The following is a 57,671-nucleotide window of genomic DNA, read 5'->3' on the forward strand; positions in this document are numbered from 1 at the left end:
GGTGCCAGCTGGCACCGGGCCTCCCGTCTGTCAGGGGGTGACGTCCGTCAGGATGAGGACTCCCAGTCCGCTGGGCCGCGCGAACCGGCGCGGTACTCCTCGAGCGGGACCTCGTCGGCCTTCCAGGCGTTGACGACGGGCTCCACGATCTCCCAGCAGCGCTCCGCGACGTCGCCGCGGATCGACAGCAGCGGGTCGTCGTGGAAGATGCCGTTGAGGACCTCGCCGTAGGGGGTCAGCTCGCCGTCGCTGAAGGACGACGACAGTGTGACCTGGCCCATCTCGAACGGGTTGCCGCCGCCGTTCGCCGAGACGCTCAGCTCGATCTCGTCCGGATTCAGCACGATGCGGAGGGTGTCCGCCTTCGGCCGACCACTCAGGCCGGAGGGCAGACGCGTGACCGGCTTGAAGGTGATGAGGACCTCTTTCCGGCTGGCGCCGAGCGCCTTGCCGGAGCGCAGCGTGAAGGGGACGCCCTTCCAGCGCGCGGTGTCGACCTCGACGGAGATCTCCGCGAGGGTCTCGGTCGCGCGCGACTTGTCCACGCCGTCCTCGTCCTGGTACGACGGCAGCTCCTTGCCGTCGATGGTGCCGGCCGTGTAGACCGCACGACGCGACGCGATCTTCGGGTCGCCGCCCTTGAGCTCGGTCGAGCGGAGCGCACGGGCCAGGGACGAGCGGAACTCGACGGCGTCGATGTCGGACGGGGCGTCCATCGTCACGATGCCGAGGATCTGCAGCAGGTGCGACTGGATCATGTCGACCATCGCGCCGGCCTCGTCGTAGTACTGCGCGCGGTTCTCGAGACCCAGTGTCTCGTCGTAGAAGATGTCGACCTTCTCGATGTTCTCCGCATTCCAGATCGGCTCGAACAGGCGGTTGGCGAAGCGCAGACCGATGATGTTGAGCACCGTGGTGCGGCCGAGGAAGTGGTCGGTGCGGTGCACGCGCTCTTCGGGGACGATGTTCAGGACCGTCTCGTTGAGCGCCTTGGCGCTGGCGACGTCCGTGCCGAACGGCTTCTCGAACGCCAGGGTCGTGCCCTCGGGGAGCTCGACCTCCTGCAGCGCCTCGCAGATGTCGGACGCGATCTGCGGCGGCAGCGCGAAGTACAGGATCGGCTCGTTGTCGGCCGCGTCGAGGAGCGCCTTCAGGTGCTTCGGGTCGGTCGGGTCGCCCTGGATGAACGACGTCGAGGCGAGCGTGGCGTCGACCTCGGGGCCCTTGACGTCCTGCGAGGCGAAGGACTTCGTGACGATGTCCTTCCACTGCTCGGGGGAACGCTCGCTGCGGCCGGTGCCGATCAGCTGCACGGGGACGGCACGGCCGCTCTGCAGGAACGTGCCGAGGCCCGGCAGGAGCAGGCGGGAGGCGAGGTCGCCGGTCGCGCCGAAGATGATGAGGGTGCGCTTGTCGGTCACCTGAGGTGACTCCTTTCGCGAGGGGTTCTTGGTCCGCATGGCTCAAGCCACGAGCGGACCGGTTGATTCCCCGTCAGGGGAGGTCGGGTTGGTCGTCGTCACGTGCCCCGGACGCAGTTCGGGCGGCACCGAGGTGGTGCCGCCCGAAGCGCGTGGATCCCGGATCAGTGTCCGAAGTTGCCGCGGTAGTACTCGAAGACCCAGCCCACCAGCGTGATCGTCACGAAGGCGAGGCCGAAGGGGACGATCCACAGACCGGCAGCGACACCGAGGAAGGTGATCGCCGTGGCGCCGGCCAGCAGGATGGGCCACCACGACCACGGGCTGAAGTGCCCGAGCTCGGCGTCGCCGTCCTCGATGTTGGCGTCCTGGCGGTCCTCCGGCAGGTCGCCGCCCTGGGCGGACAGCACCCGGCCGAGGTAGAAGGCGATGAACGCCGACATGATGCCGACCAGGCCGATACCGACCGTGCCGACCGGCTCGGGCCGACCGTAGTTGATGACGGCCCAGATCGTGTACGCGGCGTCCGCGAGGATGAAGAACCCGAAGAGGATCCAGAACAGGTTGACGTTGGCGCGCATCGCCTTACTTCACCTCGCCCTTCGCGGCGTCGTAGGTCGGGGCATCGGGGGCGTCCTTGGCCGGACCCACACCGATCGGCACACCCGCTTCGGGGTGGTTCAGGTCGAACGCCGGGGACTCGGAACGGATCCGCGGGATCGATGTGAAGTTATGCCGCGGCGGCGGGCAGGAGGTCGCCCACTCGAGCGAGCGGCCATAGCCCCACGGGTCGTTGACGGCCACCTTCGGAGCGTTCCGCGCGGTGACGTAGACGTTGAAGATGAACGGCAGGAACGAGACGCCGAGGATCATCGCGCCGATGGTCGACAGCTGGTTCATCCACGTGAACCCGTCGTTCGGCAGGTAGGTCGCGTACCGACGCGGCATGCCGATGACGCCCAGCCAGTGCTGGATCAGGAACGTGGTGTGGAAGCCGATGAAGAGCAGCCAGAAGTGGATCTTGCCGAGGCGCTCGTTGAGCATCTTGCCGGTCCACTTGGGCCACCAGAAGTAGAAGCCCGAGAACATGGCGAAGACGACGGTACCGAAGACCACGTAGTGGAAGTGCGCGACGACGAAGTACGAGTCGGACACGTGGAAGTCGAGCGGCGGCGACGCCAGGATGACACCCGTCAGACCACCGAACGTGAAGGTGATCAGGAAGCCGATCGCCCAGAGGATCGGGGTCTCGAACGTCACCGAGCCGCGCCACATCGTGCCGACCCAGTTGAAGATCTTCACGCCGGTCGGGACCGCGATGAGCATCGTCATGAGCGAGAACCACGGCAGCAGGACCGAACCGGTCACGTACATGTGGTGCGCCCACACCGTGACCGAGAGGGCCGCGATGGAGATCGTCGCGTAGACAAGGGTCTTGTACCCGAAGATCGGCTTGCGGCTGAACACCGGGAAGACCTCGGAGACGATGCCGAAGAACGGCAGCGCGATGATGTAGACCTCGGGGTGGCCGAAGAACCAGAAGAGGTGCTGCCAGAGCAGCGCTCCGCCGTTGGCCGGGTTGAAGATCTGTGCTTCGAACACGCGGTCGAGGCCGAGGCCGAACAGCGCCGCGGCGAGGACCGGGAAGGCCATGAGGACCAGCAGCGAGGTCACGAGGGTGTTCCACGTGAAGATCGACATGCGGAACATGGTCATGCCGGGGGCACGCATCGTGATGATCGTGGTGATGAAGTTGACCGCACCGAGGATCGTCGAGAAGCCGGTCAGGCCGAGCCCGAACACCCACAACGTGCCGCCGAGCCCTGGTGTGAACGTCGTGTCACTGAGTGGGGCGTAGGCGAACCAGCCGAACGACGCCGCGCCCTGCGGGGTGAGGAAGCCACCGACGGCGATCAGCGCACCGAAGAAGTACAGCCAGAACGCGAAGCCGTTGAGTCGCGGGAAGGCGACGTCCGGCGCCCCGATCTGCAGCGGCATGATCGCGTTGGCGAACCCGGAGAACAGCGGCGTCGCGAACAGCAGCAGCATGATCGTGCCGTGCATCGTGAAGAGCTGGTTGTACTGCTCCTTCGTCGCCACGACCTGCAGGCCGGGCTCGAAGAGCTGGGCGCGGATGACGAGGGCCATGACGCCGGCGAGCAGGAAGTACAGGAACGACGTGATCAGGTACATGTACCCGATCGTCTTGTGGTCGGTGGAGGTGATCCACCGGACGATGATGTTGCCCTTCCGACCGACCTTGGACGCCTGGAAGTCCGGCGTTGTGGTCGCGGTCGGTTGGCCGACGAATGACGTGGTCATCTGGCGAGCCCCTACTTGTCGTCCGACGCCGTGACGGGCGCCTTGTTGTCAGGCTGGTTCGTGTTGGTGTCGTACTCGTTGCCGAGCAGGCCGACCTTGCCCTGGTCCTTGAGGGTGTCGAGGTACGCCTGGTACTTCTCCGGCGACACGACCTTGACCTGGAAGAGCATCAGGGAGTGGTACTCGCCGCAGAGCTCGGCGCACTTGCCCTGGTAGGTGCCTTCCTTCTGCGGGATGAAGTACTCGTAGTTCGTCTTCCCCGGGAGCATGTCCTTCTTGTAGAGGAAGTCGATGACCCAGAAGGAGTGGTCCACGTCGCGCGAGTCGAGCTCGATCTTGACCTTCTTGCCGACGGGCAGGTAGAGCGTCGGCAGCTGGGACTCGTCGATGGAGCCGTTGCCGTTCTCTTCTTCCTGAGCCTGGATGCCCTGGTAGTAGACGCTCTTCGACGGGTCGTTCTGGTCGATGTAGTTGAAGTCCCACGCCCAGCGCTTGCCGTAGACGTGCACCGTGGTGTCGGGCTGCGCGAACGGCTTCTCGATGGCGGCCTGGTCCTTGGCGGTGAAGGCGAAGAAGCCGAGCACCAGGATCAGCGGCACGATCGTGTAGAAGATCTCGAGCGGCATGTTGTAGCGCATCTGCACGGGCAGGCCGGTCTGGCCCTTGCGGCGGCGGTACACGATCGCTGCCCAGATGATCAGGCCCCAGACGATGAGGCCGACGGCGAGCAGGACGATCCAGCTGGTGGTCCACAGGCCGACGACGCGGCTGGTGTGGTTGGTGACGTCCTTCGTCTCCTCCGTGCCGGGGAGCCATCCGTTCAGCTGCTGCTGCGAGCAACCAGCCAGTGCGATGACCAGACCGACGGCCACCGGGACGGCCGCCCAACGTATACGGCGATTCGAACGCACTGTTACCTCTCGGAAAGACTGAAGCCGCGAGCGCAGCCGGTCAGAGACCGACGTCGGGTCACAGAGGTGACCCATGGCTGGCTCCCAGCTTGGTTGGGACACTCCTAGCTTACTCGCAGCTGGTGACACCGAGTGCACGCGCGACACGCCTCCACCCCGGATCGGCCCTGCGACGGGAGCGGTTTCCCCTGGTCAGCACGGGCCGGGTGCGGTTGGCGGACGAACCGCACGCACGAACGCGGACGGGGAGCGACCGTGTCGGTCACTCCCCGTCCGCGTGTGTCCTGCGGGCTGGCGCGGGATCAGTGGAAGCTGTCACCGCATGCGCAGCTGCCCTGCGCGTTCGGGTTGTCGATCGTGAAGCCCTGCTTCTGGATCGTGTCCTCGAAGTCGATGGTCGCGCCGTCGAGGTACGGGACGCTCATCTTGTCGACGACGACCTCCACCCCGTCGAACTCGGCCGTGGTGTCACCGTCGAGCAGGCGCTCGTCGAAGTAGAGCTGGTAGATCAGGCCCGAGCAGCCACCGGGCTGGACGGCCAGGCGCAGACGCAGGTCGTCGCGGCCTTCCTGCTCGAGGAGGCTGGCGACCTTGCCCGCGGCGGCGTCACTGAGCTGCACGCCGTGCGTCGTCGTGGCTTCGCTCGTGATGGTGTCGCTCATCGCGCGTCTCCCTCCGGGCGGTGCAGGTCACCGCGCCTCCCCCGATTGTAAGCACCGCCCCCGACGGTCCGCACCATCCGCCGACCGCCTGTGGACAACCCGGCGGCGCGCGGCGGTGGACGCGGGTCGCGCCGGACGGGAGGCACGGGGCGGGGTCGCCACGGGCCTCCCGTCCGGCAGTCGGTCAGGACCGCGTCGCGAGCCGGGCCAGCAGGATCGTCTCGCTGGCGATCGCGCGGTGCAGCACGCCCAGGTGCTGCGACTCGTTCGGGCTGTGGGCCCGGGTGTCCGGGTCCTCGACACCGGTGACCAGGATCTGGGCGTCCGGGAACTCGGCGGCCAGGTCGGACACGAACGGGATGGACCCGCCGATGCCCTGTTCGACCGGTGCCGCTCCCCACCCCTCGGCCATCGCGGTCCGGGCTTCCCGCACGGCCCACCCGCTCGTGTCGACCAGGAATCCGTCGCCGGCGTCCGGCTCGGTGATCTCCACCCGGGCGCCGAACGGCGTGTGCGCGTGGATGTGGCGTTCGACGGCCGCAGCGGCCTCCCGAGCGGACTGGCCGGGGGCGACCCGCACCGAGACCCGCGCGGACACGGTCGGCAGCAGCGTGTTCGAGGCGTTCGCGACGCTCGGCACGTCCATGCCCGTGACGGTGATCGACGGCTGGAACCACATCCGGGACAGCACGTCCCCGGTGCCGACCGGTCGCACGCCCTGCACGAGGGCGGCATCCGCGGCGAGTTCGTCCTCGGAGCGGGACGGGACCGGTGCGTCGTACGCCGTCAGACCCTCGACCGCGACCGACCCCGCGTCGTCGTGCAGCGAGGCCAGCAGGCGGACCATCGGCAGCATGGCGTCCGGGGCAGCACCGCCGAACATGCCGCTGTGGCTCGCGTGCTCCAGCGTCCTCAGGGTCAGCTTGAAGGTGACGTTGCCGCGGAGCGAGACCGTGATCGCCGGGACCTCGGTCGACCAGTTGTCGCTGTCCGCCACGACGATGACGTCGGCGGCCAGGTGCTCCTTCTGCTCGCGGAGGAACGTGCGGAACGAGCGGGAGCCGAACTCCTCCTCGCCCTCGACGAAGAGCACGATGCCCAGGTCGAGGTCGTCGCCGAACCGGGCGTGCAGTGCGCGGAGCGAGGCGATGTGCGTCATCACCCCGGCCTTGTCGTCCGAGGCACCGCGCCCGTACAGCCGATCGCCGCGCAGGGTCGGCTCGAACGGCGGCGTCTCCCACAGCGCGTCGTCGCCCTGGGGCTGGACGTCGTGGTGGGCGTACAGCATCACGGTCGGCTTGCCGTTCCGAGCGGGTCGGACGGCCAGCACGGCGGGCTGCCCGAGCTCAACGCCGTCGTGCTCGGTGCCGGCGGCGTCGCTCGCCCCCGCGGGCGTGTCACCCTCCACCGCGCTCCGGACGATGCGCACCGCGTCGAACACGCCGGTGCTCCGCGCGAGGTCGGCGACGGCCTCGGCGTTGCGGCGCACGTGCGCGGGGTCGAACGCGGACCACGACACCGACGGGATCCGCACCAGGGCCGACAGGTCGGCGATCGTGGTGGGCAGGTCGCCCTGCACGTGTTCGCGGAGGGCGTCGAGGAGCTCGGGGTCGGTCGCGGGCGCGGACTGTTGGGTGTCGGTCATGCCCGGTAATCTAGAGGACGACCAGCACCGCGCACGTCCCGCACGTTCCGGGGTGCACCGCTCACCGACAGCAGGAATCACCGTGGCCAAGGCAGCACCCAAGACCAACACGACAGTCAACCCCTCGGAAGAGGAACTGCTCGAGCACGGCAAGGGCCGCCCCACGCCGTCGCGTCGTGACCGTGAAGCCGCCAACCGTCGCCCGCTCGTCGGCAACACCCCCGTCGACAAGAAGGCCGCCCGGGCTCGCCTGAACTCGGAGCGCGAGAAGGCCCGCATCGGCATGGCGAACGGCGAAGAGCGCTACCTGCCCGCCAAGGACCGGGGCGAGCAGCGTCGGTTCGTGCGTGACACGATCGACGCCCGGTGGAACGTGGGCGAGGTCATGATGCCCGTCCTGGTGCTGTTCCTGATCGTCGGCTTCGTCGCGTCGCAGACCGCTGCAGCGTCGTTCGCGCTGCTCCTCGTGTGGGCGTTCGTCGCGCTGTTCATCCTCGACTGCCTGGTGCTCTGGTTCATCCTGCGCAAGAAGCTCACCGCGAAGTTCGGCGTGTTCCAGAAGGGCACGTTCCTCTACATCCTGACGCGGGCGTGGCAGCTGCGGTTCCTCCGTCTGCCGAAGCCGCAGGTCAAGCGCGGGCAGCACCCCGCCCTCTGAGTCCAGCTGGCTGCAGCGCCGTCGTCCCTCGGGGCGGCGGCGCTTCGTCGTGCGGAGGGGGTGGCGTGCCTGGTGAGGCCCGGCGCGGGGGCTGGGGTGGCGGGCGTGGGGTGTGGTCGAAGTGTCACAACACGCCGCAGGCGTTGCGCCGAGGGGGCACGAACCGTCGCCCGCAGCGCTCCCGACCGACAGTTCGTGCCCCTCGGCGGAGCTGAGCGGCGTGTTGCGCGACCTCGGCTGCCCGCCGGTCGGGAGGGACGGGACGGGACCGCCACGCGCCTCCCCTCCGGCGGCCCGGTGGTCGGGAGGGACGGGGCGGGGCCGCCAGGCGCCTCCCGTCCGTCGGCCTAGCGGTCGGGAGGGACGGGACGGGGCCGCCACGCGCCTCCCGTCCGCTCGTGGGTCGCACGACATGCCGCAACCTCGGTGCCGAGGTCGCACGACGTGTCGCCGGACGGCTGCGTCAGCGACGGAACGCGCGACCTCGGCGGAACTGAGCGGCGTGTCGTGCGACCTCGGCACCAGCCCTCCCCGAGCCACCGGAAGGAGTCTGACGGCGGTGGCGCTGCTGCTGCTGATGCTGCTGCCGAGGTTCCACGACTCGCCGCAGGACGGTCGCCGAGGTACGACAACTGGTCGGTGCGAGCGGTCGAGATGCCGGAATTCTGGAACCTCGAGCGCGCGGCGCCCGCCCCGCCCGCGTCAGCGCGCGGCGCGCCGCAACCGCCGACGACGCAACCGGTTGATCCGCGTGGCCCAGGTCGGCCCTTCGTAGAGGAACGCCGTGTAGCCCTGCACCAGCGTCGCGCCGGCATCGAGTCGCGCCTGCACGTCAGCCTCGGAGGTCACTCCCCCGACCGCGATCACGCAGAAGTCCGACGGCACGGCAGCCCGCACGCGCCGGAGCACCTCGAGCGATCGGGCCGCGATCGGCGCACCGGACAGTCCTCCGGCGCCCATGGCCTCGACCGATGTGGACGGCGTCGTCAGGCCGGTCCGGGCGATCGTCGTGTTGTTCGCGATCACCCCGGACAACCCGAGCTCGACGGCCAGGCCAGCGATGGCGTCGATCTGCTCGTCGGTCAGGTCGGGCGCGATCTTGACGAGCACCGGCGTCTTGCCCGCGGCGTCGCGGACGGCGGTCAGCAACGGGCGGAGCTGGTCGAGCTCCTGCAGACCGCGCAGTCCGGGCGTGTTCGGGGAGCTGACGTTCACCGCGAGGTAGTCCGCGAAGGGCGTGAGCAGGCGGGTCGACTCGAGGTAGTCGTCCACGGCGTCGGAGACGTCCACCACACGGCTCTTGCCGATGTTCACGCCGATCACCGGACGACCGGGGTTCCGGCGGGCACGCTCGAGCCGGCGGGCGGCAGCGGCGGCCCCGCGGTTGTTGAAGCCCATGCGGTTGATGAGCGCCCGGTCCGCGATGAGCCGGAACAGCCGTGGCTTCTCGTTGCCGGGCTGCGGCTTCGCGGTGATCGTGCCGACCTCGACGTGCCCGAAGCCGAGCAACCCGAGACCGGCGATCCCGCGGGCGTCCTTGTCGAACCCGGCCGCCAGACCGAAGCGCGACGGGAAGTGGATCCCCATCGTGGTGACGCCGTCGGCAGCTGCGGGCCGGGAGTACCGCTCGACCGTGCCGGCGAGGAACGGCACGTGCGGCAGCCAGCGGATCACGGCGAACGCGATGTGGTGCGCACGCTCGGGGTCCATGTTCGCGAACACGGACCGGAACACGACGCCGTAGCCGTTCCGGACGAGTCGTTCCCCGATGCCGCTCACGCGCTCGCCCCGGACTGCTCGCCCTGACGGCCGCCGTGGTCGACGCGGAGCTGGCCGATCGCGGACTCGAAGTCCTCGAGCGAGTCGAAGGCCTGGTAGACGCTGGCGTAGCGCAGGTAGGCGACCTCGTCGAGCTCACGGAGGGGCTCGAGGATCGCCAGGCCGATGTCGTTCGCCTCGATCTGGCTGGCTCCGGAGGACCGGACGATCTCCTCGACCCGCTGTGCCAGGACGGCGAGGTCGGAGTCGGTGACCGGTCGGCCCTGGCATGCCTTGCGCACGCCCGAGATGATCTTCTCGCGCGAGAACGGTTCGAGCACCCCGTTGCGCTTGACGACGTTGAGCGAGGCGGTCTCGGTGGTCGAGAACCGTCGCCCGCAGTTCGGGCACTGACGGCGCCGACGGATCGAGGTGCCGTCGTCGCTGGTGCGGGAGTCGACGACGCGGGAGTCCGGGTGGCGGCAGAAGGGGCAGAACATGGCAGCCCCAGGCTATCGGACGGTGCCCGCCCGACCCGTCCGTTCGGTGACCGCGGCGGCGTGTGCGGGGAGCTGCTCCTCGGTCGCGAGCGCCACGATGTGCGGCGCGACCTCGGCCAGGGCGCGTGCGGTGTACCGGACGACCTGCTGCGGGCGCAGGAACGTCGACGCCGACAGCCCGGACCCGAAGCGGGCCTGTCCGCCGGTGGGCAGGACGTGGTTCGACCCGGCCAGGTAGTCACCGAGGCTGACCGGCGTGTTCGGCCCGACGAAGACCGCGCCGGCCGCGTCGATGTCTGCCAGCACGGCGTCGTCGTCCGCGGTCTGGATCTCGAGGTGCTCCGGCCCGTAGGCGTTGCTCACGGTCGCCGCCTCGGCGAGCGAGTCCACCAGCACGACGGCGGACTGCGGTCCGTCGAGTGCGGCCTGGAGGCGCGCTGCCGTCCCGAGTACGGCCGTCTGCCCCGGGATGGCGGCTTCGACCGCGTCGGCGAACGCCGCTGACGTCGTCACCAGGACGCTGCCGGCCTGCTCGTCGTGCTCGGCCTGGCTGACGAGGTCGGCCGCCACGAACGCGGGGTCGGCGGTGTCGTCGGCGATCACGAGGATCTCGGTCGCGCCGGCCTCGGAGTCGATGCCGACGACGCCGCGCACCAGGCGCTTGGCCGCGGCGACGTAGTTGTTGCCCGGGCCGGTGACCAGGTCGACGGGTTCGAGGCCGATCGACGACACCCCGTACGCCAGCGCACCGATCGCGCCGGCACCGCCCATCGCGTAGACCTCGTCGACGCCGAGCAGTCCGGCAGCGGCCAGGATCGTCGGGTGCACCGCTCCGCCGTGGGCCCGCTGGGGCGGGGACACGAGGGCGATCGACGGGACACCGGCGACCTGCGCCGCGACGACGTTCATCACGACACTCGACGGGTAGACGGCCTTGCCGCCCGGGACGTACAGCCCGACACGGCGCATCGGCTGCCAGCGCTGGTGCACCTCGGCGCCGTCGGCCAGGGTCGTGACGGACGCGGCGGGCACCTGCGCGGCACTCGCTGCCCGGACGCGGCGGATGGCCTCGTCGAGCGCGGTGCGGAGTTCGGGGTCGAGGCCGGCAACGGCGGCTGCGATCTCGGCAGCGGGGACACGGACGTGCGCGGGCGCTCCCCCGTCGAAGCGCTCGGCCTGCTCGTGCAGGGCCTCGGCGCCACGGTCGCGCACGGCGTCGACCAGCACGCGGGCGGCGTCCACGGCGGCGCCGATGTCGCCGGCGGCGCGGGGCATGAGCCGGAGGAGTTCGGCACGGGCGGGGAGACCACCACGGAGGTCGATTCGCTGCATCATGAGACGACCAGCGTACCGGCGGCGCCCTGCACGAGCGCCGCCACCACCGGCCGGTGGTGGTCGGTCTGCGCGCGGTCCCATGCCCCGAGCAGCACGAGCGTGGCGATCCGGAACGCCAGGGCACGGACCAGCAGCTGCGACCACTCCGGGACGCCCGCGCCGAGTGCCCCGAGCCGCGTCAGGGGCACGTCGTGCCAGCACACCGCGTCGACGGCCGCGATCGCCGCACCGAGCCCTGCCGGGCGCCAGTACGGCGCCCAGTCGAAGACCGCCGGCGGCTGCCCGTGTGCGAAGAGCACGTTGCCGAGCAGGTCGCCGTGGATCAGTTGCGACGGCGACGACACCGGGCGGAAGACCGACGCCAGCTGCTCGAGCGTCGGGTCGGCCGGCAGTGCGACCGCGCCCCAGACCATCCGGTCGGCCGTGGCCCACGGTCCGTCCAGCGCGTCGAGGAAGCCCGGGCGGGGCAGGTCGGCGAGCGCATGGTGGAAGGCCGCGCCCGCGACGATGACGTCCTCAACCCGGGTAGGGTCGGTGGCGCCGTCGAGCCATTCCCAGGCCTCCCACCCACCGGTGAGCCAGCCGCCGGCCTGCCCGCCCCCGGCCACCGTCGGGACCGGGCGGGGCGTCCGGAACGCGTCCGTGTGCCGGAGGTGCGCCAGCGTGTCGGACCGCCACCGGGCCTCCTGGACGGCGCCGTGCGGTCGCAGGACGACCGGACCCGCGCGCCACGTCTGGCCCTGCCCACCGTCCAGGTGTTCCAGGGGCGCATGCGCAACCCCGAACGCCCGCAGCACCTCGGCCGAGGGCCGGGGTGCTGCGGTGTCGTCCACGAGCAGCCCTAGACCAGGCAGCGCGGGCCGAGCAGGCTCTTCAGCTCGCCGAACAGGTCGGGTGTCAGGTTGACCGGGAAGGGGAGCTCGAACGTGCGGGCAACGTCGTCCTTGAGCAGGCGGAGGCGGACCTCGGTCTCGCCGGTGTGCCGACCGAGGACGGCGGCGAGCTCGGTCACGGTCGACGTGGTCGCCTGCCGCTCCGGCAGGGTCAGCGTGAGCGGACCGGAGCCCATCACGTCGCCGAGGTTCGGCTGGAACATGCTCACCGCGTGCAGCGCCTTGCCGTCGTCGCGCACGTTGACCCGACCGCGCAGGACCACGATCGAGTCCGCGACCAGCGACGGGCCGAACTCCTGGTAGGTCTTGCCGAGGAACATGACGCCGATCTCGCCGCCGAAGTCCTCGATCTGGACGATGCCGTACGGGTTGCCGCTCGTCTTCGCGACACGGTGCTGCACGCTCGTCAGCAGGCCCGCCACGGTGACGGTCTCGCCCTCGACCGAGTCGTCCGCGCCGATCAGGTCGGCGATGGTGATCGACTGGTGCTTGGCGAGCTCGATCTCGAGCCCGGCGAGCGGGTGGTCGGAGACGTAGAGCCCGAGCATGTCGCGCTCGAACGCCAGCTTGTCGCGCTTGGACCACTCCGGACGCTCGGGCACCTGCGAGACCGCGGCCATCGTGGGCTGCTCTTCGGCGACCTCGGCGAACAGCGAGTCGAAGTCGAACCCGACGTTGCCGTGGACCTCGTCGCGCTTGACCTTGACCGCTGCTTCGACGGCACCCTCGTGGATCTCCACCAGCGCGCGGCGACTGTCACCGAACTCGTCGAACGCGCCGGCCTTGATGAGCGACTCCACGGTCCGCTTGTTGGCGGAGGAGATCGGGATCTTGCGGAGGAAGTCGTGGAACGAGTCGAACGCGCCCTTCTCGGTGCGGGCCTTGACGATGTCGTCGACGACGTTGAACCCGACGTTGCGGATCGCGCCCATGCCGAAGCGGATGTCGTCACCGACGGCGGCGAAGAACCCGATCGACTCGTTGACGTCCGGCGGCATCACGCGGATGCCCATCCGGCGGCACTCGTTGAGGTACAGCGCCAGCTTGTCGCGGGCGTCACCGACGCTGGTCAGCAGCGCCGCCATGTACTCGGCCGGGTAGTGCGCCTTGAGGTACGCCGTCCAGAACGACACCACGCCGTAGGCCGCCGAGTGCGCCTTGTTGAAGGCGTAGTCGGAGAACGGCAGCAGGATGTCCCACAGGGTCTTGATCGCAGCGGCCGAGTAGCCGTTGTCCTGCATGCCCTTCTCGAAGCCGGCGTACTGCTTGTCCAGCTCGGACTTCTTCTTCTTCCCCATCGCGCGGCGGAGGATGTCCGCCTGGCCGAGGGAGAACCCGGCGACCTTCTGCGCGATGGCCATGACCTGCTCCTGGTAGATGATCAGGCCGTAGGTCGTGCCGATGATGTCCTTCAGCGGCTCGGCGAGCTCGGGGTGGATCGGCGTGATCGCCTGCTCGCCGTTCTTGCGGAGCGCGTAGTTCGTGTGCGAGTTCGCGCCCATGGGGCCCGGGCGGTACAGGGCGATGAGCGCGGAGATGTCCTCGAAGTTGTCGGGCTTCATCAGGCGCAGCAGCCCGCGCATCGGGCCGCCGTCGAGCTGGAACACGCCGAGGGTGTCGCCGCGCTGCAGCAGGGCGTAGGCCTCGGGGTCCTCGAGCCCCATGGTCTCGAGGTCGAGGTCGGTCCCGCGGTTGGTCTTGATGTTGTCGAGGGCGTCACTGATGATCGTGAGGTTCCGCAGCCCCAGGAAGTCCATCTTGATCAGGCCGAGCGACTCCGACGCGGGGTAGTCGAACTGCGTGACGATCTGGCCGTCCTGCTCCCGCTTCATGATCGGGATGATGTCGATCAGTGGGTCGCTCGACATGATGACGCCAGCTGCGTGCACGCCCCACTGGCGCTTCAGCCCCTCGAGCCCGAGCGCGGTGTCGAAGACGGTCTTCGCCTCGGGGTCGGTCTCGACCACGGTGCGGACGTCGACGGCTTCCTTGTACCGCGGGTGGTTCTTGTCGAAGATCCCGGTCAGCGGGATGTCCTTGCCCATCACGGGCGGCGGCATCGCCTTCGTGAGCTTCTCGCCCATGCCGAAAGGGAACCCGAGGACGCGTGAGGAGTCCTTGAGCGCCTGCTTGGCCTTGATGGTGCCGTACGTGACGATCTGCGCGACGCGCTCGGACCCGTACTTCTCGGTGACGTACTTGATCGCCTCACCGCGGCGCCGGTCGTCGAAGTCGACGTCGAAGTCGGGCATCGAGACGCGGTCCGGGTTGAGGAAGCGCTCGAAGATCAGGCCGTGCCGGATCGGGTCGAGGTCGGTGATGCGCATCGCGTACGCCACCATCGAGCCGGCGCCGGAACCACGGCCCGGGCCCACCCGGATGCCGTGGTCCTTCGACCAGTTGATGAAGTCCGCGACCACCAGGAAGTAGCCGGGGAAGTTCATCTGGTTGATGATGCCGACCTCGTAGTCGGCGCGGTCCTGGACCTCTTTCGAGATGCCGCCGGGGTAGCGGTACTCGAGCCCCTTCGCCACTTCCTTCTCGAACCAGCTGTGCTCGGTCTCGCCCTCGGGCACCGGGAACTTCGGCATGTAGTTCGCCGACGTGTCGAACTCGACCTCGCACCGCTCGGCGATGAGCAGCGTGTTGTCGCAGGCGTCGAGGTTGTCGCGGAAGACGTGCCGCATCTGCTGCGGGGTCTTCAGGTAGAACTCGTCGGCGTCGAACTTGAAGCGGTTCGGGTCGTTGAGCGTCGAACCGGACTGCACACAGAGCAGCGCGGCGTGCGACTTGGCGTCGTGGGCGTGCGTGTAGTGCAGGTCGTTCGTGCCGACCAGCGGGATGCCGAGGTCCTTCGCGATCTTGATGACGTCGCTCATGACCCGGCGTTCGATCTCGAGCCCGTGGTCCATGATCTCGGCGAAGTAGTTCTCCTTGCCGAAGATGTCGCGGTAGTCCGCCGCGGCCTTGATCGCCTCGTCGTACTGGCCCAGGCGCAGGCGCGTCTGGATCTCCCCCGAGGGACACCCGGTCGTGGCGATGATGCCCTCGTGGTGCTCCTGCAGCAGCTCGATGTCCATGCGGGGCTTGAAGTAGTAGCCCTCGATCGACGCCTTCGACGACAGCCGGAACAGGTTGTGCATGCCCGTCGTGTTCTCGGCGAACATCGTCATGTGCGTGTACGAGCCGGCACCCGAGACGTCGTCACCGCCGCCGTCGCCCCAGCGCACGCGGGTCTTGTCCGTGCGGTGGGTGCGCGGCGTGATGTAGGCCTCGGTTCCGATGATCGGCTTCACGCCGCCGGCCTTGGCGGCCTTCCAGAACTCGAACGCGCCGAACATGTTGCCGTGGTCGGTGACGGCCACCGCGGGCATCCCCTGTGCGGCGGTCTCGGCGACCAGGTCGTTGAGTCGTGCCGCACCGTCGAGCATCGAGTACTCGCTGTGCACGTGCAGGTGGACGAAGGAGTCGGAACTCGCCACGGGGCCTCCGGTCGAACGAACTGCGTGTGGGACTCGGACAGCCTAACCGGGGCAGGCGACACCCACGGGCGTGTCGAGCACGCGTCAGGCGGACGCGGTGCGGATCCGGTCGAGCGCGACCTGCAGGTCATCCGGGTAGGACGCCTGGAACGCCACCCACTCCCCCGTGCGCGGGTGCGCGAACCCCAGGCGCACCGCGTCCAGCCACTGCCGCGTGAGCCCGAGCGACTCGGCCAGGCCCGGGTCGGCGCCGTACATCGTGTCCCCGACGAGCGGGTGCCGCGTCGCCGCCATGTGCACGCGGATCTGGTGCGTGCGCCCCGTCTCCAGGTGCACCTCGACCAGCGTCGCCGCCCGGAACGCCTCGAGCGTCTCGTAGTGCGTGACGCTCGGCTTGCCGTCCGAGGTGACAGCGAACTTCCAGTCGCTCGCCGGGTGCCGACCGATCGGGGCGTCGATCGTGCCCGAGGTCGGGTCCGGGTGGCCCTGCGCGAGGGCGTGGTAGACCTTCTCGACCGTGCGCTCCTTGAAGGCGCGCTTGAGGTGGGTGTACGCGAGCTCGGTCTTCGCGACGACCATGAGACCCGAGGTGCCGACGTCGAGCCGGTGCACGATCCCCGCGCGCTCGGCGGCCCCGGACGTCGCGATCGTGAACCCGGCGGCAGCGAGGCCTCCCGGGACGGTGGGCCCGTCCCACCCGGGCGACGGGTGTGCGGCGACGCCGATGGGCTTGTCGACGACGACGATGTCCTCGTCGTCGTGCACGATCGTCATCCCGGGCACGAGGGCCGGGACGATCCGCGGGGCTTCCTTCGGGGTCCACTCGACCTCGAGCCAGGAGTCCGCGTGCAGGCGGTCGGACTTGTCGACGACGACGCCGTCGACGCGCACGCCGCCGGCCGCGACGACGTCGGCCGCGAAGGACCGACTGAACCCGAGGAGCTTCCCGATGGCCGCGTCGACACGCTCACCGGCGAGCCCGTCCGGGACGGGAAGGGACCGCTGCTCGCTCACGTGGCGTCGTGGCCGAGCTGGTCGCGCTGGTCGCGTCCGTCACGCTGGTCGGCGGTCGGGGCCGGACGGGAGGCCGCGGTCGCGTCCGCCTGGTCCGTCGCCACCGCGGACTGCTCGCCCCGGCGCTTGCGGTCGCTGACCGAGCGGGTGCCGTCGAGGTTCACCCCGAACACCACCAGCAGGACGAAGACCACCATGCTGATGCAGATGAACGAGTCGGCGATGTTGTAGATCGCGGGCATCATCCACGGCGTGGAGATGAAGTCCACCACGTGACCGCGCCCGAAGCCGGGCTCACGGAAGAGCCGGTCGAGCAGGTTGCCGAGCGCCCCGCCGAGCAACATGCCGAGCACGATGGCCCACCACATCGAGCGGATGCGCCGGGCGAACACGATGATCGCCACCACGACGGCGGCCGACACGATCGAGAACACCCAGGTCATGTTCACCGCGAACGAGAACGCCGCACCGGGGTTCCGCACGTACAGGAACTGCAGCGCGCCCCCGAGGACGGGGACGACCTGCCCGTACGGCAGGTTCGTGACGACGAGCGCCTTGACGACCTGGTCGAACGCCACCACCACGACAGCGGCGAAGGCCAGTGCCGCGATCGCGCGGACACTGACCTTCGCTCGTTGGTCTTGCTGCTGGGACAACGTCAGTTGCCGAAGCCCTGCGCCGATGCCGGCGCGGGGGTGAGACCCGACTGCTCGGTGCCCGACGACGCGTCGAGCTCGCTCAGCTGGCCCTGGATGTAGCTCTTGAGCTGTGCGCGGTAGTCACGCTCGAACGTGCGGAGCTCGTCGATCTTGCCCTCGAGCTGACGCTGCTCGCCCTCGAGCACCTGCACGCGCTGGCGGTTGGTGTTCTCGGTGTCGGCGATGATCTGGCGCTGCTTGGCCTCGGCCTCGGAGACCAGACGGGCGGCCTGGGCCTGGCCCTCGGCGATGAGCGCGTCGCGCTTCTCGACGCCCTCGCGGACGTGCTCCTCGTGGAGACGACGTGCGAGCGTCAGGAGGTTCGTGGTGCCCTCGGTGTCGTCGTCCGGGTTGACCGTGGTGGCCGGTGCCGCGGCGGCGACGGGAGCCGGCTCCGGAGCGGCGGCGACGGGGGCCGGCTCGGGCTCGGGCTCGGGGGTCGGAGCGGCCTTCTCGATCTCGACCGGCTTCGGCGCCGACTCGGCCGACTGCAGCCGCTGACGGAGCTCGTCGTTCTCCTGGGTCAGACGGCGCAGCTCGACGACGACCTCGTCCAGGAAGTCGTCGACTTCGTCCTGGTCGTAGCCCTCGCGGAACTTGGTCGGCTGGAACCGCTTGTTGACTACGTCTTCCGGCGTCAAAGCCATTGCCGTCACCTCAATAGAACTGCTGAACGTGTGGAACCGAGATGTCTCGCCTGGAAATGTACCAGGCAGGACCTTCGGTGCGGATGCCCACCGAGGGAGGGCATCGATCCCGACCACCGTACACCGACGACGGGCAGGAACCGCGCGCACAGACCGGGCGTGGCGCGTGTCGCGGCCAGGCCGGGTCGTGGCGGGTGGGTCAGACCGAGACCGATGCGACCCGGACGATGCTCATCAGGATGATCGTGACGAGCATCACGATCGACCATCCGAAGTCGAGGGCGACCGCCCCCATGCGCAGCGGCGGCAACACCTTGCGCACCGTCCGGATGGGCGGGTCGGTGGTCGTGTAGACGACCTCGGCGACGACGAGCATGCCGCCGCGGGGACGCCACGAGCGGTTGAACGCCTGCACCATGTCCAACGCGAACCGCCCCCACAGCACGAAGAAGTACAGCAGCAGGAGGAAGTACAGCAGCGTGAAGATCACGGACACGGTCGGCTCGCTCGACTCGGGTGCACGGACCCCCGCAGGGGCTCAAGCACGGGGCGGGTGGGCCTGGGCGGCGCCCCACGGGTCCGGTGACCTGCAGGGCGTGACGACTCAGGACTGGGCGAAGAAGGACGCCTCGATGTCGGACTCTACCTCGGGCGCCTCACCGCTCACTGCGACGTGGGCCGGGGAGAGCAGGAAGACCTTGTTCGTGACCCGCTCGATCTTGCCGTAGAGGCCGAGCGACAGGCCACTGGCGAAGTCGATCATGCGACGCGCGTCGGACTCGGTCATCTGCGAGAGGTTGATGATGACGGGGATGCCGTCGCGGAAGCTCTCGGCGATGGACTGGGCGTCCTTGTACTCGCGCGGGTGGACGGTGAGGATCTCGTTCATTTCCTGGACCGGAGTCGCCTTCTGTGCGGTCGTGTGCGAGCGGCGGAGCGGGGTGACCTGCGCGCCGCGCTGGTGCTGGGTGTGCGGGGCCTTCGTCTCGACGGGCGCCGCGGCGGGTGCTGCTGCCGGGGCCGCAGCCGCCGGAGCCTCGTGCTGCGTCGCTGCGGGTGCGGAGGGCTGCTGCTGCGCACGCTGCTGGTGCTGCGTCGGCTGCTCGTCCTCGTACTCGAGTTCCTCGTCGGCGAGGCCGAGGTAGACCATCGTCTTCTTCAACGGACCGGCCATGGTTCCTCCAGGGGTGTGCGTGCTCGGGATGCCCTGCTGCTCCCTGTGACGAGGCTAGGGCGCGGTGGGCCGTTTCCCCGTGATTGCCGTCCCGATCCGCAGGTGTGTCGCGCCCTCGGCGATGGCTTCGGCGTGGTCGTTGCTCATCCCCGCGGAGATGTCCGTGGCGTCCGGCGCGATCGCGGCGACACGCGCGGAGACCTCCCGCAGCCGGGCGAAGGCGCGCCGGGGCTCCTCGTCGAGCGGCGCGACGGCCATGACACCGCGCAGGCGGATCGTGCCGGTGCCGAGGACCCGCTCCACCATCGCCTCCACCGCGTCGGGCTGGACGCCCCCGCGGCCCGGGTCGTCGGTGAGGTTGACCTGCACGAAGCCGTCCACCACGAGCGGCTCGGGTTCGGCCTCGGTCGGGGCGAAGGCGTCGACGACCGAGTCCCGGTCGAGCGACTGCACGACGTGGGCGTAGCGCCGGACCTGGCGTGCCTTCTTCGACTGCAGCTGCCCGATGAAGTGCCAGGTCAGGTCGAGGTCGGACAGCTCGGCAGCCTTCGCCTGCGCCTCCTGGTGGCGGTTCTCCCCCACGTCCGTGACGCCCAGCGCGGCCAGGTCGCGCACCAGGGACGCCGGGTGGTACTTCGTCACGACGATGAGCGTCAGCTCGTCGGCGGAGCGCCCTGCGGCCCGCGCCGCGTCGGCGATGCTCTGCCTGACGGACGCGAGACGCGCCTCCAGTCCGTCGTCGTGGGACGAGGCGGACGGGAGGCGCGTGTCGGCTGCCACCGGGTGTTACTTCAGGAAGTCGGGGACGTCGAGCTCGTCGTCACCGTCGAAGGCCGGGTCGGCCGCGCGCTGCGTCGGCGCTTCGTGCTCCGACGACGCCCACGAGCGGGCACCAGTCGACGAGGTGGTCGAGTCCTCGATGGCGTTCGAGCCACCGGACACGGGGGCCGTGGCGTTCGACTCGGGGTCGACCCAGCTGGCGCGTCGCTCCTTGACCTGCGACGAGGGCTCGCCCCCGTCGAAGCCGGCGGCGATGACGGTCACGCGGACCTCGTCACCGAGGGTGTCGTCGATGACCGCACCGAAGATGATGTTCGCCTCGGGGTGGACCGCTTCCTGCACCAGGCGGGCCGCGTCGTTGATCTCGAAGATGCCGAGGTTCGAGCCACCCTGGATCGACAGCAGCACGCCGTGTGCCCCGTCGATCGAGGCCTCGAGCAGTGGCGACGCGACGGCGAGCTCGGCGGCCTTGATGGCACGGTCGGCCCCGCGGGAGGAACCGATGCCCATGAGCGCCGAACCGGCACCCTGCATGACGCTCTTGACGTCGGCGAAGTCGAGGTTGATCAGACCCGGCGTCGTGATCAGGTCGGTGATGCCCTGCACGCCGGCCAGCAGGACCTGGTCCGCGGTGGCGAAGGCCTCGACCATGGAGATGCCGCGGTCCGAGATCTCGAGCAGGCGGTCGTTCGGCACGACGATGAGCGTGTCGACCTCGTCCTTGAGGCCCGCGACACCGTTCTCGGCCTGCGACTGACGACGCTTGCCCTCGAAGCTGAACGGCTTCGTGACGACACCGATGGTGAGCGCGCCGATCGACTTGGCGATGCGGGCGACCACGGGAGCACCACCCGTACCGGTCCCACCACCCTCGCCGGCGGTGACGAAGACCATGTCGGCTCCTGCGAGAGCCTCTTCGATCTCCTCGGCGTGGTCCTCGGCGGCGCGACGGCCGACCTCGGGGTCCGCGCCGGCACCGAGGCCGCGGGTGATCTCGCGGCCCACGTCGAGCTTGACGTCGGCGTCGCTGAGCAGGAGCGCCTGGGCGTCGGTGTTGATCGCGATGAACTCGACGCCTCGGAGGCCCAGCTCGATCATGCGGTTGACGGCGTTGACGCCGCCGCCGCCGACACCGACGACCTTGATCACGGCGAGGTAGTTGTGGTTCGTGGTCACGTCAGTCCGGCCTCCGGTTGAACCTTCAACCTCTACTTGAAGTTGCAGGTCTTTGCTGCTAGGTGTGGTGCTTGCGACGACGCTACGGGGGCGTCCGCCGCGGTGTCGTCCCGCCACGCCGCGTGTCGGCGATGTGGTCCCGCAATTCTCCCCCGCGTCAGGACTGGGCGCGGATGATGCCGTTGTCGGGGGCGGACACGTCGTACTCGACCACCGCGCTCGGGTCGCGTGCGGCGTGGTCCTTCACCAGGGCGTCGAGGAGCGCCGCCTTGGCCGCGGAGTCGTCCGGACTCCCCCACACGACCCGCGACCCGTCGTGCATGGTCAGGGTCACGTCGTCCGCGGTCGAGGCCGCCACGCCGGACACCTGCGACCGCACCGCCGAGGGCAGCGCGAGCACGACCTCGGTCATCGTCCTGAACACGCTCGACCCGAGCTTCGCCCGACCGATGTCGGCGACCGGCATGGTCTCGGGCTGCGTCGGCGAGGACTGCACCACGATGCCGGCCGGGTCGACGAGCTGGAACGCGTCGCCCGTCTTCACCGCCACGACCGGGGTGCGCTCGGTGACCGTGACCACCAGTGTGTGCGGCGGCTCCTCCTCGGTCACGTAGCTCTCGATGAGCGGGAACCCGGCGATGTCGCGCTTGATCGCACCGAAGTCGAGGCGTGCCAGCGGCGTGCCGATCTGGCCGGACAACGCCTGGCGCAGCTGCGTGTCGTCGACCCGGCTGGTGCCCTTGATCTCGATCGTCCGGAGGGCCATCAGCGGTGAGAACACCGCGACCAGGATCGACACGCCGAGCACGAGGACGACGCTCGCCGCCGTGATGCCGACGGCGCGGCGGTGCCGGGAGCGGCGCGTGAACCGGCGCACCTCGGCCCGTTCGAGCAGACGGCGACGCTTGCGGGCGGCGCGCGCCTCGCGGGCCGTCTCGGCCGCGCGCACGGCTGCGCCGATCGGCGTGTCGGTCCCCTCCGTCGGTCGCGGTGCGTCCGTGTCGACCGGACGGGAGGCCCGGTACGGGTCGATCACGTCGGTCACGACGGCGTCGTGGTCGCGGCGGTCCGCCGCGGCAGCGGGCGTGTCGGCGCGCGTGTCAGCGTGCGACGCTGCGGTGGCCTCGGGCGTCGCACCCCCGGACGGACGTCGCGCCCCGTCCTGCCGGGGTGCGACGTCCGCAGCGGGATGCGACGCGCTCGGAGCGGTGGGCGCGTCGAGGTGCCCTGACGTGTCGGGGGCCGTCGCGTCGGGGGTGGGCCGGGCCTCCTGGCTGTCGGCGGCGCCACGCCGGACGGACAGCCGCGGCATCCGCGGGACCCGTCGCTCGCGTGGTGCGCGGTCCGTCGCGTCGGGAGCCTCCGGCGCTGCCGGACGCTCGTCGAAGCCCTCGGGACGCTTCACCGGGCGGGCGTCCCGTCGTCCTGCAGTGCACCGTCGTCCTTCAGCGCACCGAGCACCTGCGGGATGATCCGGTACACGTCGCCGCAGCTGAGCGTCATGATGATGTCGCCGTCGCGCGCGACCGCTGCCGCACGTGCCGAGGCGTCCGCCCAGTCGGGCAGGTACTCCACGCGGGACTGGTCGTGGAAGCGCTCCTGCACGAGGGCGCCGGTGACGCCCGGGATGGGGTCCTCGCGGGCGCCGTAGACGTCGAGCACGACCGTGTGGTCGGCGAGGTCCTCGTAGACCGCGGCGAAGTCCCCCGCCATCAGCTGCGTGCGCGAGTACAGGTGCGGCTGGTGGATCGCGATGATCCGGCCGTCCCCCACGACGTTGCGCGCTGCCCGCAGTGCTGCGGCGACCTCGGTCGGGTGGTGGGCGTAGTCGTCGTACACCGACACGCCGCGCTCGACCCCGTGCAGCTCGAAGCGGCGCTCGGTGCCGCCGAAGGCCTCGAGCCCGCGGATCGCGTCGTCCGGTGCGACACCCAACCCGACGAGCACGGCGAAGGCGCCGACCGCGTTGACGGCGTTGTGGCGACCGGGGACGCGCAGGGTCAGGTGGTGGCTGCGGCCGTCGGCGCGGAAGTCGACCTCGACACCGGCGGACTCGGTGATGCGCTCGATGCGGACGTCAGCGCCCGCTGCCTCGCCGAACGTGACGATCTCGGGTGCGTCGGGTCGGGAGCGGACGCCTTCGGTGACGCGCTGCGCCCCGGCGTCGTCGCTCGACACGACGACCCGCTCGCTGGCCTTGCCGGCGAACTCGACGAACGCGTCGATGAAGGCGGCCTCGGTGCCGTAGTGGTCGAGGTGGTCGGCATCGACGTTGGTGATGAGGGCGACCGCGACGTCGTAGAGCAGGAAGGAGCCGTCGGACTCGTCGGCCTCGACGACGAACAGGTCGCTGCTGCCCGGCGCGGAGCTGGTGCCGAGCGACTGGATGACGCCGCCGTTGACGAAGCTCGGGTCGAGCCCGAGCTCGACCATCGCGGTGACGATCATGCCGGTCGACGTGGTCTTGCCGTGGGCGCCGGCGACGGCGACCAGGCGGTGCTCGGCGATCAGCGCGGCGAGGGCCTGCGAGCGGTGCAGCACCGGTAGGCCGCGGCGCTGGGCCTCGAGCAGTTCGGGGTTGTCCGGCCACAGGGCGCTCGTGACGACGATGGTGTCCGCGTCCCCGACGTTCGCCGCGTCGTGGCCGATCCGCACCGTGGCGCCGAGCTCGCGCATCCGACCGGTGGTCGCGGTCTCGCGGGAGTCGCTGCCCGTGACGGTGTGCCCAGCGGCCAGGAACATCCGGGCGATGCCGCTCATGCCGGAGCCACCGATGCCGACGAAGTGGACCGTGCCGAGGTCGTCCGGGATCGGCTGGGTCAGATCCGGCTTGATGGTCATGGTCGTTCCTTCGTGGTGCTGGTGCCGTTCGCGCGCTTCGCGGCGTCGAGTGCGAGGTCGGTCATGCGGTCGGCACCGTCACGGTGTCCGACGCTGCCGGCGCGGACCGCCATGTCGGCGATGCGAGCGCGGTCCTGCAGGACGTCCAACAGGTGGAAGGTCACCCAGTCCTGGTCGAACTCCTCGTCCGCCACCAGCACCGCACCGCCCGCCTGCACGACGTCGCGCGCGTTGTGCCGCTGCTCGCCGTTGCCCACAGGGTACGGCACGAGGACACTGGGCAACCCGACCGCGGTGAGCTCGCAGACCATGCCGGCGCCGGAGCGCGAGACCACGAAGTCCGATGCCGCGTAGGCCAGGTCCATCCGGTCGCAGTACGGCAGCACCGTGTAGCCGTCGAGGTCGCTGGAGGTGATGTCGGACTTGCCACCGACCACGTGCAGGACCTGCCAGCCGGCGCCGACGATCGCCGCGGCCGACCGGTTGACGGTCTGGTTGATGCTCCGGGCACCCGACGAGCCGCCCGTGACCAGCAGCACCGGCCGCGCGGGGTCCAGCCCGAACTCGGCGAGCCCCTCGGCGCGGGACGCCCGCCGGTCGAGCGACTCGATCTCGCGGCGCAGCGGCATCCCGACGACCCGGGAGCCGCGGAGCCGGGTGTTCGAGAACGTGACGCCGACGTACCGGGTCAGGAAGGCGGCGAGCCGGTTCGCCAGGCCGGGCTTGGCGTTCTGCTCGTGCACCACGATCGGCGTGCCGGTGCGCCTGGCGGCGATGTAGGCCGGGGCGGACGCGTAGCCACCGACGCCGAGCACGACGTCGACGCCACGGTCGCGGATGATCGCCTCGGTCTGCTTGACGGCGCGCCAGAAGGCACCGGGGAACCGGAGTGCTGCGGCGTTCGGCTTCCGCGGGAACGGCAGCCGCGGGATCGTCAGCAGCTCGTACCCGCGCATCGGGACGAGCCGCGCCTCGAGGCCCTCGGCCGTGCCGAGCACCACGACGTGGTCCTCGGGCGAACGCTCGGTGAGCCGGTCGGCGACGGCGAGCAGGGGGTTGACGTGGCCGGCGGTCCCACCCCCGGCGAACAGGTACGTGCTCATCGGAGCCGCCCGGTCGGCTCCGGCAGCCGTTGCGCCGCACGGGCCGCCAACGTCTGCCGACTCGGCAGGTCGCGGGCGAACGACAGCACGACCCCGATCGCGACGAGCGTCATGATCAACGCCGACCCACCGGCCGAGATGAGTGGGAGTGGCACGCCGAGCACGGGAAGGAGACCGAGGACGACGCCGATGTTGACCAGTGCCTGGCCGATGATCCAGGCCAGCACGCCGCCGGTGACCGTCCGCACGAAGGCGTCGTCGGACAGGCGGATGATGCGGATCATGCTGACCGCCAGCACGACGAAGAGCCCGAGGACGACGACGGCCCCGATCAGGCCGAGCTCCTCGCCGATGATCGCGAAGATGTAGTCGTTGTCGGCCTCGGGCAACCAGGACCACTTGGCCTTGGAGTTGCCGAGCCCGACACCGAAGACGCCGCCGGACGCCAGTGCCCACATGCCGTGGACCGGCTGCCAGCAGAGATCCTGGTACTGGCTGGTGTCGGTGCACCCGGACAGCCACGCGCTGATGCGGGACGACCGCGAACTCGACGCCATCGTGATGAAGGGCAGCAGCACCAGGATCGCCCCGATGCCGACCCCGATGTGCCGGAGCCGGACGCCGCCGACGAACATCGCGCCGAAGACCAGGATCATCATGACCATCGCGGTGCCCTGGTCACCGCCGAACAGCACCAGGCCGATCGACCCGGCGGTGACGAGCCCGATGGGCGGGAGGATCTGCTTCCACTGGTCGAGCTTGAAGCGCTTCTGGTAGACGATCGTGCCGATGCCGAGCACGAGCGCGAGCTTGAGGATCTCGGACGGCTGCGCGGTGAACCCGCCGACCTTGATCCAGTTCCGGTTGCCCTGGATGGAGTAGCCGAGCGGGGTCAGCACGACGGCGGCCTGCACGAGGAGGCCGACCACGATCACCCAGCGGGAGTACTTCCGCCACACGCCGGAGGGCACGCGACTCGCGACGAGCATCGCGGGGATGCCGATGATCGCGAACATGCCCTGACGGGTGAACGCGCCGAAGAAGTCGTGCGTCTTGGCGTACTGCTCCACGCTGGACGACGACAGCACCATCACGACGCCGAAGACGACCAGGAAGAGCGTCACGCCGAGGATCGAGTAGAACGTGCTCGACTCGGCGACGAAGACGTTCTTGACCGCGACCACGGCGCCGTTCGGCCGACGGCTCGACTGCCCGGTGGGACCGGAGCGGCCCGCGGTGCCCGTGCGTCCGCCGCCGAGCGCGCTACGCGCCCTGTTCCGGAAGTCCGTCGGTGTCGCCATCGGCGTTGCCTCCCAGGTGCTCGTGGACCGCCGCCGCGAATCGACGCCCCCGGTCCGCGTACGAACCGAACTGGTCGAACGACGCAGCAGCCGGGGCGAGGAGGACCGTGTCGCCGGGTCTCGCGACCGAAGCGGCATGCCGGACCGCCTCGGGCATGACCTGATCAGTGTCCGCTGCTTCGACCTGCAGGACGGGCACCGTCGGCGCGTGTCGCGCGAATGCCTCGAGCACCGGCGTCCGATCGGTGCCGATCACGACGACGGCGCGGGCGGTCGGACCGAAGCGCTTGACCAGGCCGTCGATGTCGACGCCCTTGAACTGGCCGCCGAGGACCCACACCACGGTCTCGAACGACGACAGCGACGCGGTCGCGGCGTGCGGGTTCGTGGCCTTGGAGTCGTCCACCCAGACGACGCCGTCCGGTCCGGTCGCGACGAGTTCGGTGCGGTGGTGGTCGGCGCGGAAGGCCTGCACGGCACGCTGGATCGAGCTGGGACGCACGGCCCCGGCACGGGCGAGCGCCGCCGCGGCGAGCACGTTCATCGTCATGTGCGGGCTGGCGAGGCCGGCCTCCACCAGGTCGTCGTGGGTCGCGAGCTCGAGCGCGCTGTTCCGACGGTCCTCGGTGAACGCGCGGTCGCACAGCACGTCCTCGACGACGCCGACCTCGCTCGGGCCGGGGATGCCCGGCGTGAAGCCCACCGCCCGGCAGCCCTCGACGACGTCGGCCTGTTCGACCATGTGCCGGGTGGCCTCGTCCGTGACGTTGTAGACGCACGCGAGCACCGTGCGCTCGTAGACCTTGGCCTTCGCCGCACGGTAGGCCTCGGCGGAGCCGTGCCACTCGAGGTGGTCGTCGGCGATGTTGAGGCACGTGGACGCCAACGGCACGACCGCGCCGTCACCGGCGTCGGACATGTAGTGGAGCTGGTGGCTCGACAGCTCGACGACCAGCACGTCGAAGCCGTCCGGGTCGCGCACGACGTCGAGCACCGGCACGCCGATGTTCCCGCACGCGACGGCGCGGAGCCCCTCGGCCTCGTACATCGCGGTCGTGAGCTGCGTCGTGGTGGTCTTGCCGTTCGTGCCGGTGATCGTCACCCACGGGGCCGGGACCGGGCCGCGGACGACCTTGTCCCGCACGCGCCAGGCGAGCTCGATGTCGCCCCAGACGGTGCTGTTCGCGACGGACCACTGCACGGTCGGGTTGTGCGGCGGCAGGCCGGGCGACACCACGACGACGTCGGGGGCCTGCTCCACCAGGGCCTCGGGGACGACGTCGAGCGGGGTCTGCACGAACCGCGCGCCGATCACGTCGAGCAGCTCCACGCTGTCGGCGGGGGCGTCGGTCGAGTACACCGTGACCGAACTGCCGAGCTCGACCAGCGTGTCCGCGACCGAGAACCCGGTCGCGCCGAGACCGAGGACGGCGACGCGCAGCCCCTTCCACCCCCCGGCGTACCAGCTGTCGAGTCCGTCGAGACGGTCCGGGGTCGGGGGCAGGTCAGCCAACGCGCGCGATCCATTCCAGGTAGAAGAGCCCGACACCCGCGGCGACGCAGAGTCCGGCGATGATCCAGAACCGCACGACGACGGTGACCTCGGCCCAGCCCTTGAGCTCGAAGTGGTGGTGCAGCGGGCTCATCCGGAAGATGCGCTTGCCGTGCGTGATCTTGAAGTACGCCCGCTGCAGGATGACCGACCCGGTGACGATGAAGAACAGGCCACCGATGAGGATGAGCAGCAGCTCGGTGCGGCTGAGGATCGCCAGGCCGGCCAGCGCGCCGCCGAGCCCGAGCGAGCCGGTGTCGCCGAGGAAGATCTGCGCCGGCGAGGTGTTGTACCAGAGGAAGCCGATCAGCCCACCGCAGACCGCTGCCGCCACGACCGCCAGGTCGAGGGGGTTGGTCACCGTGTAGCACGCGTGCTCGGTGCTGGCGTCGAGCCGGGCGCCGCCGCAGATCTGGTTCGACTGCCAGAAGCCGATGATGACGTACGAGCCGATCGCCAGGATGCTCGATCCCGTCGCCAGACCGTCGAGCCCGTCGGCCACGTTCACCCCGTTCGACGTAGACACCGTCAGCAGGACGATCCACGCCAGGAACAGGATCGTGCCGATGACCGTGCCCAGCGCCATGAAGTCGAGCCACGGGATGTCGCGGATCGCGGACACCATCGTGGACGCCGGCGGCTTGCCCGTCGAGCTCGGGACCACCAGGGCGACGGTGGCGAACACCACGCCGACGATGACCTGCCCGAGCACCTTGGCCCAGCCGCCGAGCCCGAGACTGCGTTGCCGCCGGACCTTGAGGAAGTCGTCGACGAACCCCACCAGTCCGAGCCCGACCATCAGGAAGAGCACGAGCATGCCGGACAGGGTCACCGAGTCACGGCCGACCAGGTGTCCGACGAAGTAGCCGATCACGGTGCCGAGGATCAGGACGATGCCGCCCATGGTCGCGGTGCCGCGCTTGGTGTGGTGCGACTGCGGGCCGTCGTCGCGGATGAACTGTCCCCAGCCCAGCCGGTGGAACAGCTTGATGAACAGCGGCGTGAGCAGCAGTGTGAACACCAGCGACACGGCGCCGGCGATCAAGAGGGCGATCATGCGGACACACCTCCGAGGCGGTCGCCGAGGAAGCGCAACCCGGCCGACTTCGAGGACTTGACCAGGACGACGTCGCCGGGGCGAACCATCTCCTGCAGGGTGTGGACGGCGTCCTCGACGTCCTCGATGAACACGGACTCGCCGTCCCACGATCCCTCGAGGGTGGCGGCCTGGTGGATGGGCATGGCGCCACGGCCGACGACCACGAGCTGGCCGATGCCGAGCCGGACGACGAGCCGACCGATGCGGTCGTGCTCCTCGACCGAGAACTCGCCGAGCTCGGCCATCTCGCCGAGCACGGCGATGGTCCGCTCCCCCGGCCGCACGACCTGCACGAGCGTGCGGAGTGCTGCGGCGGTGGAGTCGGGGGAAGCGTTGTAGGCGTCGTTGATGACGGTGACGCCCTCGGGGCCGCCCTGCAGCAGCTCCATGCGCCAGCGCTCGGCGCGCGTCATCGACGCGAGTGCGGCTGCGCCCGCGGCCAGCGGGACGCCCCAGCGGTGGGCGACGGCCAGGGCGGCCGTCGCGTTCATCGCGTGGTGCTCGCCCAGGATGGCGAGGCGGACGTCGACGGTCTCGGCGACCTGCTCCGAGCCTCCCGGCACATCCTGGTCGGCTTCCGGCCGGACGGGAGGCGCGGTGAGCGTGAAGCGGGTGCCCTCGCGGTCCGTGGACACGCCGGACAGGCGGTAGTCGGCCTGGTCGGACGTGCCGAAGCCGACGACCTGGGCGGCCGTCAGCGCGCGCATCGCGGCGACGCGGTCGTCGTCGACGTTCAGGAGGGCCGTGGCCGTGTCCGGCAGGTCGGTGACCATCTCGCTCTTGGCGCGCTGCGTCGCCTCGATGCCGCCGAACTCACCGGCGTGCGCCAGGCCGACCTTGAGGACGACGCCGGTGTCCGGCTCGGCGATGCGGACGAGCTTGGCGATGTGGCCCTTGCCGCTCGCGCCCATCTCGACCACCAGGAAGCGAGTGTCGTGGGTGATGCGCAGCATCGAGATCGGCGCGCCGACGTGGTTGTTGAACGAGCCCTCGGGTGCCACGGTCTCGCCGTGCCCGGACATGATCGTGCGCAGCATGTTCTTGGTGCTGGTCTTGCCGTTCGAGCCGGTGATGCCGACCACGCGCAGCGGGGTGGGCGTGCCGTCGGCGGCGACCCGGTCGGCGCTCGACGCGCGGACGCGGGCGACGACCTCGTGCGCGAGCGCAGCGAGGGCGGCGTAGCCGTCCGACACGACGATCTGTGCGGTGTCACCGTCGACCGTGACGGCGCGCTCGGTGACGACCAGCGCGGCTCCGGCGGCCGCGGCGGCGGGCACGAACCGGTGGCCGTCGGTCTCCTCGCCGAGCAGGGCGAAGAAGACGGACCCCGGGCCGACCAGACGCGAGTCGGTCTCCACCTGGCCGTCGACGACGGTCTCGGGGGCACCGCGAAGCAGCTCGCCGTCGATCGCGGCGGCGACCTCGGCGAGGGACAGGGCGATCATCGCGCTTCCTCCACCGGACCGGCGTTCGGTTCCCAGCCGGCCTCGCGGAGGGCGGCACGGGCCTCGTCGCGCGCGGAGTACGGCGTCCGGACGCCCTGGATGTCGCGGTAGTCCTGGTGACCGGGACCGGCCCACAGGATCGAGTCGCCCTCGCCGACCAGCGCGACGGCCGCACGGATCGCCGCCTCGGGTGGGCTGACCTCGTGGATCTCGTGGTCGGGGAACGCGGCGCGGGCGGCGTCGACCAGGGTCTTCCGGATCGACGCGGCGTCCTCGAAGCGCGGGTGGTGGTCGGTGACGACCAGGATGTCCGAGCCCTCGGCGGCGACGCGGGCCATGTCGGCGCGCTTGGTGGTGTCGCGGTCGCCGTCGGCGCCGAACAGCATCACGACCTTGCCCGGCGTGAACTGCCGGACGGCCGCGAGCGTGTTGAGGAAGGCGTCGGGGCTGTGGCCGAAGTCCACGTAGACGCTCGGTCCGCGGTCGCCCGAGACGCGCTCGGTCCGGCCGGGCAGGTAGCACTCGATCGCGGAGACGGCACCGTCGGTGTCCGCTCCGTCTTCGTAGTGGCGGTGGTTGCTCTCGAGCGCGTGCGCGATCGCGCCGAGCTCGAAGCCGCCCTCGACCAGCATGACGATCGCCAGGGCCGCGTTCGCCGCCATGTGCCAGCCGATCAGCGGCACACGGGTGGTGAGCTCGCGGTTCTCCGGGCCGGTCAGGCGGAACTCGGTGTAGGCCGCGTGCGCGTCCACGATGTCGACGTGCCACTCGGCCTCGACCTCGGGGTGCACGGTGATCGTCGTCACCGGGATGCGGGAGTCCTGGACGACGCGGTGACCCCAGTCGGTGTCGAGCGAGACGACCCCGCGGCGACCGTGCTCCGGCTGGAACAGCGGGAGCTTCGCCTGGTAGTACTCCTCCATGTCGGCGTAGTCGTCGAGGTGGTCGTGGCTGAGGTTCGTGAAGGCGACCACGTCGAAGACGATGCCGTCGACCCGGTGGCGGCTCAGGGCCTGCGCGCTGACCTCGACGGCCACGGCGCGCACCTCGCTCTCGCGCATGCGGGCCAGGAGCGCGTGCATCTCGCTGGCCTCGGGCGTGGTCAGCCGGCTCGTGACGCTGAGCGAGCCGATGTGGCGCTCGGCGGTGGAGCTCAGGCCGGAGACCAGGCCGAGCTGCTTGAGGATGCCCTCGAGGATGTACGACGTGCTGGTCTTGCCGTTCGTGCCGGTGACGGCGAACAGCTGCGGCAGGTCGGTCGCCTCGTCCGGGTGGGTGCGGTAGACCCAGGCCGACACGTCGCCGAGCGCCGCGCGGGGGTCGTCCACGACGAGCACCGGCAGGCCGGAGCGCTCGGCGATCGCCACACCGTCGGCGTCGGTGAGCACCGCGACGGCACCGCGCTCGGCGGCCTCGGTCGCGAACTGGGCTCCGTGGCGGTTCGCTCCGTGCACGCCGACGAACAGGTCACCGGGCTGCACCTCGGCAGCGCTCAGGGTGACGCCGGTCGTCTCGACCGCGTCGAGCGACCCGACGACCCGCAGGCCGAAGGCGTTCGCCAGTTCGGCGACGGCCCTCGGGGTCGGGTGTTCGGGTCGGAGGACCGGGGGGATCCGTGCGGACAAGTGCTCCTTCTTCCTCACCTCGGTGACGGGCGGGGCCATGACGTCGACTGGTGGGTCTCCCACGTCGACGGCTTGGCCTACCACGTCGACGGGTACGTCTTCGCCTCGGTCGTGGAGGGGGCGACACGGTACTTCTCGAGCACCTGGGACATGAGTGTGCGGAACGCCGGAGCCGCTCCGCTGGACCACTTGTTGGTCTGCGGCTTCGTGAACGTCACCGTGACAACATACTGGGGGTCTTCGGCGGGTGCCATTCCGGCCACCGACGTGATGCGCTGCGCGCCGTACCCCTTGCTGCCCTCGGCGACCTCGGCGGTGCCCGTCTTGGCGGCGATGTTGTAGCCCGAGATCGGCTTCATGCCGACGAGCGTGCCGCCGGTGACCACGCTCTGCAGCATGTCCGTCACCTGGGTCGCGGCGTTCGCGGACACGACGCGCTCGGGCTGCACGCCGGGCGCGTCGATCGTCGTGCCGTCCGGCGTCGTGCACCCCTTGACGAAGTGCAGGGGGATGCGCACACCGTCGTTGGCGATGGTCTGGTAGATGCTCGCGACCTGCATCGCCGTCGTGGAGATGCCCTGCCCGAACATCGAGTTGATGTCGGTCTGCTGGTCCCAGTTCGGGCTCGCGCCGTACTGCATGCCCGGCTGGCCCGGGTAGTCGATCGCCGACTCCGGCTGGAACAGCCCGAACTTCTTCATGAAGTCGTAGCGCTCCTGCTCGGTCAGGCGCGACCCGAGCTCGGTGATGCCGACGTTCGACGAGTCCCGGAGGATGCCCGTGAGCGTCAGGTTCTCGGTGGGGTGGAACTCGGAGTCGTGGATCGTGCCGCCCCACGGGAAGGTCCGCGAGTAGGGCACGACGACGCCGGTGGTCGGGGTGGCCTTGCCCTGGTCGATCAGCGCTGCCGCGATCGCGGCCTTGATGGTCGAGCCGGGCTCGTAGGTGTCGGTCAGGGCCCGCGAGCCGTACGCACCCTTGTCGGTGGTGCCGTCGACGTTGTTCGGGTCCACGGTCGGCCAGTCCGCGACGGCGAGGACCTCGCCGGTCTTGACCTTCGTCACCGTCGCCGTCGCGGACACGGCACCGAGCTGCTGCGCGGCGTCGGCGATGTCCTGCGACGCCATGTACTGCAGGTCGCTGTCGATCGTGGTCTCGAGCGTGCCGCCGTCCTTGGCCTGCTTGGTGGTGACCGTGCTGCCGGGCAGCTGGACGCCGTCCTCGCCGCGCTCGTAGGTCTGCGAGCCGTCCGTGCCGGCCAGGCACTGGTTGTACGCGTACTCCAGTCCGGCCTGGGCGCCGTCGGTGCCCATGAAGCCGGTGATGTTGCCCGTGGTCGCGCCCGTCGGGTACGTCCGTGCGGACTGCTGCTGCGGGTAGAGCCAGGGGACGTCGAGCGCGCGGACCGCCTCGTAGTGCTTCACGTCCAGGCCCTTGACCAGGTAGGCGAAGTCGGACCCGGGGTTCGCGTCGATCGCCTTCTGCATCGCACCGGCGTCACCGTCGGAGGCCTTCGCGATCGCGGCGAGGGCGTCGGCGACGCTGACGTCCTTGACGCGCGTGCCCCCGAGCTTGCCCTGGAAGTCCTTCACCAGGCGTGGCGCGGTCGTGATGTTGTACCGCGTGACGCTGTCGGCGAGCTCGGTCCCGTTCCGGTCGACGATCGAGCCGCGGGTGCCGTAGAGCGTCACCGGGATGCTGCGCTTGGCGGTCGACGCCTTGTTCAGCTCGGCGGCCTGGACCACCTGGATGTCCACCAGGCGGATCACGAACACCGCGACCAGGGCGATCACGGCGACGATGACGACGCTGTATCGGAGTCGGCGGTTGCGGATCGTCTTCGTCACGCGGTGCGGTCCTTCCCGGCTGGTTCTGCTGACCCGCAGGTCACCTGGCTGACCCGCAGGTCACCGGGTGGAGGGTGCCTGGAGCTGGTTCGGGTCGGACTCTACGGACGACTTCGACGAAGCCCGGTCCGACGCGCTGGCACCGCCGGTGTTCTCAGCGTCCGCAGTGCCGGCGGCCGCGCCGATCGTGCCGGCTGCTGCGCCGGACGTGCCGGCTGCCGCGCCGGACGTGCCGTCGGTCGCCGCGCCGGTCGTGCCGTCGGTCGCCGCGCCGTTCTCCTTGCTGGTCGCCGTGTCACCGGGCTTGGCGACCAGCGGGACGTCGTTCAGCAGCGAGTTCGGCACCTGGTTCGCGGTGTTGCCGGTGGCCTCGTCCGGGGTGGCCGGCGTCGGCGTGCCGTAGACACGACCGGTCTTCGGGTCGAGGTAGACCGGCGTGGAGTTGGCGATCATGCCGAGGGACTGGGCGTTCCGCGCCAGGTTCTGCGGCGAGTCGAGCACCCGCAGGTCCTCGGACAGTGACTGCTGCGTGCGGCTCAGCGTGGTCTGCTGGGCGTCCAGGGAGTTCAGCTCGTAGGCGCCCTGGCTGAGCACCATGCTGATCCCGAGCTGCGCCAACAGCAGCAGGCCGAGCGCTGCGACGGCGACGATCGCGTAGGCGATCTTCGGTCGGGCGCGACGCTGGGCGCGGGTCGCGGTGACCTCGACCAGCTCCGGACGCTGCCGGGACGGGCGCGGTGCGCGCGACGGGGCGACGGCTGGGTCGACGAGTGCGAGGTTCGTGCTCATGTCACTTCCGGATCCGCTCGGCCGCGCGGAGTCGCACGGGTGTTGCTCGGGGGTTGGCTGCGCGTTCGGCCTCGTCGGCCAGTTCCGCGCCCTTGACGACCAAGGAGAAGGTGGGGGCGTGCTCGGGGAGCTCCACCGGCAGGTCGGCCGGGGCGCTCGACGTCGTCCGTGCGACCAGCGCGCGCTTGACGATGCGGTCCTCGAGCGACTGGTACGACTCGACGACGATCCGGCCGCCGACCGCGATCGTGTCGAGCGCCGCGGGGATCGCGCGCTCGAGCACGCTCAGCTCGGTGTTGACCTCGATGCGCAGCGCCTGGAAGACCCGCTTGGCCGGGTGCCCCTGCCGCTGGATCGCCACGGGGGTGGCGTCGTGCAGGACCTGCACCAGGTCGCCGGACATCGTGAACGGCTGCTCGGTGCGACGCGCGACGATGGCCTTGGCGTACCGGCCCGCGAGCTTCTCCTCGCCGTAGCGCTGGAAGATGCGTCGGAGTTCGCCCTCGTCGTACTCGGCGAGGACCTGGGCAGCGGTGATGCCCTGCGTCCGGTCCATGCGCATGTCGAGCGGAGCGTCCTGGCTGTACGCGAAGCCGCGTTCGGCGCGATCGAGCTGGAGGGACGAGACACCGAGGTCGAACAGCACACCGTCGACCTGGTCGAAGCCCTCGCCCTGCACCGCGTCGACGATCTCGTCGTACACGGTGTGCACCAGACGGACCCGGTCGCCGAACCGCGCCAGGCGCTCCCCGGCGATGCCGAGGGCGTCGGTGTCCCGGTCGAGTCCGATGAGGGTCAGGTCGGGGAAGCGCTCGAGCAGGCCCTCGGAGTGGCCGCCCATGCCGAGCGTCGCGTCGACGACGACCTTGCCCGGGCCCTCGAGCGTGGGGGTGAAGAGGTCCACGATGCGTTCGAGCATCACGGGGGTGTGCGGGAAGCGGGGTGTCCCTGCTGCGTCGTGTTCTGCCATGTCGTGGCCCTGCTCTCCTGGGCCGCTGACCCGGATCCCCATCCATGCGACCTGACACCGGGGAAGGTGAGTCAGGGCTTCACGGCTGGGAGTCCCGATCCGCGGATCAGAAGATGCCCGGGATCACCTCCTCGTCGTTCTCTGCGAAGGCCTCTTCGGCTTCGGCGTAGTAGGCCTCCCATGCGGAGGTGGACCAGATCTCGGCTCGGTCGCCCGAGCCGATGACGGTCAGGTCCCGCTCGAGCCCCGCGTACTCACGGAGGTTCTGCGGGATCGTCACGCGGTTCTGCTTGTCGGGCTGCTCTGCGCTGGCCCCCGAGAGGAACAGGCGCATGTAGTCCCTGGTGCGCTTCGACGTCATCGGCGCCTGGCGGACGCGTTCGTGGATCTCCTCGAACGTCCGAGCGCCGAAGACCACCACGCACCGTTCCTGCCCGCGGGTCATCACGAGTCCCCCGGACAGTTCGTCCCGGAACTTGGCGGGGAGGATCACGCGACCCTTCTCGTCGAGCTTCGGGGCATGGGTACCGAGCAGCACTCGGGGCCTCCCCTCAGCTCCACCGGTCGTCGATGGACCCCACGGTACTCCACTTCCCTCCACTCCGGGGCGAAACCACTCCCGAATGTGCCGCTGTCACCCCTTCTGGGGCGGTCAGACTCCGCGTTGGCCGATCACGACTGCCGGAATCATGGGGATCGTGGGCATCGCGAGCTCGTGGAGGAAAGTGGAGGACTTTCGCAGCCCGGCAGCCCCCGTCCTCGCGTGGGGAGTACTGCGGGCGCGACGACACCGCTGTCGTACGACGTCGACGCCGTCGCGCGGCACGGCCGGACGGGAGGCGCGGCTCGACCACGCCACGCGCCTCCCGTCCGTCGCGCCACAGCACCACCCCCGCCGGCACGCGCGTTCCTTCCCATCACACCTGCGATGGGGGGAAGGACCGCGCGTGGGAGGTCAGGACTTCCGACCGACCACGCACGATTCGACCTCCCACGCGCGGAACGGCCCCCGCGCGGAACGACCCCAACCCCGCGCAGCACCACCCCCGGACGCACGGAACGGGGCCGACCCAAGTGGGCCGACCCCGTTCCGGGAAGTCAGTTCATCGTCTCAACTGGGATCGTTGCGCTTGTCCCATCGATCGTTCATCCGGTCCATGAAGGACCCGCCGGACGAGCTCCCCCGAGCACCACCGGACGACGGCGTCCGCGGTGCCTTCGAGGAGGACCTCGGCGCACGCATGCCGGGTCGGAGCGCGAACAGCACCCCGGCGAGCATGACCACGAATCCGAGGACTCCGATCAGGGGCTGACGCATGGCCAGCCCGAGGATGACGACAGCGACTCCAGCGAGCGCGCCCAGAACCCCGAGCGTGATCGACGTGTACGTCGGACGCCCTTGTCGCCGGGTGACGCGCGCCACGAAGTCGGAGTCGTTCTGGTAGAGGCTGCGCTCCATCTCTTCGAGAAGTCGCTGCTCTTGCTCCGAGAGTGGCATCTTGATTCCCTCTTTGTCCCTGGGATCAACGCGTTGATTGGTTGGCCGATTCTATGTCTCGACCACTCCACTAGGGTAGGCATCGTGGCTGAGAGTACGCGATTAGTGGACCTCGTCTCGGCGCGGATCGATCGGGCGCTCGACGAGCAGCGCGATCGACTCGCCGCGATCAGTCCGGACCTGGCTCCGTTCGACGAGTTCGCCCGAGACCTCCTGTCCGGCGGCAAGCGCTTCCGGGCCCTGTTCTGCTACTGGGGGTGGCAGTCGGTGGCAGGCCGGTCGGGGTCGTTCGACCCGTTGGCGGAAGGCTCACGCCAGACCACCGCCGAGGCCGTCGTGACGGTTGCGGCAGCGCTCGAGGTCTTCCACGCCGCGGCCCTCGTGCACGACGACATCATGGACCGCTCGGACACCCGCCGCGGGCGTCCGGCAGCGCACCGCCGCTTCGAGTCCCGGCACGCCGACTCCGGCTGGGTCGGCGACCGCGCGCTGTACGGCACGAACTCGGCCCTGCTGCTCGGCGACCTGCTGCTGTCCCTGAGCGACGCGGTCTTCGACGAGGGCCTCGCACTGCTCGACCCGGCGCGGGCGCGTGTCGTCCGCCAGGAGTTCCACGCGATGCGCCTCGACGTCACCGCGGGCCAGTACCTCGACATCCACGAGGAGACCGCCTGGCCGACCGTGGACGAGAGTGAGCACCTGCTCCGTGCACAGCGGGTCGTCGTGTTCAAGTCCGCCAAGTACTCGGTCGAGGCCCCGCTCGTGATCGGCGCGCTCGTCGCCGGTGCGTCCGCGTCGCAGCTCGAGGGGCTGCGGAGCTTCGGCCTCCCCCTCGGCGTGGCGTACCAGCTGCGCGACGACATGCTCGGCGTCTTCGGTGACCCCGAGCTGACCGGCAAGCCCGCCGGCGACGACCTGCGCGAGGGCAAGCGCACCGTCCTCATCGCCACGGCGCGCAAGGCCCTGCCAGGCGGCTCCCGCGCGCTGCTCGACGAACTGCTCGGCGACCCGGACCTCGACGAGGCCCAGGTGCAGATGCTCCGCGCCACGCTCACCGAGTCCGGAGCGGTCACCGCGGTGGAACGCTCGATCGACCGGCACGTGCAGCGCGCCAAGGCTGCGCTCGACGCCGCGCCGCTCACACCGTCGGCGCGCGAGCAGCTCGCGTCGCTGGCGGACACGGTGAGCCGCCGCGTCGCGTAGCAGGACGACGCAGCCGGACGGACGAAGCGCTCGACGGGAGGCCCGGTGCCAGCTGGCACCGGGCCTCCCGTCTGCACGGAGCGGGTCTAGAGCAGGGACTGCGCGATGCGGCGCACCTCGGCCTTGCGGCCGGCGCGCAGCGCGTTGATCGGCGAGTCGCCGATGGCGTCCTCGACCTCCAGCATCCAGCGCACGGCCTCGTCGTCCGTGAAGCCGTTGTCCGAGAGCACCATGAGGGTGCCGCGGAGCTCGGGCAGCGGTTCGCCCTCGTCGAGGAACTCGCTCGGCACGCGCAGCACGCCGCCCACGCGGGCGGGCAGCAGGGTGCGCTGCTCGAACAGGCGGTGGACGCGGCCGGGGCTCACGCCGAGCAGGTCGACGAGGTCCGGGACCGTCAGCCAGCGTTCGGAAAGGGTCATGTCATCCGTGGGTGTGGCACTCACACGTTCATCGTGCCAGAGTGCTGGCGTCCTGCGAACCACCACACGAGTCACAACCGTCACGCACACCACATCCGACTCTCTGGTTGACTTGCGATTCGCGACATGCCAGCGTGGAGTCGCCTGTGAATGCGCTCGCGCGCGCGCACGGCTCACCCGGAGACAGGAGCACCCCGTGGACACCGCAGCAGACGACCACGCTCGACGCCAACGATCCGCCCGCTTCGCCACCATGCCGATCGTCCTGGCTGGGACGATCGCGGTCACCGCAGGGCTCACCGGCCCCGTGGCGCACGCCGAACCCCGGCACGACGACGACGGCAACGCCAAGCGCCACGTCGACCTGGACCAGAACGAGGGTCACCGCTCGGTGTACCGCCCAGCGGTCGCCCGTCCGGCGCAGACCGTGGCCACCACCGTCGCCGCGGTGACGAAGGCCCCCGTCACCTACACCGTGCAGCAGGGCGACACCGTCTCGGGCATCGCAGCCCGCTTCGGTCTCTCCGCGCAAGAGGTGCTGGTGCGGAACGGCCTCGGCTGGAACACGATCATCCACCCGGGGCAGACCCTGCACCTGGCGTCGACGCCAGCGGTCGCTGCGGTCGCGACGACGCCCACGTCCTCGGTGGGCTCGAGCTACCACGTCAAGCAGGGCGACACGATCTCGGGCATCGCCGCCCGAGTGGGCGTGTCGACCAAGGCGCTGCTCACGGCCAACAAGCTCACGCTCGGCAGCGTCATCTTCCCGGGACAGACCCTGTCGGTGCCGGCCGCCGGTGCCGCACCCGTCGCCGCTGCCCCCGCTGCCGCCCCCGCCCCCGCGGCCCCCGCAGCGGCAGCCGCCCCGGCGAAGTCCGGCTCGGTGACCATCACGGCCGGGCAGACGATCGCCACGATCGCCGCCGCACACGGCGTGTCCGTCTCGGCGCTGCTGTCGGCCAACGGCCTGACGTACACGAGCACGATCTACGCGGGCAAGACCCTCGTGATCCCGGCAGCGACCCCGGGCTCGACGCTCACCGCCGAACAGCGCGCCAACGCCGAGACGATCGTCCGTGTCGGGCGCTCCCTCGGCGTCCCGCAGCGTGGGCTCGTGATCGCCCTCGCCGCCGCCATGCAGGAGTCGAGCCTGCGGAACCTGCCGAACGGCGACCGCGACTCGGTGGGGCTGTTCCAGCAGCGCCCGAGTCAGGGCTGGGGCACCGCGGCGCAGCTGCAGGACCCCGCGTACGCCGCGCGCCTGTTCTTCGGCGGCCGCTCGAACCCGAACGCCGGCACCACCGCCGGGCTGCTCGACATCCCCGACTGGTCGTCCAAGAGCGTCACCGACGCAGCCCAGTCCGTGCAGCTGTCGGCCTACCCGACGGCGTACGCCAAGTGGGAGCAGGCCGCCACCAGCTGGCTGGCGACGCTCTGACCCGGGCCGTGGGCGTGGCCGCACGGCGGTCATGCCCATCCCGCGGCCTCATCCCCCAGATCGAGATTGCATCACGACCGGTGCGCCGGTACGCCGGTGTGCAGGCGCGCTTCGTAGAATGCCGCCGATGACCACGAACGCCGCCACGGACCCGATGATCGGTCGGATGATCGATCAGCGCTACCGCGTCCGATCCCGCATCGCGCGCGGCGGCATGGCGACCGTGTACCTGGCGACCGACGTGCGTCTGGAACGCCGGGTCGCGATCAAGATCATGCACGGTCACCTGGCCGACGACGCGGCGTTCCGCGAGCGCTTCATCCAGGAGGCCCGGTCGGCCGCCAGGCTCTCGCACCCGAACCTGGTCGGCGTCTACGACCAGGGCGCCGAGGCCGACACCGCCTACATCGTCATGGAGTACATCCCGGGCATCACGCTCCGGGACCTGCTGCAGGAGCACCGTGCCCTGACGCCCGAGCAGACGACCGACATCCTGCGTGCGGTGCTGGCCGGCCTGGCATCGGCGCACCGTGCCGGCATCGTGCACCGTGACCTCAAGCCCGAGAACGTGCTGCTGGCGGACGACGGGCGCATCAAGCTCGGCGACTTCGGCCTCGCCCGCGCGTCGACGCAGAACACCGCCACCGGGGCCGCGCTGCTCGGCACCATCGCGTACCTCTCCCCCGAGCTCGTCACCCGCGGCGCCGCCGACTCGCGCAGCGACATCTACGCGGTCGGCATCATGCTCTACGAGATGCTCACCGGCGAGCAGCCCTACAAGGGCGAGCAGCCGATGCAGATCGCGTACCAGCACGCGCACGACACCGTGCCCGCGCCGAGCCTCCTGGTGCCGGGCGTGCCGTCCGAGCTCGACGACCTGGTCGCGTGGTCGACTGCACGCGACCCGGACGACCGTCCGCGCGACGCGCGCGAGATGCTCGAGCACATCAACGGCAACCAGCAGCGCGCCACCGGCCAGTACCGCACGGCCGTGCTGCGTCCCGAGAACGCGACCGCGATCCTCCCGGCCGGTGCCCCCGGACCCGAGGCGACGGACGCCACCACCGTGATCCCGCCCCAGGGCGGGACCGGACAGGCCGGGACGGGCCCGACCGGGCGCGCCACCGGTCCGACCGGGCGTGGCCGGAACGCACCGGGCCCGCGCCGCACCGGGCAGGCCCCGGGTGCGCTCTCCCCCGCCAGCCAGCGTCTCGCCGACAAGGCGACCAAGCGGTCCAAGCGCGGCTGGATCGCGCTCGTGGTCGTCGTCGTGCTCATCGTCGTCGGCGCCGGCGTCGGCTGGTGGTTCGGGCCCGGTCCGGGCGGGAACGTCCGGATCCCCGAGGTCGCCGGCAAGACGGTGTCCCAGGCACGGCAGCTGCTCGAGGCCGAGGGGCTCCGCGCAGCCGACCGGACCCGCACGCGGTTCGACGCGGTCGTGGCGAAGGGCGAGGTCTCCGCGACCGCCCCCGCAGCGAAGCGCGAGGTCCGCAAGGGCACCCCCGTGGTCATCCTGGTGTCGAACGGCCCGCGGATGATCACGCTGCCCGCGATCGTCGGGCAGTCCGTCACGACGGCCCAGGCCGCCCTCGACGACGACTTCGACCTGCAGGACCCGCAGTACCAGTTCTCCGCCGACGTCCCGAAGGACACGGTCATCGCCGCGACCGGTCGGGCCACCGACGGCTCCGCGATCGACCTGTCCACCGTGCAGGAGTACGGGGAGCGCGGGCCGGTCACACTGACCGTGTCGCTCGGCGCCGTCCCGGACGTGGCCGGCAAGTCCGCGGCTGACGCGCAGGCCACCCTGCAGCAGGTCGACCTCACCGTGGGGAAGCAGACCGAGCAGTACGACGAGGACGTCCCCTCCGGCCAGGTCATCTCCGCCACCGCCGAGGCCGACCCGGTCGTCCGGGGCACCGCGATCGACCTCGTCGTCTCGAAGGGCCCGGCGCCGATCACCCTGCCGGACGTGCACGGCAAGACGATCAACCAGGCTGCCTCGACGCTCGAGGCGCTGGGCCTCAAGGTCTCGTACCCAGACTGCACGAACGTGCTGTGCGGCTTCTACGACTGGAAGTCGACCCTGCCGGTCAAGGGCACCGACCCGGGCGCGAACGCGACGGTCCACAAGGGCGACACGATCCGCCTGTCCTACGACCAGTAGCGGCGGTCGCCGCCACGTACAGGAGGCCCGGTGCCAGCTGGCACCGGGCCTCCTGTCTGGTGGGTGCGCGGCTAGCGCGCGGGGTACGGGTGCGCGCCCAGTTCCTCTGCGACCAGGAATGCGAGCTCGAGCGACTGCATGTGGTTCAGGCGCGGGTCGCACAGGGACTCGTAGCGGGTGGCGAGGGTGGCCTCGTCGATCTGCTCCGAGCCGCCCAGGCACTCGGTGACGTCGTCGCCCGTGAGCTCGACGTGCATGCCGCCCGGGTAGGTGCCCGCCTCGCGGTGGACCTCGAAGAAGCCGAGGACCTCGTCCACGACGTCGTCGAAGCGGCGCGTCTTGTAGCCCGTCGGCGTCGTCAGCCCGTTGCCGTGCATCGGGTCCGTGACCCACAGCGGGTTCGCGTCCATGCCCTTGACGGCCTCGAGCAGCTTCGGCAGCTCGTGACGGATCTTGCCGGCGCCCATGCGGGTGATGAACGTCAGCCGCCCGGGCTCGCGCTCCGGGTCGAGCTTCTCGATCAGGGCCTCCATGTCCGCGACCGTGGTGGTCGGGCCGAGCTTGACCCCGATCGGGTTCCGCACGCGGGACAGGAAGTCCACGTGGGCCCCTTCGAGGTCGCGGGTGCGCTCCCCGATCCAGATGAAGTGCCCGGACGTGTCGTACGCCTGGCCCGACCGGGAGTCGATTCGGGTCATCGGGCGCTCGTAGTCCATGAGCAGGCCCTCGTGCGAGGCGTAGAACTCGACGTGCTTGAGCTGGTCGAAGTCCGCGCCGCACGACGCCATGAAGCGGATCGCGCGGTCGATCTCCTGCGCCAGGTGCTCGTAGCGGGCGTTGGCGGGGTTCAACGCGAAGCCCTTGTTCCAGGAGTGCACCTGGCGCAGGTCCGCGAACCCGCCCTGGGTGAACGCCCGGACCAGGTTCAGCGTCGACGCAGCCGTGTGGTAGCCCTGCACGAGTCGGCGCGGGTCGGCCTGACGGCTCTCCGGCGTGAAGTCGTAGCCGTTGACGATGTCGCCGCGGTACGCGGGCAGCGTGACGTCGCCGCGGGTCTCGAAGTCGCTCGAGCGCGGCTTGGCGAACTGCCCGGCCATGCGGCCCATCTTGACGACGGGCATCGACGCGCCGTACGTCAGCACGACGGCCATCTGCAGGATCGTCTTGACGCGGTCGCGGATGGAGTCCGCGGTGGCGCCGGCGAAGGTCTCGGCGCAGTCACCGCCCTGCAGCAGGAACGCCTTGCCCTGCGCCGCGGCGGCGAGCCGGTCGCGGAGCTGGTCGACCTCGCCCGCGAAGACGAGTGGCGGCAGCGTGGCGAGCTCGGCCGAGGCGGCTTCCGCCGCGGCCTGGTCCGGCCACGTCGGCTGCTGCTTGATGGGGAGGGTGCGCCAATGGTCCAAGCCGTCGATCGCGTCCGGTTCCTGCAGGGCGACGAAGTCGGTCGACTCGGACAAGGTGGTACCTCGGGTTCGTTCGTGGCGGGGTCCGGACGGGGCGTCAGGACCACATCAGCCTAGCGTGCAGGCGTGCTGCGTCGCTCCCGCATGACCTGCTCGCGCGCGGTGCTCGCACGCTCCTTGACGCTCGTCGCGTAGACGTCCTCGTACTCCTGGCGGCTCAGGCCGGCGAGCTCGTGCATGACCTCGTCGGTGACGCTCCGCAGGATGAAGCGGTCGGTCTCGAAGCCCTGGAAGCGCGAGAAGTCGAGCGGCTTGCCGAAGACGACACCGACGCGCTTGAACTTGGGGAAGCGCTGGCCGATCTGCTGGACCTCACGCGTGCCGATCATGGCGACCGGGACGACCACGACGCGCCCCTCGAGGATCATCCGCGCGATGCCGGTCCGACCGCGGTAGAGCTTGCCGTCGGGGCTGCGGGTGCCCTCGGGGTAGATGCCGAGCTGCTCTCCGCGCGCCAGGACCTGCAGCCCGGTGCGGAGCGACGCTTCGGACGCCTTGCCGCCGGACCGGTCGATCGGCAGCTGGCCGATCGCGTTGAAGAACGTCTTGGTCGCCCAGCCCTTGAGCCCACGGCCGGTGAAGTAGTCGCTCTTGGCCAGGAAGGACATCCGGCGGTCGAGCACGGCGGGCAGGATCACCGAGTCGATGAACGACACGTGGTTCGACGCGAAGATGACCGGCCCGGAGGTCGGCACGTGCTCGCGGCCCACGACCCACGGTCGGAAGAGCGTGAGGATGAGCGGGCCGAGCAGGAAGTTCTTCAGCAGCCAGTAGAGCATCGTCGACTCCGTATCGGGTGGCGCGAGCGGACGGGGGCCTAGGCGGTCCGCGCGTGGATGCGCGCGAGGTCCGCCGCGCCGACGACGCCGGCGTCGTTGACGAGCTCGGCGATCACGAAGTCCGGCTCCGGGTGGTAGCCGCGCGCCGGCAGGTTGTTGAGGTACGCCTGGCGGATCGGGTCGAGCAGGCGCTCCCCCGCGCTGGCGACACCGCCACCGAACACGAACAGCTGCGGGTCGAGCACCGCGGACAGCGACGCGCAGGCCTCGCCGAGGTGCCGGCCCAGGCGGCGCAGGGCTGCGAGGGCGCCCGGGTCGTCAGCCAGGATCAGGTCGCCGACGACCGCGCCGTCGAGCTGGCCGCCGTTGTCGTCGCGGGCCTGGGCCAGAGCGACGCCGATGCCGCCGGCGTCCGCGACGTCGTTCGCCATGCGCTGCAGGGCGCGGCCGGAGCCGTACTGCTCGATGCAGCCGCGGGCACCGCACCCGCACGGCAGGCCGTTCGGCACGATGCGCAGGTGGCCGATCTCGCCGCCGGTGCCGAAGCCGCCGCGGAACAGGCGGTCCTCGGTCACGATCGCCCCGCCGACGCCGGTGCCGATGGTGAGCATCGTCATGTCCGACACCAGCCGACCGGCACCGAAGCGGAACTCCGCCCAGCCGGCGGCGTTCGCGTCGTTGTCGACGGTGATGTGCAGCGCGCCCAGGCGCTGCTGCAGCTTCTGGCGGAGGGGTTCGTTCCGCCAGCGGATGTTGGGCGTGTAGTAGACGATCGACTGCGAGGCGTCGATGAAGCCGGGCGCGGCGACGCCGACCGCCTCGACCTCGTTGCCGGCACGCAGGCGCGAGACCATCGCGACGACGTCGTCCAGCATGGCGTCCGGGTCCGCAGCGTTCGTGGCGACGCGGTCCTCGGCGACGATCTCGCCCAGCTCCGTGACGACCGCTCCCGCGATCTTGGTGCCCCCGATGTCGATTCCGATGGCATGCACGAGCACCGAGCCTACCGGTTCAGTGCGTGCACATCGAACGTGCGACATCCGCCTCTATGCTGGGATCAGAGCCGTCAACGTGAGACGCACTCGTCATCGAACCGGTCGACAAGGGAGTTGCCGTGAACGATCAGCGACCCGCACCCACCAGCGAGTCACACCAGGCCAGCACCTCGCAGCAGAGCGCGGCGCCGGCGGCCCCGGACCACGGATCGGCAGCACGCCTGCTCTCCGACCGGGCCAGGACGACCCCGGACCGACCGATCCTCGCCGAACGCCACGGGGACGCCTGGACCACGATCAGCGCCGCCGAGGTCGATCGCCGGGTCCGCGGCATCGCCAAGGGCTTCGTCGCCGCCGGACTCGAACCGGGCGCGCACGTCGCGATCCTCTCGCGGACACGGCTGGAGTGGACACTGGTCGACTTCGCGGTCTGGACCGCCGGACTCGTCTCGGTGCCGGTCTACGAGACCAGCTCCCCCGACCAGGTCCGCTGGATCCTCGGCGACTCCGAGGCCGTGGCGATCGTGGTCGAGCAGGAGGAACACGCTCGCCGGGTCGCCGGCATCGCGCCCGACCTGCCCCACCTGGGACAGCACTGGACGATCGACGGCGGCGGGCTCGACGACCTGACCCGTCTGGGCGAGGACGTCACCGACGACGAGCTCGACGCCCGGACGGCCACCGTGCACGGCCACGACGACGCGACGATCATCTACACCTCGGGCACGATGGGGCGGCCGAAGGGCTGTGTCCTGCGGCACGACAACTTCACCGGGACCGTCGAGGGTGCCACGGTCGCGATGCCCGAGGTCGTCGCGGAGGGCTCCTCGACGCTGCTGTTCATCCCGCTGGCACACGTCTTCGCGCGGTTCATCGCCGTGATGAGCATCTCGACCGGCGTGCTCGTGGGGCACGAGCCGGACACCAAGGACCTGATGCAAGCCGTGTCGACCTTCAAGCCGACGTTCCTGCTCGCCGTCCCGCGCGTGTTCGAGAAGATCTACAACTCCGCCGAGCAGAAGGCGGACCTCGGCGGCAAGGGGCGGGTGTTCCGCGCTGCGGCCGCCACCGCCGTCGCGCACTCCGAGGCGTTGGCCACCGGGAAGGTCCCGCTCGCGCTGCGCCTGCGCTTCCGGCTGTTCGACAGGCTCGTCTACGCCAGGCTCCGCGACGCGATCGGCGGTCGGTGCGAGTACGCCATCAGCGGGTCCGCACCGCTCTCACCGCGACTGTCGCACTTCTTCCGCTCGATCGGCGTGCGCATCCTCGAGGGCTACGGCCTGACCGAGACGACCGCGCCCGCCACCGTGAACCGCGCGGGCGAGCTCCGGATCGGCTCGGTCGGACGGGCCCTGCCCGGGGTCGAGGTCCGCATCGCCGAGGACCAGGAGATCCTGATCCGCGGGGTGGACGTCTTCGACCGCTACTGGAACAACCCCGAGGCGACCGAGAAGGCCTTCGCGGCCGGGTGGTTCCGCACCGGCGACCTGGGGCAGCTGGACGGCGACGGCATCCTCACCGTCACGGGTCGCGCCAAGGAGCTCATCGTCACCGCGAGCGGCAAGAACGTCGCCCCGGCACCGCTCGAGGACGGCATCCGCGAACACCCGCTCATCGGGCAGGTCGTCGTGGTCGGTGAGGCGAAGCCGTTCGTCGCGGCCCTGGTCACGCTCGACCGCGACATGCTGCCGGGCTGGTGCGCCTCGCACGGCATCACCCCCGCGCTGTCCCCGCACGAGGCCGCCTACGACGAGCGCGTGCACCGTGCGGTGCAAGAGGCGATCGACGCGGCGAACAACCGGGTCTCGCGGGCGGAGTCGGTGCGGTCGTTCACGGTCCTCGACACCGAGCTGACCGAGGCGTCCGGGCACCTGACGCCCAAGCTGACGATCAAGCGGGCGGTCGTGATGCGGGACTTCGCGGCCGACGTCGAGCACATCTACTCGGGCTCGGAGGTGCAGACCACGGCGACGCCGGTGGTGCAGGGACGCCGTCGCGGTCGCGCCTAGCGGGTCGGATCTCGCGCAGGAGGTCGAATCGCGCGGAGCGGGTCGGTTCTTCCGACCGGCTACGCGCGATTCGACTTTCGATGCCGCGCGCGATGGGTCGGATCGCAACCGACGGGAGGCCCGGTGCCGGTCCCTGGGACCGGCACCGGGCCTCCAGGGGTCGGAACACCGACCGCGGTCAGACGGCGGCGGCTTGCTCCGGCGCGTCCGTGGGCTCGAGCACGGCCGTCGCGGCCGTGGTCGTGGTGGCCGGCTCGGGGCGCCGGTTGGTGCGGGTGCGGTGCGAGCTGAGCTCGTCGTTCTGGGGGGCCATGGTGCGTCCTGTGGGGGTGGGGGACCGTGTCGGCGGGGTGTCCGACCCGGATACGGTACCGCTTCGTCAGGACATGGCGACAATCCCGCGTCCGGGTGTCACGATCGTGCGGTGAACCGCAGCCGAACGGTCAGTGGAACCAGTCCTGCGTGCGGATGTCGCGGAGGGCCTGACGCCGGGTCTCGGGGGCCAGGGTCATGACGTAGACGGTGCCGTCGAGGTGGTCCACCTCGTGCTGCAGGGCCTCGGCCATCAGACCGGTGCCCTCGAGCTCGACCGGCTCACCGTCCACGTCGACGCCACGCACCTTGGCGTAGGGGTGACGGCTGGTCGGGTAGGCCAGCCCGGGGACGGACAGGCAGCCCTCGTCCATGAGCTCGGGCTCGCCGCCGACCTCGACGACCTCGGGGTTCAGCACGTAGCCGACCTCGCCGTCGACGTTGTAGGAGAACGCGCGCAGCGAGACGCCGATCTGCGGTGCGGCCACACCGGCACGGCCGGGCTCCTTGACGGTGTCGACGAGGTCCCGCACCAGGTCGCGGAGGCCCTGGGTCCCGAAGGCGGACGGTGCGACCGGGTCGGCGGGCGAACGGAGGACGGGGTCGCCGAAGAGGCGGATGGGACGGACGGTCACGTTACTGCAGCACCACCAGGAGGTCTCCGGCGTCCACCTGCTGGGTCACCGGGATCGCGAGTCGGCCGACGGTCCCCGCCACGGGGGTCGTGATGGCCGCTTCCATCTTCATCGCCTCGATGCTCGCCACGGCCGCGCCGGCCTCGACGACGTCACCGACAGCGACCTTGAGCGTCACGACACCGGAGAACGGTGCCGCGACCTGGCCGGGGACGGTCTTGTCCGCCTTCTCGGCGGCCTTCGTCTCGACCTGGATCGACCGGTCGCGGACGGCGACCGGACGGAGCTGGCCGTTGAGCGTCGCCATCACGGTGCGGATGCCGCGCTCGTCCGCCTCGCCGATCGCCTCGAGGCCGACGAACAGGTCCACGCCACGGCCGAGCGGCACCACGTGTTCCTCCCCCGGACGCAGGCCGTACAGGTAGTCGACGGTCGACACCGAGGACAGGTCACCGTACTCGTCGCGGACCTGCTGGAAGGCCCGGGTGGGCGCCTCGAAGAGCAGCCGGTTGAGGGCCTGTCGGCGGTCGGGGCCGGGCGTCGCCAGGTGCGGCGCCTCGTCGTCCGGGACGGGTGTGATCGTCGGCGTGACGTTCCGGCCCGCGAGCACCTTCGACCGGAAGGGCTCCGGCCAGCCGCCGGGCAGCTCGCCGAGTTCGCCGGCCATGAAGCCGATGACGGAGTCCGGGATGTCGTACTGCTGCGGGTTCTGCTCGAAGTCGGCCGGGTCGGCGTCGACCGCGGCGAGCTGGAGCGCGAGGTCGCCCACGACCTTGGAGGACGGGGTCACCTTGGTCGGGCGCCCGAGGATCCGGTTCGCCTCGGCGTACCAGTCCTCGACCTGCTCGAAGCGGTCGCCCAGTCCGAGCACGATCGCCTGTTGACGGAGGTTCGACAGCTGCCCGCCGGGGATCTCGTGCTTGTACACGCGCCCGGTCGGGCCGGCGAGTCCGGACTCGAACGGCGCGTACGCCCGGCGGACCGCCTCCCAGTACGGCTCGAGGTCACCGACGGCGTCGAGCGACAGGCCGGTGTCGCGCTCGGTGTGCGCCAGGGCGGCCACGAGCGCGGACATGCTCGGCTGGCTGGTCGTGCCGGCCATCGGTGCGGCGGCGACGTCCACCGCGTCCGCCCCGGCGCGCGCTGCGGCCAGGAGCGTGGCGAGTTGGCCGCCGGCGGTGTCGTGGGTGTGGACGTGCACGGGCTGGTCGAAGCGCTCGCGCAGCGCGGTGACGAGCTTCTCGGCCGCGCCGGCCCGCAGCAGGCCCGCCATGTCCTTGATGCCGATCACGTGGGCACCGGCGTCGACCATCTGCTCGGCGAGACGCAGGTAGTAGTCGAGCGTGTAGAGGTCCTCGCTCGGGTCGAGCAGGTCGCCGGAGTAGCAGAGCGCGGCTTCCGCGACCGCCGTGCCGGTGGCGAGCACGGCCTCCAGGGCGGGACGGAGCGCTCGGACGTCGTTGAGCGCGTCGAACACGCGGAAGACGTCGACGCCGGTGGCCGCCGCCTCGGCCACGAAGGCGTCGGTGACCTCGGTCGGGTAGGGCGTGTAGCCCACGGTGTTGCGGCCGCGCAGCAGCATCTGGATCGGGATGTTGGGCATCGCCTCGCGCAGCGCGACCAGGCGCTCCCACGGGTCCTCGCCGAGGAACCGCAGCGCGACGTCGTAGGTCGCGCCGCCCCAGGCTTCCGTGCTGAGCAGCTGCGGGGTCAGACGGGCGACGTACGGGGCGACCGCGACCAGGTCCTTGCTGCGGACGCGCGTCGCCAGGAGCGACTGGTGGGCGTCGCGCATGGTGGTCTCGGTGACCGCGAGCGGGATCTGCTCGCGCAGTGCCTGCGCCCACGCAGCCGGTCCGAGCTCCAGCAGTCGTTGCCGCTGCCCGGCCGGCGGTGCGGTGGTCAGGTCGACGTGCGGGAGCTTCAGCGCCGGGTCGACGATCTGCGCACCACGCTCGCCGTTCGGCTTGTTGACCGTGACGTCGGCGAGCCAGTTCACGATCTTCGTGCCGCGGTCCTTCGACACGTGGCCGCTGAACAGCTGCGGGCGTTCGCCGATGAAGGCGGTGGAGACGTCTCCACGCGCGAAGTCCGGGTCGTCGAGGACGGCCTGCAGGAACGGGATGTTCGTGCTGACCCCGCGGATGCGGAACTCGGCGAGGGCCCGCTTGGCTCGGGTGACCGCGGCCGGGAAGTCCCGCCCGCGGCAGGTCATCTTCGCGAGCATCGAGTCGAAGTGCGGGCTGATCTGCGCGCCCGTGGCCACCGTGCCGCCGTCGAGTCGGACGCCGGCACCGCCCGGGCTGCGGTAGGTCGTGATGCGGCCGGTGTCGGGACGGAAGCCCTGCGTCGGGTCCTCGGTCGTGATGCGCGTCTGCAGCGCGGCACCGTGCAGGGCGACGGTGTCCTGCGACAGCCCGAGATCCGCCAGGGTCTCCCCCGCGGCGATGCGCATCTGCGACTGCACGAGGTCGACGTCCGTCACCTCTTCGGTCACGGTGTGCTCGACCTGGATGCGCGGGTTCATCTCGATGAAGACGTGCTGGCCGGCGCGTTCGCCGACGGTGTCCAGCAGGAACTCGACCGTGCCGGCGTTGACGTAGCCGATCGAGCGCGCGAAGGCCACGGCGTCACGGTGCAGCGCGGCGGCGATCGACTGGTCGAGGTTCGGCGCCGGGGCGATCTCGACGACCTTCTGGTTGCGACGCTGGACGGAGCAGTCCCGCTCGAACAGGTGGATCGTGCCGGCGTCGGTGCCGGTCGCGTCCGCCAGGATCTGCACCTCGATGTGCCGCGGACGCAGGACGGCCTGCTCGAGGAACATCGTCGGGTCCCCGAACGCGCTGTCGGCCTCGCGCATCGCCTCTTCGAGCGCGGGACGGAGCTCGTCCTTCGTCTCGACCCGGCGCATGCCGCGTCCACCACCACCGGCGACGGCCTTGGCGAAGACCGGGAAGCCGATCGCGTCCGCCCCGGCGACGAGCTCGTCGACGTCGCGGCTGGCCGGGGTGCTGGCGAGGACGGGGACCCCCGCGGCGATGGCGTGTTCCTTGGCCGTGACCTTGTTGCCCGCCATCTCGAGCACGTGCTGCCCAGGACCGATGAACGTGATGCCGGCGGCCTCGGCAGCGGCGGCCAGGTCCGGGTTCTCGGACAGGAAGCCGTACCCGGGGTAGATCGCATCGGCGCCGGACTCGCGCGCCACGCGGACGATCTCGGACACGTCGAGGTAGGCGCGCACCGGGTGGCCACGCTCCCCGATCAGGTAGGCCTCGTCCGCCTTGAGCCGGTGCAGCGAGTTGCGGTCTTCGTAGGGGTAGACGGCGACGGTGCGGGCGCCGAGCTCGAACGCCGCGCGGAAGGCACGGATCGCGATCTCGCCACGGTTGGCGACCAGGATCTTGCGGAACACGCGGGCCCTTTCAGCGCTGGGTCAGGTGGGACAACCCTAGTGGCGGTAACGTTGCTCAACGTGCATGTACTCAGCGTGAGCTCTCTCAAGGGCGGTGTGGGCAAGACGACGGTCACACTCGGTCTGACCTCGGCCGCGTTCGCCAAGGGCCTGCGAACGCTGGTCGTCGACCTGGACCCACAGTCCGACGTCTCCACCGGTCTCGACATCAACATCGCGGGGCACCTCAACGTGGCCGACGTGCTCGAGAACCCGAAGGAGAAGATCGTCCGCCAGGCCATCGCGCCGTCCGGCTGGACGAAGGGATCGCAGGGCAAGATCGACGTCCTGGTCGGGTCCCCCTCGGCGATCAACTTCGACGGCCCGCACCCCAGCATCCGCGACATCTGGAAGCTCGAAGAAGCACTGGCGAACGTCGAGCAGGACTACGAGCTCGTGCTCATCGACTGCGCTCCGTCGCTCAACGCCCTGACCCGCACGGCATGGGCCGCGTCCGACCGCGTGACCGTCGTCACCGAGCCGGGCCTGTTCTCCGTCGCGGCCGCCGACCGGGCTCTCCGCGCGATCGAGGAGATCCGACGCGGGCTCTCCCCCCGCCTGCAGCCCCTCGGCATCATCGTCAACCGGGCTCGCGTGCAGTCCCTCGAGCACCAGTTCCGCATCAAGGAACTCCGCGACATGTTCGGCCCGCTGGTGCTCTCGCCGCAGCTGCCCGAGCGCACCTCGTTGCAGCAGGCTCAGGGTGCCGCGAAGCCCCTGCACGTGTGGCCCGGCGAGTCCGCGCAGGAGATGGCGCGCAACTTCGACCAGCTGCTCGAGCGCATCATGCGCACGGGCAAGATCGGTCCCTACGCGGACGGCGCCCCCGCCTGACCCGCGCCTGACGTGACGGAGCGCCCCGGTCCCGCGTGGACCGGGGCGCTCCGTGCGTGTGGGTGGCCCGCGCCGAAGTCGCGCAACACGCCGCTCACGACCGCCGAAGTCGCAGGAACCGTCGGCTGCTCCGCTCGCGGACGGCCGACTCAGCGATCTCGGCGTCACGCCGACGGCGTGTTGCGCGACTGACGAGCAGCACGAGATCCGCGATCTGCTACTTGCCGTCGGGCGGCCCGGTACGAGGCGGAGTCCGACGCTCGTACGAGCCTCGCGCGCAGCACGCTCGCGGTCTCACAACACGCCGCTCGCGTTCGGCGACGTCGCACCGAGTGCCGCTCAGACCCGCTGCTACCGGCGGGAAGTGCGACGTCGAGGACGCGCGGACGGCGGGTTGCGCGACTTCGACGACTCAGGATGCGGCCGACAGGCGACAGCCGACAGCCGACGCAGTGGGCGCGGGCGCGGCGAGCCTGCTGCGACCACTGCGGTGCCACGACGTGCCGCTCACGTTCCCCGAGGTGTCGCATTCGACCGGTTCCGCCCGTCGAGATGCCGGAATTGTGGAACCTCGGTCGGGCGCAGGGACTCCGGCGCGGGGTGACGCGCGGCCGGGCAGCCTCGCGCCCGCGCGCGGGTCAGGACGCGCGCGTCGCCCGGCGTGCGGCGAGCTCGTCGGCGGGGTCGGCCGCCGGCGTCGCGTCGAGCTCGACCAGGGAGCTCTCGACCTCGCGCAGGACCTTGCCCACGGCGATGCCGAAGACGCCCTGCCCGCGGGAGACCAGGTCGATGACCTCGTCGTCGGAGGTGCACAGGTAGACCGAGGCACCGTCGGACATCAGCGTGGTCTGCGCCAGGTCGGACACGCCGGACTCGCGCAGCTGGTTCACGGCGGTGCGGATCTGCTGCAGCGAGATGCCCGTGTCGAGCAGGCGCTTCACGAGCTTGAGCACGAGGATGTCGCGGAAGCCGTAGAGCCGCTGCGACCCGGAGCCGGCGGCGCCGCGGATCGTGGGCTCGACGAGCTCGGTCCGTGCCCAGTAGTCGAGCTGGCGGTAGCTGATGCCGGCGGCCTTGGCGGCGACGGTGCCGCGGTAGCCGTTCTGTTCGTCGTGCTCGGGCAGGCCGTCGGTGAAGAGCAGACCGAGGTCGTACCGCGTCATGTCTGACGGGGTACCGGGGGTTTCGTTCCCACTCATTGGACTGCCTTCCAGGACGTTCGAGCCCTCTCCCGAAGCTTCAACGACGGGTTGAGAGTTGTGCCGAGGTCCACGGTAGCGACTCCGACGGCTCCGGCGCGGGACATCCGCCACGGCGCGTCCGGCGTGTCGAGGATACGCCCGCCGACCGACCGCGCGACAGGCACGGGACCGACCGCGCTCATGCGTCCATCCGCCCGATCGCGGCGCGGATCAGGTTCGAGCGGATGACCTCGAGGTGCCCGGCGATCTCCCGCGCGGCCTCGAGCGCCTTGGCCTTCGAGGTCGCGTCACCGCGGCGCGACACCGGCATCAACGCCGACTCGATCAGCCCGACCTCGCGCTCCGCAGTGCCGCGGAAGGTGCGGAGGTGGCGCGGCTCGATGCCGGTGCGCTGGAGCTCGACCAGGGCCTTGAGGACGACGACCGCGTCCTCGCCGAAGGTGTCCGACGCGGGCAGCAGCGACGCGGAGACCGCATCGGTGAGCAGCATCGGCGACGCGCCGGCAGCCCGCACGAGGTCGTCGCGGGAGTAGCGCTTCTCGCCGCCGAGGATCGACGGCTTGGGACCGTCTCCGCCGCCCGGCAGGACGGGCTCTCGCCCGGCGTCGAGGTCGGCGAGGTACTCCTTGATGACCTTGAGCGGCAGGTAGTGGTCGCGCTGCAGTCCCAGCACGATCCGCAGCCGCTCGACGTCGGCCGCCGAGAACTTGCGGTAGCCGCTGGCGGTCCGGACGGGCGTGACGAGCTCGCGTTCCTCGAGGAACCGCAGTTTCGAGCTCGACAGGTCGGGGAACTCCGGCTTGAGCCGGGCGAGGACCTGCCCGATGGTCAGCAGGTCCGCAGCCGGCAGACCCGACCGCACCGCGGCCGAGCGCGCAGCCACTACGCGTTCGCCAGGCGCGCCAGGTCGACGCGGGACGCGTAGAAGGTCAGGCGGAACTTGCCGACCTGGACTTCGGCGCCGTCGGTGAGCGCTGCTTCGTCGATGCGTTCGCCGTCGAAGTACGTGCCGTTGAGCGAGCCGTTGTCCTTGACGGTGAACGACGTGCCCTGCCGCAGGAACTGCGCGTGCTTGCGCGACACCGTGACGTCGTCGAGGAAGATGTCGGCGTCGGGGTGACGGCCGGCGGTCGTGACGTCGGAGTCGAGCAGGAACCGCGCCCCGACGTTGGGGCCGCGGCGGACGACGAGCAGGGCGGAGCCGGACGGCAGCGCGTTGATCGCGTCACGTTCTTCGGGCGAGACACCGGACTCGGGCGTCAGTGCCGCCCCGAGTTCCATGCTGAAGGTCAGCGTCGTGTCGACCAGCCGCTGCTCCGGGGTCTTCTGTCCCTCGGGCTGCGGGACCACTGGATCTGGCATCGGTGGACCTCCTCCTCTTGGCGTCCAAGCGTATCGGAAACGCGAGCCTCGTCGAGAGCCCCGTGGACGGGTGACACCCCCTGTCCGCGACCAGCGGACACGCGGGTCCCCCATCATGCGGACGGGAGGGTCGGTGCCAGCTGGCACCTGGGCCCACGCCGGCCGGTTCCGGACCGACGCGCCAGCGGCGGGTCGGTCGTGTCCGGTGGGGAGCCTCCCGTCCGTCACTGCGCACGTCAGCCGGCCGCACCCGTCGGCAGGGCCGTCCCGTCCTGCTGGGCCTGCAGGATCTGCTTGATCTCGGCGTCCTTGAGCTTCACCCAGGGCGAGCCGTCGGGGTCGCTCGTGGAGGCCTGCGGCGAGTTCCCGGTGTTCCACCACTTCGCCTGGTACGGGACGCCCTGGAACAGGACGCGGTCGCTCGTGTCGTAGGTCGCGGTCCCCGACCAGGCCGGGTACGTGCCCTTCGGCAGCGTGACCGGCTGGACCGGCTTCTCACCCTCGAGCACCGGACCGATGAGCTGCCACGGCGTCTCGTACGCGCTCAGCACCGGGTCGTCCGGCAGGTCGCCCGAGGTCCACCACTTCGCCTGGTAGACGTTGTGGTGCCACACGGTCTTGGTGCCCTCGAGGTAGGACGCGTCGGCGCTCCAGACCGGGTACGGACTCGTCTTCGGGTCGTCCGTCGGCTGCACGGTGGCGGAGGGCTCGGCCGTCGTCACCCCGGAGGCCGCGGCGACGATCCCGCCCCGGTACCCCTTGCCCAGGACGTCGGCGAACAGCACGCCGTGCTGGTCGACACCCGAGCAGGAGTCCGACACCGTCGACAGGTTGACGTAGTTCGACCCGCACGTGGTGTCGCGGTTCAACGACCACATCGACATCCGGCCGAGGCCCTGCTGCCGGGTCCAGGTGTTGAGCTTCGCTGCGTCGGCCATCGTGAACACCTCGTCCCGCACGTCGTTCTGACCGATCATCGGCGTCGCGCCGACCTTGTGCCACAGCGTCCCGCTCGACAGCGGGGTGCCGGCGCGGGTGTACAGCACGCCGAGCTGCCGGTGCACCTCCTGCAGCGCCTGGACCGAGGCGGAGTACATGCTCTGACTCGAGCCCTTGGCGTCGCCGTAGTCCATCGTCATCGCGTTGACGCCGGCCAGGTCGACCCCGGCCTCGAGGAACTGCGCGACGGCGGTGGTGCCGTCGCTGGTCAGCCCGGACGGGGCGACGGGCAGGGTCAGCCACACCGCGAGCGGGTGTCCGGCTGCCCGACGCTCGCGCTGCAGGGTGGCGACGGCCTCGGCGCGCCGCTGACCCGCGGCGTGGTTCGTCAGGTCGTCCCCCTCGACGTCGTAGTCCACCGTGCTGACGTCGTAGCGGTCGACGACGGCGGCGTAGGCGTCGACGAGGTCGCCGGCGTCCGTGCAGGTCGTCGCGAGCTCGTCGTTGGTCAGGCCGCCGAAGGACACCCCGACCGCGCCCTGCTGCTGCTGCAGTCGGGCGATGCGCCGGTCGAGGTCGAGCTGGTCCGCGGCGCCCTGCAGCGAGTAGTACGAGCCCCACGTCGGGGTGCAGCCGGCGTCGTGGTCGGCGACGACGAAGGACAGCATGACGGCGCGGCCCTTGGCGCTCTTGAGGTCCTCGAACGCGAAGGTCGGGGTGGCCGTGACGTCGGTGTAGGCGGCGAACCAGGCGTGCTGGGGTTCCGTCGCCTGGGCGGACTGCCAGCGGTCGAAGCCGACGTAGCCGGCAGCGACCAGGCCGATCGCGACGACGGCGGCGAGGGACACGCGGAGCGGGGAGAGGCGTCTCGTGGTCGACATGGTCAGGCGGCCGTCTTCTCGTTCGGGGCGGAGGTGGTGACCCGGCCGCGGGGGCTGCTGCCCGTGCCCGCTCCGACGACGTCCGCGTGGTGGTGGTTCGGCATCGTGCGCCCGCGGTCGCCGAAGTACAGCACGGCGCGCCAGTCCTCGGTGCCCGGCAGGAGCTCGGGGGTCCGACCGCGGCGGACGGCTCGACGGGTCGCACGGGCGTCCCGGCGGGCAGCCCGTCGCGCGGCACGGGCGGACGGGTCGTAGAACATCCAGGACGTCGCCCAGAGGAAGACGTCCACGACCGCGTTCCACAGTCCGATGTAGGCGACGATGGCGTACGTGGCGAGCAGGGCGTTGAAGGCCGCGAACACGGCGTTGCCCCAGTTGCCGGCGTGCACGTCGCGCAGGAACGTGAACACCGAGAAGGCCACCATCGCGAACGGTG

The 57,671-nt window shown here is 70.6% G+C and carries 49 protein-coding genes (1 of these 49 running past the window's edge); 6 read left to right on the forward strand and 43 right to left on the reverse strand.

The features are described 5' to 3' along the window. Positions 1–47: 47 nt before the first annotated feature. The 6 genes from BIU90_RS15205 to BIU90_RS15230 form a co-directional block, all read right to left on the reverse strand. Entirely contained in the window at positions 48–1,421 is a 1,374-nt protein-coding gene (locus BIU90_RS15205; protein ID WP_254787080.1) for a glucose-6-phosphate dehydrogenase, read from the reverse strand. Positions 1,422–1,585: 164 nt separating this feature from the next. Continuing rightward, positions 1,586–2,002: a cytochrome c oxidase subunit 4 gene (locus BIU90_RS15210; RefSeq protein WP_071301084.1), complete on the reverse strand. Its 417-nt coding sequence runs from the start codon at positions 2,000–2,002 to the stop codon at positions 1,586–1,588. Between the two features lie 4 nt (positions 2,003–2,006). Further along, a complete protein-coding gene (gene ctaD / locus BIU90_RS15215) occupies positions 2,007–3,743 on the reverse strand; it encodes a cytochrome c oxidase subunit I (RefSeq protein ID WP_071301085.1) in 1,737 nt (578 codons plus the stop codon). 11 nt (positions 3,744–3,754) lie between these two features. After that, a complete protein-coding gene (gene coxB / locus BIU90_RS15220; protein ID WP_071301086.1) occupies positions 3,755–4,654 on the reverse strand; it encodes a cytochrome c oxidase subunit II in 900 nt (299 codons plus the stop codon). A 302-nt stretch (positions 4,655–4,956) separates the two neighbouring features. After that, a complete protein-coding gene (gene erpA, locus BIU90_RS15225; protein WP_071301087.1) occupies positions 4,957–5,316 on the reverse strand; it encodes an iron-sulfur cluster insertion protein ErpA in 360 nt (119 codons plus the stop codon). 184 nt (positions 5,317–5,500) lie between these two features. Beyond that, the gene (locus tag BIU90_RS15230) at positions 5,501–6,961 is read right to left on the reverse strand and encodes a dipeptidase (RefSeq protein ID WP_071301088.1); all 1,461 of its coding nucleotides are present in this window, start codon (positions 6,959–6,961) and stop codon (positions 5,501–5,503) included. An 82-nt stretch (positions 6,962–7,043) separates the two neighbouring features. On the opposite strand from BIU90_RS15230, the gene BIU90_RS15235 reads away from it, so the two are divergent. Next, positions 7,044–7,619, forward strand: a complete 576-nt coding sequence (locus BIU90_RS15235; RefSeq protein ID WP_071301089.1) for a DUF3043 domain-containing protein — start codon at positions 7,044–7,046, stop codon at positions 7,617–7,619. Positions 7,620–8,321: 702 nt separating this feature from the next. On the opposite strand, the gene BIU90_RS15240 is transcribed toward BIU90_RS15235, so the two are convergent. From BIU90_RS15240 to BIU90_RS15360, 25 genes are all read right to left on the reverse strand, one after another. Beyond that, a complete protein-coding gene (locus BIU90_RS15240; protein ID WP_083404005.1) occupies positions 8,322–9,398 on the reverse strand; it encodes a quinone-dependent dihydroorotate dehydrogenase in 1,077 nt (358 codons plus the stop codon). After that, a complete protein-coding gene (gene nrdR / locus BIU90_RS15245; RefSeq protein WP_071301090.1) occupies positions 9,395–9,877 on the reverse strand; it encodes a transcriptional regulator NrdR in 483 nt (160 codons plus the stop codon). The genes BIU90_RS15240 and nrdR overlap by 4 nt, the downstream gene beginning before the upstream one ends. Positions 9,878–9,889: 12 nt before the next feature. Next, complete coding sequence (gene hisD, locus BIU90_RS15250) at positions 9,890–11,212, reverse strand: histidinol dehydrogenase (RefSeq protein ID WP_071301091.1); 1,323 nt, start codon at positions 11,210–11,212, stop codon at positions 9,890–9,892. Beyond that, positions 11,209–12,045: a hypothetical protein gene (locus BIU90_RS15255; protein ID WP_254787081.1), complete on the reverse strand. Its 837-nt coding sequence runs from the start codon at positions 12,043–12,045 to the stop codon at positions 11,209–11,211. Before BIU90_RS15255 ends, hisD begins: the two co-directional genes overlap by 4 nt. An 8-nt stretch (positions 12,046–12,053) precedes the next feature. Continuing rightward, the gene (gene dnaE / locus BIU90_RS15260; RefSeq protein ID WP_083404006.1) at positions 12,054–15,587 is read right to left on the reverse strand and encodes a DNA polymerase III subunit alpha; all 3,534 of its coding nucleotides are present in this window, start codon (positions 15,585–15,587) and stop codon (positions 12,054–12,056) included. Between the two features lie 84 nt (positions 15,588–15,671). Next, positions 15,672–16,601: an RluA family pseudouridine synthase gene (locus tag BIU90_RS15265; protein ID WP_071301092.1), complete on the reverse strand. Its 930-nt coding sequence runs from the start codon at positions 16,599–16,601 to the stop codon at positions 15,672–15,674. Beyond that, complete coding sequence (gene lspA, locus BIU90_RS15270) at positions 16,598–17,257, reverse strand: signal peptidase II (RefSeq protein ID WP_254787082.1); 660 nt, start codon at positions 17,255–17,257, stop codon at positions 16,598–16,600. Before lspA ends, BIU90_RS15265 begins: the two co-directional genes overlap by 4 nt. A gap of 2 nt (positions 17,258–17,259) precedes the next feature. Further along, complete coding sequence (locus tag BIU90_RS15275) at positions 17,260–17,946, reverse strand: DivIVA domain-containing protein (protein ID WP_071301093.1); 687 nt, start codon at positions 17,944–17,946, stop codon at positions 17,260–17,262. A gap of 199 nt (positions 17,947–18,145) precedes the next feature. Beyond that, entirely contained in the window at positions 18,146–18,442 is a 297-nt protein-coding gene (locus BIU90_RS15280; protein ID WP_071301094.1) for a YggT family protein, read from the reverse strand. Positions 18,443–18,550: 108 nt separating this feature from the next. Then, positions 18,551–19,120 carry a cell division protein SepF gene (locus tag BIU90_RS15285; RefSeq protein ID WP_071301095.1) on the reverse strand — a complete coding sequence of 190 codons (570 nt, stop codon included), beginning with the start codon at positions 19,118–19,120 and terminating at the stop codon, positions 18,551–18,553. Positions 19,121–19,174: 54 nt separating this feature from the next. Further along, complete coding sequence (locus BIU90_RS15290; protein ID WP_071301096.1) at positions 19,175–19,900, reverse strand: YggS family pyridoxal phosphate-dependent enzyme; 726 nt, start codon at positions 19,898–19,900, stop codon at positions 19,175–19,177. A gap of 6 nt (positions 19,901–19,906) precedes the next feature. Further along, a complete protein-coding gene (gene ftsZ / locus BIU90_RS15295; protein WP_071301097.1) occupies positions 19,907–21,076 on the reverse strand; it encodes a cell division protein FtsZ in 1,170 nt (389 codons plus the stop codon). 157 nt (positions 21,077–21,233) lie between these two features. After that, a complete protein-coding gene (locus BIU90_RS17945) occupies positions 21,234–22,481 on the reverse strand; it encodes an FtsQ-type POTRA domain-containing protein (RefSeq protein WP_083404008.1) in 1,248 nt (415 codons plus the stop codon). Then, positions 22,478–23,917 carry a UDP-N-acetylmuramate--L-alanine ligase gene (gene murC, locus BIU90_RS15305; protein ID WP_071301098.1) on the reverse strand — a complete coding sequence of 480 codons (1,440 nt, stop codon included), beginning with the start codon at positions 23,915–23,917 and terminating at the stop codon, positions 22,478–22,480. Before murC ends, BIU90_RS17945 begins: the two co-directional genes overlap by 4 nt. Beyond that, positions 23,914–25,020 (reverse strand): undecaprenyldiphospho-muramoylpentapeptide beta-N-acetylglucosaminyltransferase, encoded by a 1,107-nt coding sequence (murG, locus tag BIU90_RS15310; protein ID WP_071301099.1) that lies wholly within the window; start codon positions 25,018–25,020, stop codon positions 23,914–23,916. The genes murC and murG overlap by 4 nt, the downstream gene beginning before the upstream one ends. Beyond that, positions 25,017–26,321, reverse strand: coding sequence for a putative lipid II flippase FtsW (gene ftsW, locus BIU90_RS15315; protein ID WP_083404009.1), 1,305 nt, complete (start codon positions 26,319–26,321; stop codon positions 25,017–25,019). Before ftsW ends, murG begins: the two co-directional genes overlap by 4 nt. Continuing rightward, on the reverse strand, positions 26,284–27,825 hold the full coding sequence (gene murD, locus BIU90_RS15320; protein WP_139195317.1) for a UDP-N-acetylmuramoyl-L-alanine--D-glutamate ligase: 1,542 nt from the start codon (positions 27,823–27,825) through the stop codon (positions 26,284–26,286). The genes ftsW and murD overlap by 38 nt, the downstream gene beginning before the upstream one ends. Before the next feature lies 1 nt (position 27,826). Next, entirely contained in the window at positions 27,827–28,930 is a 1,104-nt protein-coding gene (gene mraY / locus BIU90_RS15325) for a phospho-N-acetylmuramoyl-pentapeptide-transferase (protein WP_071301101.1), read from the reverse strand. Beyond that, positions 28,927–30,417, reverse strand: a complete 1,491-nt coding sequence (gene murF / locus BIU90_RS15330; protein ID WP_071301102.1) for a UDP-N-acetylmuramoyl-tripeptide--D-alanyl-D-alanine ligase — start codon at positions 30,415–30,417, stop codon at positions 28,927–28,929. The genes mraY and murF overlap by 4 nt, the downstream gene beginning before the upstream one ends. Continuing rightward, positions 30,414–32,081 carry a Mur ligase family protein gene (locus tag BIU90_RS15335; RefSeq protein WP_083404010.1) on the reverse strand — a complete coding sequence of 556 codons (1,668 nt, stop codon included), beginning with the start codon at positions 32,079–32,081 and terminating at the stop codon, positions 30,414–30,416. The genes murF and BIU90_RS15335 overlap by 4 nt, the downstream gene beginning before the upstream one ends. 38 nt (positions 32,082–32,119) lie before the next feature. Beyond that, on the reverse strand, positions 32,120–33,889 hold the full coding sequence (locus tag BIU90_RS15340) for a penicillin-binding protein 2 (protein WP_071301103.1): 1,770 nt from the start codon (positions 33,887–33,889) through the stop codon (positions 32,120–32,122). 60 nt (positions 33,890–33,949) lie between these two features. Further along, positions 33,950–34,678 (reverse strand): hypothetical protein, encoded by a 729-nt coding sequence (locus BIU90_RS15345; RefSeq protein WP_071301104.1) that lies wholly within the window; start codon positions 34,676–34,678, stop codon positions 33,950–33,952. A 1-nt stretch (position 34,679) separates the two neighbouring features. Further along, positions 34,680–35,648 carry a 16S rRNA (cytosine(1402)-N(4))-methyltransferase RsmH gene (rsmH, locus tag BIU90_RS15350; protein WP_071301105.1) on the reverse strand — a complete coding sequence of 323 codons (969 nt, stop codon included), beginning with the start codon at positions 35,646–35,648 and terminating at the stop codon, positions 34,680–34,682. A gap of 106 nt (positions 35,649–35,754) precedes the next feature. Then, complete coding sequence (mraZ, locus tag BIU90_RS15355; protein ID WP_071301106.1) at positions 35,755–36,186, reverse strand: division/cell wall cluster transcriptional repressor MraZ; 432 nt, start codon at positions 36,184–36,186, stop codon at positions 35,755–35,757. A gap of 573 nt (positions 36,187–36,759) precedes the next feature. After that, a complete protein-coding gene (locus tag BIU90_RS15360; protein WP_071301107.1) occupies positions 36,760–37,146 on the reverse strand; it encodes a DUF3040 domain-containing protein in 387 nt (128 codons plus the stop codon). A gap of 84 nt (positions 37,147–37,230) precedes the next feature. On the opposite strand from BIU90_RS15360, the gene BIU90_RS15365 reads away from it, so the two are divergent. Beyond that, positions 37,231–38,349 carry a polyprenyl synthetase family protein gene (locus BIU90_RS15365; protein ID WP_071301108.1) on the forward strand — a complete coding sequence of 373 codons (1,119 nt, stop codon included), beginning with the start codon at positions 37,231–37,233 and terminating at the stop codon, positions 38,347–38,349. Positions 38,350–38,435: 86 nt separating this feature from the next. Here the strand turns inward: BIU90_RS15365 and BIU90_RS15370 are convergent, their stop codons facing one another. Beyond that, positions 38,436–38,768, reverse strand: coding sequence for an Rv2175c family DNA-binding protein (locus BIU90_RS15370; protein WP_071301109.1), 333 nt, complete (start codon positions 38,766–38,768; stop codon positions 38,436–38,438). 196 nt (positions 38,769–38,964) lie between these two features. Here BIU90_RS15370 and BIU90_RS15375 point away from each other — a divergent pair, with 196 nt between their 5' ends. After that, positions 38,965–40,206, forward strand: a complete 1,242-nt coding sequence (locus BIU90_RS15375) for a LysM peptidoglycan-binding domain-containing protein (protein ID WP_254787083.1) — start codon at positions 38,965–38,967, stop codon at positions 40,204–40,206. 127 nt (positions 40,207–40,333) lie between these two features. Next, positions 40,334–42,373 (forward strand): Stk1 family PASTA domain-containing Ser/Thr kinase, encoded by a 2,040-nt coding sequence (gene pknB / locus BIU90_RS15380; RefSeq protein ID WP_071301110.1) that lies wholly within the window; start codon positions 40,334–40,336, stop codon positions 42,371–42,373. 71 nt (positions 42,374–42,444) lie between these two features. On the opposite strand, the gene BIU90_RS15385 is transcribed toward pknB, so the two are convergent. Genes BIU90_RS15385 through BIU90_RS15395 form a run of 3 tightly spaced genes read right to left on the reverse strand, consistent with a single transcriptional unit; the run spans position 42,445 to position 45,607 of the window. Beyond that, positions 42,445–43,830, reverse strand: a complete 1,386-nt coding sequence (locus BIU90_RS15385) for a class II 3-deoxy-7-phosphoheptulonate synthase (RefSeq protein ID WP_071301111.1) — start codon at positions 43,828–43,830, stop codon at positions 42,445–42,447. Between the two features lie 59 nt (positions 43,831–43,889). Then, positions 43,890–44,615 (reverse strand): 1-acyl-sn-glycerol-3-phosphate acyltransferase, encoded by a 726-nt coding sequence (locus BIU90_RS15390; protein ID WP_071301112.1) that lies wholly within the window; start codon positions 44,613–44,615, stop codon positions 43,890–43,892. Between the two features lie 38 nt (positions 44,616–44,653). Then, the gene (locus tag BIU90_RS15395) at positions 44,654–45,607 is read right to left on the reverse strand and encodes an ROK family glucokinase (RefSeq protein WP_071301206.1); all 954 of its coding nucleotides are present in this window, start codon (positions 45,605–45,607) and stop codon (positions 44,654–44,656) included. A 122-nt stretch (positions 45,608–45,729) separates the two neighbouring features. On the opposite strand from BIU90_RS15395, the gene BIU90_RS15400 reads away from it, so the two are divergent. Continuing rightward, positions 45,730–47,619, forward strand: coding sequence for a long-chain fatty acid--CoA ligase (locus BIU90_RS15400; protein ID WP_083404011.1), 1,890 nt, complete (start codon positions 45,730–45,732; stop codon positions 47,617–47,619). Positions 47,620–47,797: 178 nt separating this feature from the next. Here BIU90_RS15400 and BIU90_RS19190 read toward each other — a convergent pair whose 3' ends face one another. From BIU90_RS19190 to BIU90_RS15410, 3 genes are all read right to left on the reverse strand, one after another. Continuing rightward, on the reverse strand, positions 47,798–47,932 hold the full coding sequence (locus BIU90_RS19190; protein ID WP_302847398.1) for a hypothetical protein: 135 nt from the start codon (positions 47,930–47,932) through the stop codon (positions 47,798–47,800). Positions 47,933–48,062: 130 nt separating this feature from the next. After that, positions 48,063–48,566: a peptide deformylase gene (locus tag BIU90_RS15405; RefSeq protein ID WP_071301113.1), complete on the reverse strand. Its 504-nt coding sequence runs from the start codon at positions 48,564–48,566 to the stop codon at positions 48,063–48,065. Between the two features lies 1 nt (position 48,567). Next, positions 48,568–51,978, reverse strand: coding sequence for a pyruvate carboxylase (locus BIU90_RS15410; protein ID WP_071301114.1), 3,411 nt, complete (start codon positions 51,976–51,978; stop codon positions 48,568–48,570). A gap of 60 nt (positions 51,979–52,038) precedes the next feature. Here BIU90_RS15410 and BIU90_RS15415 point away from each other — a divergent pair, with 60 nt between their 5' ends. Next, positions 52,039–52,851, forward strand: a complete 813-nt coding sequence (locus BIU90_RS15415; RefSeq protein WP_056125490.1) for a ParA family protein — start codon at positions 52,039–52,041, stop codon at positions 52,849–52,851. 638 nt (positions 52,852–53,489) lie between these two features. On the opposite strand, the gene BIU90_RS15420 is transcribed toward BIU90_RS15415, so the two are convergent. The 5 genes from BIU90_RS15420 to BIU90_RS15440 form a co-directional block, all read right to left on the reverse strand. Next, a complete protein-coding gene (locus BIU90_RS15420) occupies positions 53,490–54,050 on the reverse strand; it encodes a MerR family transcriptional regulator (RefSeq protein ID WP_071301115.1) in 561 nt (186 codons plus the stop codon). A gap of 181 nt (positions 54,051–54,231) precedes the next feature. Next, positions 54,232–54,936, reverse strand: coding sequence for a MerR family transcriptional regulator (locus BIU90_RS15425; RefSeq protein WP_071301116.1), 705 nt, complete (start codon positions 54,934–54,936; stop codon positions 54,232–54,234). Beyond that, positions 54,936–55,415, reverse strand: coding sequence for an FHA domain-containing protein (locus tag BIU90_RS15430; RefSeq protein WP_071301117.1), 480 nt, complete (start codon positions 55,413–55,415; stop codon positions 54,936–54,938). The genes BIU90_RS15425 and BIU90_RS15430 overlap by 1 nt, the downstream gene beginning before the upstream one ends. Positions 55,416–55,651: 236 nt before the next feature. Further along, complete coding sequence (locus BIU90_RS15435) at positions 55,652–57,235, reverse strand: chitinase (RefSeq protein ID WP_071301118.1); 1,584 nt, start codon at positions 57,233–57,235, stop codon at positions 55,652–55,654. Positions 57,236–57,237: 2 nt separating this feature from the next. Further along, positions 57,238–57,671, reverse strand: partial view of a glycosyltransferase family 2 protein gene (locus BIU90_RS15440; protein ID WP_071301119.1) — the 3' portion only. The gene runs 2,029 nt beyond the window's last position; 434 of the gene's 2,463 nt are visible here — the last part of the coding sequence; its start codon lies off the right edge, out of view; it ends in the stop codon at positions 57,238–57,240.

Source organism: Curtobacterium sp. MCBA15_001 (assembly GCF_001864835.1).
Taxonomy (GTDB): Bacteria; Actinomycetota; Actinomycetes; order Actinomycetales; family Microbacteriaceae; genus Curtobacterium.

What these genes read in the sequence shown, in the direction of transcription:
- BIU90_RS15230 (WP_071301088.1), bottom strand. Translation starts at nt 6,961, where the DNA reads ATGACCGACACCCAACAGTCCGCGCCCGCGACCGACCCCGAGCTCCTC.
- BIU90_RS15435 (WP_071301118.1), bottom strand. Translation starts at nt 57,235, where the DNA reads ATGTCGACCACGAGACGCCTCTCCCCGCTCCGCGTGTCCCTCGCCGCC.
- BIU90_RS15335 (WP_083404010.1), bottom strand. Translation starts at nt 32,081, where the DNA reads ATGGCCCCGCCCGTCACCGAGGTGAGGAAGAAGGAGCACTTGTCCGCA.
- BIU90_RS15430 (WP_071301117.1), bottom strand. Translation starts at nt 55,415, where the DNA reads ATGCCAGATCCAGTGGTCCCGCAGCCCGAGGGACAGAAGACCCCGGAG.
- BIU90_RS15275 (WP_071301093.1), bottom strand. Translation starts at nt 17,946, where the DNA reads ATGGCTTTGACGCCGGAAGACGTAGTCAACAAGCGGTTCCAGCCGACC.
- erpA (WP_071301087.1), bottom strand. Translation starts at nt 5,316, where the DNA reads ATGAGCGACACCATCACGAGCGAAGCCACGACGACGCACGGCGTGCAG.
- ctaD (WP_071301085.1), bottom strand. Translation starts at nt 3,743, where the DNA reads ATGACCACGTCATTCGTCGGCCAACCGACCGCGACCACAACGCCGGAC.
- BIU90_RS15420 (WP_071301115.1), bottom strand. Translation starts at nt 54,050, where the DNA reads ATGAGTGGGAACGAAACCCCCGGTACCCCGTCAGACATGACGCGGTAC.
- ftsW (WP_083404009.1), bottom strand. Translation starts at nt 26,321, where the DNA reads ATGGCGACACCGACGGACTTCCGGAACAGGGCGCGTAGCGCGCTCGGC.
- murF (WP_071301102.1), bottom strand. Translation starts at nt 30,417, where the DNA reads ATGATCGCCCTGTCCCTCGCCGAGGTCGCCGCCGCGATCGACGGCGAG.
- BIU90_RS15360 (WP_071301107.1), bottom strand. Translation starts at nt 37,146, where the DNA reads ATGCCACTCTCGGAGCAAGAGCAGCGACTTCTCGAAGAGATGGAGCGC.
- mraY (WP_071301101.1), bottom strand. Translation starts at nt 28,930, where the DNA reads ATGATCGCCCTCTTGATCGCCGGCGCCGTGTCGCTGGTGTTCACACTG.
- murG (WP_071301099.1), bottom strand. Translation starts at nt 25,020, where the DNA reads ATGAGCACGTACCTGTTCGCCGGGGGTGGGACCGCCGGCCACGTCAAC.
- BIU90_RS15345 (WP_071301104.1), bottom strand. Translation starts at nt 34,678, where the DNA reads ATGAGCACGAACCTCGCACTCGTCGACCCAGCCGTCGCCCCGTCGCGC.
- hisD (WP_071301091.1), bottom strand. Translation starts at nt 11,212, where the DNA reads ATGATGCAGCGAATCGACCTCCGTGGTGGTCTCCCCGCCCGTGCCGAA.
- BIU90_RS19190 (WP_302847398.1), bottom strand. Translation starts at nt 47,932, where the DNA reads ATGGCCCCCCAGAACGACGAGCTCAGCTCGCACCGCACCCGCACCAAC.
- BIU90_RS15390 (WP_071301112.1), bottom strand. Translation starts at nt 44,615, where the DNA reads ATGCTCTACTGGCTGCTGAAGAACTTCCTGCTCGGCCCGCTCATCCTC.
- rsmH (WP_071301105.1), bottom strand. Translation starts at nt 35,648, where the DNA reads ATGGCAGAACACGACGCAGCAGGGACACCCCGCTTCCCGCACACCCCC.
- BIU90_RS15210 (WP_071301084.1), bottom strand. Translation starts at nt 2,002, where the DNA reads ATGCGCGCCAACGTCAACCTGTTCTGGATCCTCTTCGGGTTCTTCATC.
- murC (WP_071301098.1), bottom strand. Translation starts at nt 23,917, where the DNA reads ATGACCATCAAGCCGGATCTGACCCAGCCGATCCCGGACGACCTCGGC.
- nrdR (WP_071301090.1), bottom strand. Translation starts at nt 9,877, where the DNA reads ATGTTCTGCCCCTTCTGCCGCCACCCGGACTCCCGCGTCGTCGACTCC.
- pknB (WP_071301110.1), top strand. Translation starts at nt 40,334, where the DNA reads ATGACCACGAACGCCGCCACGGACCCGATGATCGGTCGGATGATCGAT.
- BIU90_RS15285 (WP_071301095.1), bottom strand. Translation starts at nt 19,120, where the DNA reads ATGGCCGGTCCGTTGAAGAAGACGATGGTCTACCTCGGCCTCGCCGAC.
- BIU90_RS15370 (WP_071301109.1), bottom strand. Translation starts at nt 38,768, where the DNA reads ATGACCCTTTCCGAACGCTGGCTGACGGTCCCGGACCTCGTCGACCTG.